Here is a 57,671-nt window from a genome sequence, read left to right on the forward strand (position 1 = left end):
AGAAAAAATAGTCTTCATCCTTTAGGAGCTTCGGCTCCTTTTATCATTCAAATCAATCCATCGCTCAGCATCTACAGCACATGCATTAAAGCAGTGTAAACTTGATCATCTTTAAACAAATTTGATGATTGAATATCAACAAGATTCTGAGCTTCTCCGTAAAGTACTGCACCTTTCTCAACTTTACCCAAAATCATTATTGAATAATTTCGTTGTATACGCTCCGTGCTTTAAGCTTGTTTATGTTGCATAAAATAGGTCTCCTATGTTGCAACTTATTTCAGGACAGAACACATCCATAAAAAAAGCCACCCGAAGGTGGCTTTTTTGCATATAACTTACGTTATATTAATTATTCATCATCTTTTTTTGCTTCTTCAGGAGGTAAATCCTTCACTGCTTCAGCAATCAAACCAAACATATAGTTACCATATGCATTGGTTTTATCATAATGAAAACGCAATCTTGGCGTAATACGTGTCTTGATACGACGACCTAATTCGTGACGCAAGAAACCAGAAGCACCATTTAACACTGCTAAAGTTTCTTTATTTGCCGCTTCACTTTGATCATCGCCCAGTTCACGTCCCATTACGGTGACGTAAACTTCTGCATAGCCTAAATCTGCGCTGACTTTCACCGCAGAGATGGTCACTAGACCACCTAAGCGTGGATCTTTCAGTTCTTGACGGATTAGTTCTGACAACTCACGTTGTACCGTATCCGCCATTCGCTTAAGACGTTGACTACCCGCCATTAAAGACTCCGTTTAATCAATTGAACATCATAAACTTCGATTTTATCGAGTACTTTGATGTCTTTATAACCTTTCACGGCAAGACCACATTCCATACCAGCACGAACTTCTTCAACCACTTCTTTATAGCGACGAAGAGATTCAAGCTCACCTTGGAATACCACCACGTCATCACGTAATACGCGAATCGGTTTATTACGGTGTAACATGCCTTCAAGTACCATACAGCCCGCAGCCGCACCAAATTTACTTGAGTGGAACACTTCACGTACTTGAGCTACACCCAGAATCGTTTCACGATGCTCAGGTGCAAGCTTACCGCTCATTGCTGCTTTCACATCATCAATCAATTCATAAATGATGCTGTAGTAACGAATGTCGATACCATCTGCATCGGCTTTTTGACGCGCAGTATTATCAGCACGGACGTTAAAGCCTAGAAGTACAGCTTCAGACGATTCAGCAAGGGTAACGTCAGACTCGGTAATTGCACCCACACCTGAACCAATGACACGAACACGAACTTCATCCGTTGCCAATGCTTGCAAAGCAACAGTCAATGCTTCTAACGTACCACGTACATCAGTTTTAAGCACCACATTGACATAAGGCACATCTTTCTTGCCCATAGACGCCATGATGTTTTCAAGACGCATTGCACTTTGACGCTCAAGACGTTGTTCACGTTCACGTGAAAGACGAGCATCAGCAACTTCACGCGCTTTCTTCTCATCATTTACCACAAGAACTTCGTCACCCGCCATTGGTGCTTCAGGAAGACCTAAAATCTCAACTGGGATTGAAGGACCTGCTGATTGAATACGTTTACCGTTTTCATCCACCATCGCACGAACACGACCGTAAGAACCACCAGCAAGAACAAGATCACCGACTTTCAATGTACCGTTTTGTACAAGAATAGAAGCAACAGCACCACGGTCTTTATCAACACGCGCTTCAATTACAACACCTTGTGCAGCACCTTCTTCAGACGCTTTCAATTCAAGAAGTTCAGATTGAATTAAAATAAGGTCGAGAAGATCATCAATACCTTGACCCGAATGCGCAGAAACCATGGCAACAGGAACATCACCGCCCCACTGTTCAGGCACAATTTCTTTAACCGTCAATTCATTTAATACACGATCTGGATCAGCAGATTCTTTGTCCATTTTGTTGATGGCAACAATGATTGGCGTACCCGCAGCACGTGCATGATCAATTGCTTCAGCTGTTTGTGGCATTACACCATCATCAGCTGCAACAACAAGTACCACGATATCAGTCGCTTTCGCACCACGTGAACGCATTGAAGTAAACGCCGCATGTCCCGGTGTATCAAGGAAGGTAATAATCCCTTTCTCAGTTTCAACGTGATAAGCACCGATATGCTGTGTAATACCACCAGCCTCACCCGCTGCTACTTTAGTACGACGGATACGGTCTAGAAGTGATGTCTTACCATGGTCAACGTGGCCCATGATCGTAACAACAGGAGCACGAGTGGTTTGAACGCCACGCGCTTCTTCAGCAGCTTCAAGTAAGTTATCTTCAGCTTGTGTATCCGATACTAGAACTGGGTTATGACCCATTTCTTCAACCACGAGCGCTGCAATTTCTTGCTCAATCGCTTGGTTCTGTGTCACAAGCTCACCCATTTTCATGAGTGATTTGATAACTTCACGAACTTTAATCGCCATTTTCGCTGCAAGATCAGCAACAACAATCGTAGAGCCAATTTCAACATCGTAAACTTGCTTTTTAACTGGTTTTTCGAAGCCATGCTTATTCGCTTGGCTGGTTTTCAAACCACGTTTAGGCTGTTTACTGAAGCTTTGCTCTTCCTGACCACGACGTCCACCTTTCTTCGGTGCACGTGTACTGGTGGTATTACCACCACGTTTAATTTCACGGTCTTCTTTCGCAAATGAATCTTCATATGCTTGACCCACAAGGCCAGCAGCAAGTGGAGAATCATCAATAACACGAATCGTTGCAGTAGTATCTTCAGCAGAGTATTTAGACGCCATTTGACGCATCTGCTCAAGCGTACGCTGTTGCCCTTCTTCAGCCGATTTACGGCGTGCCGCCTCTTCTACTGCTTTTAATTGTGCAGCCTGAGCTTCACGCGCTTTCTTCTGCTCTGCGGTTTCGGTCACTTTAACCACTTGCTTAACAATTGGTTTGTTCGTCGATTTACGCTTCACCACAACAGCCGCTTTAGGTACTTCTTGCTTCGCCGTTTCTTGCTTAGCTGCAGCACGCATTGCTTCTAAAGCTTTAGAAGCGCCACCTACATTCGAAGCTGTATTTTGTTGCGCTTGATCACGACCTTTAGGCTCAGTCTGTGATTTTTGTTCCGCTTCTGCTTTCGCTAAAGCTTCTGCTTTAATTTGTTCTGGATTTGGCTTAACAAACGTATGCTTTTTACGCACTTCAACGTTAATTGTTTTCGCCTTACCTGAGGTACTTGCCACTTTAGCCGTACTGGTTGTTTTACGTTTCAACGTGATTTTTCCTGCATGCCCATCGTCTTGACCATGAATTTTTTTCAAATGGTTAACGAGGGTATCTTGTTGTTCAGTGGAAATAATATCTTCAGCTTTACGTTGCGGTAAACCTGCGTCACGAACCTGCTCTAGGAGCTTCTCAACTGGACGTGCTACGCTGAGAGCTAACTCTTTAATCGACTTGTCCGTCATATATTTCCTCCTAGTTAAACCATGATTCGCGCGCTTTCATGATGAGTTGACCTGCTTTTTCAGCACCTAAACCTTCAATATCTTCAATATCGTCAGTCGCTTGGTCTGCCAAATCATCTACTGTTACCACACCGCGAGCCGCAAGTGCGTACGCGATTTCCTGCGTCATCCCATCCATTGCAACAAGTTCTGCACTTGGATCTTGGATGTTTTCTTGTTGTTTTAATGCATCAGCCAATGTAATTTCTTTTGCACGGCTTTGCAATAATTCAACAATTTCAGCATCTAACTCAATTTCATCAAATGTTTCAGCTGGAACATAAGCAATCTCTTCCAAAGAAGTAAAGCCCATTTCAACCAAAGCCATTGCCAAATCTTCTTCAATATCTAAACGACTTACAAACATGTCTAAATATTGTTGAGCTTCATTTTGTTGACGCGCATAAAACTCTTCTTCGAGCATCATATCCAGTTTATAGCCTGTTAATTCAGATGCTAAACGGACATTTTGACCTTGTGAGCCAATAGCACGAGCCAATTGATCAGTGGCTGCAAAAATGATATCAGCAGTATGTGCATCTTCATCAATCACAATACTCGATACATCAGCAGGCTCTAAAGCACTGGCAATGTACTGTGCTGGATCGTCAGACCACACCACAACATCAATACGCTCACCATTTAACTCTGATTGCACCGCTTGGATACGTGTACCACGCATACCAATACAAGCACCGACAGGATCAATACGATGATCGTTGGTTTTCACAGCAATTTTAGCACGAACACCCGGTTGACGGGCAGCGGCTTTAATTTCAATGATTTCTTCAGAAATTTCAGGAATCTCTTTCTTCATCAATGCCATTAGCATTTCAGGACGCGCACGTGACAACAATAATTGTGCACCACGACCTTCACGATTCACGCTATATAGAATAGCGTTCATACGTTGTTTAGGACGAAGAATTTCTTTTGGGATCATTTCTTCACGTGAAAGATATGCTTCAGCATTATCACCCAAGTCAATGATAAAGCCATCTTTGGTTTGTTTTTTCACTTCACCGTAGATGAGTTCGCCCACTTTAGATTCGTATGCATCCGCAACTAAAGCACGCTCAGCTTCACGAATTTTTTGCACAATGACTTGTTTCGCAATTTGTGCAGCAATTCGACCAAAATCAATCGATTCAACTTCAAGTTCACGAATATCACCGATAGACCATTGTTCAGGATCTAAATCAGAGATTGCATCCTGACATGCAGGCATTTCATGATCTTCGTCAGCAACCACTTCCCATTGACGGAAAGTACGATAATCACCCGTTTTACGATCAATTTCTACACGTAAACGTGCTTCTTCTGCGTGTGTGCCTTCGTAAAATTTCTTTTTAGTCGCAGCAACTAAAGCTTGTTCAAGTGCTTCAAAAATTGCATCACGACTTACACCTTTTTCGTTACTAACCGTTTCTACTACGGTAAGAATTTCACGAGCCATAAGTCACCTATTCGTTCAGATTCTTATTTATTGAATGAATTAATCTTGGTAGATCAAATTTGATTTGTCGATATTATGACTGTCTATTTCAAGTACGTGTTGATTTTCAACTTCAACTTGAATGATCTCATTCTCAAGATCAACAGCAATCAGTTTTGCTTGAAATTTACGACGGTTTTCTACGGCACTAATCAGACGTAAAGCAATTTGCTTTCCAATATAAGCTGGCATCTGGTGAAGTTGGAAGAATGGACGATCCCAACCCGGTGAAGATACTTCAAGTGAGTATTCGCCAGAAATTGGATCATGTACGTCAAGCGTTGCACCTACTTGCTGGGTTACACGAACACAGTCTTGTACGCCAATACCCTGACCTTGTTCAAGCTCACCATCTTCATTCATGACAGGTTGCGTGTTATTTTCGTTCGCTTTATCAATATAGATACGCAATAAAGAACGTTTACCTTGAGGAATAAATTCGATTCCCCAAAGATCTACATTACAAGCTTGCACTGCAGGAGTTATTAGGTCTTGAAGTGCTTGAGTTTTATTTGATAGCTTCATTTACTCTCGTCATTGTTGTGCGATTCAATAGTCGCTGTGACCGGTTCAGACTAACTCAACTATATTAGTAGTGAAACATGACAATTTGACCAATGGATGTCGACACTACACGATAGCCAATAAAAAAGGGCGTAATCGCCCCTGTGTACACAGAAAAACCAAAGTCCACTGTGCAAAAAGGCCCACCATTTTTGTGAGCCTTTTAGAAACTTGGTAGCGGGAGCTGGATTTGAACCAACGACCTTCGGGTTATGAGCCCGACGAGCTACCAGACTGCTCCATCCCGCAACAACGTGCAAAAATTATATACAATTCACTGAACATTTTCAATCAAAAAATCTTCAATGGTTGCTTGATTAAGTTGCACCTTAATCAAAAATGGTAGCGGGAGCTGGATTTGAACCAACGACCTTCGGGTTATGAGCCCGACGAGCTACCAGACTGCTCCATCCCGCATCAACCTGCAAAAATTCAATCACGATTAAAATTTATTTTAAATCGCCTATTTAGTTTGCCTCTAAATAGTATTGGTAGCGGGAGCTGGATTTGAACCAACGACCTTCGGGTTATGAGCCCGACGAGCTACCAGACTGCTCCATCCCGCATCAACAGATTTGCTGCACACACCAACTTATGTTCTGGATTACAAGTTGGTGCGGAAGGGGGGACTTGAACCCCCACGCCCGAAAGCACTACCACCTCAAGGTAGCGTGTCTACCAATTCCACCACCACCGCAGCTGTGTCGCATTCTAGTCGGATCATGTCCAAAAAGAAAGAACTAAATCAGGTTATTCGCCTGTTTTCGGTGCAACTGGCGAAGTTTCATTCGAATTCACAGGTGCAGTCGTGGTTGTTTGTACCGATTTTAAACTATAAGCATCGGTGGTTTGTTTTTTAGCAAATACAGCTAGCGTTAAACTGGTGACAAAAAATAGCGCGGTTAAAACTGCAGTCAAACGCGTTAAAAAGTTACCTGAACCGGATGCACCAAATACAGTGGCAGCACCGCCGCCACCAAATGATGCGCCAGCATCTGCACCTTTACCATGTTGTACCAGAATCAATACAATCATTAAAATGGCTAAGATAATATGTACCACCAGCACAAAAGTTTGCATGCTGAACTCCTAATTATTTTGTATTTGCAAAAGCTTGAGCAATTTCATAAAAAGACGCTGCATTTAGAGATGCACCACCCACCAGCGCACCATTAATATCTGGACAGGTCGCCAACTCTACTGCATTTTCGGCTTTAACACTACCGCCATACAGAATAGCCATGCTTGCACCAAACGGTGTAATTTGAGTTAAACCTTCACGAATTTTAGCATGCATCGTTTGAGCATCTTCAGGTGAAGCTGTTTTGCCCGTACCGATTGCCCAAATCGGTTCATATGCAATCACAATCTTTTGCCATTGCTCGGCTTGAACCACCGCAGTAATATCACAGATTTGCTGCAATACCACCTGCTCTGCTTGACCATTTTCACGCTGTTCTAGGCTTTCACCCACACAATAAATAATGGTTAATCCAGCAGTTAAAGCATTTTTAACTTTTTCATTCAGGATTTGCGACGTTTCATTAAAAATTTCACGCCGTTCAGAATGACCAATCAGTACAAAATCAATATGATGATCTTTCAGTAATTCTGCGCTCACTTCACCCGTGTAAGCACCCAATCCCGCTATACGAGAAACATTCTGAGCAACGGTATAAATGGAACGCACTGAACTTGCCAATTCCGCTTGAACACTGGTCAAAGCAAGCATGCTAGGCGCAATACCGATATGACAATTTTCTTCTTTAATTTCATTATTTTGCAATAATTTTTTAAAACCACTTAACAGCTCTTTGGCATCTGCTTGCATTGGGTTCATTTTCCAATTGCCGACAACCCAAGGAGTAATAGCCGAACCCGACATACAGTAACCTATTAAAAACAATTCATTAAACCGCGCACATTCTACACGGAATTCAATCTTTTTTAGATAATTTTCGCATGGCTTTTTTATGCCAAACTTATTTTTCAACATACATCACAACATTCTCAAAAAAAACTTCATCTTGTAAATACGACTGGTTCAAAGTTTTATGTGATATTAAGTAGATGACAGCATTTTAAGATATGGTATTTTTATATAACAAAAGTATAATTTAAAAATACCAATTATAAACAAATTGATTTAGTAGGCATATTAAAGCATGACAGCATTAAAAGGTTCACCTAGATTTACCGGTTTCAATCGACGTTTAGTTGAAGAAGACTTCATTTCTGCTGAAAATATGCAGAATGCAATCTTAAATGCCAAAAAAGCCAATCAAGATATTGTTCCTTTTTTAATTGATCAATTAAAAATTTCGTCCTTAGATATTGCTGAAAAAATCGCTCAAGAATTTGGCGAACCGCTTTTTGATCTTAGCACCTATGATTCTGCACAGATTATCCGTGAAGGCATTGACGAAAAACTGATTACCAAACATCGTATTTTACCGATTTTTAAACGTGGTAACTTGCTCTACGTCGCCACGAGCAATCCAACCAATATCGATGCCATGGATGCAATACGCTTCAATAGCAAAATGAATATTGAAGCGATTATTGTTGAGCATCCAAAACTAGAAAAACTGATTGAACAAAATTTTGCCGAAGCGGATAGTTTTCAATTTTCTGATGATGATATCGATTTAAATCTAGAACAAGAAGATCTCAGCAATAAAGATGATGATGACAACGAACAACAACAAGATGAAGCCCCAATTGTTAAATACATCAACAAGCTGCTGATTGATGCGATTCGTATGGGTGCTTCCGACTTACATTTTGAACCGTATGAAAAAATGTATCGCGTGCGTTATCGTGTCGATGGTGTCCTGCGTCAAATTGCAACCCCGCCCTTACAACTTGCTACACGTCTAGCCTCGCGTTTAAAAGTCATGTCTCAGATGGATATTTCTGAAAAACGTTTACCTCAAGATGGACGAATTAAACTTAAACTTTCAAAAAGTAAAGCCATCGACTTCCGTGTCAACTCATTGCCCACCCTCTTTGGTGAAAAACTGGTACTACGTATTTTAGATCCATCGAGTGCGATGTTGGGGATTGATGCACTCGGTTATGAACCTGCGCAAAAAGAATTGTTTATGCAGGCTTTGGACAAACCTCAAGGCATGCTACTGATTACAGGTCCCACAGGTTCGGGTAAAACGGTTTCTTTATATACCGGCTTAAATATTCTCAACCGTGAAGATACCAATATTTCAACAGCCGAAGATCCAGTCGAAATTAACCTAGAGGGGGTTAATCAGGTCAATGTTAATGCTAAAGTGGGCTTAACCTTCTCTGCCGCCCTCAAATCATTTTTACGCCAAGATCCAGATATTGTGATGGTCGGTGAGATTCGAGATTTAGAAACCGCAGAAATTGCCATTAAAGCCGCACAAACTGGACATATGGTGATGTCCACACTACATACCAATAGTGCGCCTGAAACACTGACACGCTTAAGAAATATGGGCGTACCTTCCTTTAATATCGCAACCTCTGTAAACTTAGTTATTGCGCAACGTTTAGCTCGACGTTTATGCCCACAATGTAAAATCCCTTCAGATATTCCAGACCTAAGTTTATTGGAAATGGGTTTTAAAGAAGACGATCTACAACATCCAGATTTTCAAGTTTATCAACCCGTAGGCTGTTCAGAATGTCGTGATGGTTATAAAGGCCGTGTGGGTATTTATGAAGTAATGAAAGTAACGCCTGAAATTTCGAAAATTATTATGGAAGATGGCAATGCACTTGAAATTGCAGCAGCATCGGAAAAATCGGGGTTTAATAATTTACGTCGTTCAGGATTAATGAAAGTCATGCAGGGGGTAACTTCTCTTCAAGAAGTTAATCGTGTGACTAGCGAATAGATAAAGTATTTAAAAATAAGGATAAATTCATGGCTGTCAAAAAAGCACAGATGATGCCAACCTTCAGTTATGAAGGAATTGACCGTAAAGGGGCTAAACTTAAGGGCGAATTACCAGCACGTAATATGGCACTGGCGAAAGTGACTTTACGTAAGCAAGGCATTACCATTAAAACCATTCGAGAAAAACGAAAAAATATTCTCGAAGGTTTAATGAAAAAAAAGGTCTCCACACTCGACATCACCATCTTTACTCGTCAGCTCGCAACAATGATGAAAGCAGGTGTGCCTTTAGTCCAAAGTTTTGAAATTGTGGCGGAAGGTCTTGAAAATCCCTCTATGCGTGAAGTGGTATTAGGCATCAAAGGGGAGGTTGAGGGCGGTAATACTTTTGCTGGTGCGTTGCGCAAATATCCACAATATTTTGATAATTTATTTTGCTCTCTGGTTGAATCGGGCGAACAGTCTGGTGCATTAGAAACCATGCTGGATCGGGTCGCCATTTATAAAGAAAAAAGTGAACTTTTAAAGCAAAAAATTAAAAAAGCCATGAAATATCCTATGGCTGTTATTGTGGTTGCACTGGTGGTGACCATTATTCTCATGGTCAAAGTCGTTCCTGTATTCCAAGACTTATTTAGTTCATTTGGTGCAGATTTACCTGCCTTTACCAAAATGGTGGTGAATATGTCGGAATGGATGCAAAAATACTGGTTTATTTTAATTATTGCGATTGGGGCCATTATCGCAGGCTTTATGGAAGCCAAAAAACGTAGTAAAAAATTCCGTGATTTTCTCGATAAAGCAGCGCTTAAAGCTCCTATTTTTGGTGACTTAGTCTATAAGGCGATTATTGCCCGTTATAGTCGCACCTTGGCCACCACTTTTGCTGCCGGTGTGCCACTAATTGATGCCTTAGAATCGACTGCCGGTGCAACCAACAATTGTGTTTATGAAGAAGCGGTGCTTAAAATTCGGGATGATGTGGCAACGGGTCAACAACTGCAATTTGCCATGCGCGTCACCAATAAATTTCCATCCATGGCAGTACAAATGGTGGCCATTGGTGAAGAGTCAGGTGCACTCGACTCAATGCTCGACAAAGTTGCCACCCATTTTGAAAATGAAGTGGATAATGCTGTTGATGGTTTAACCTCGATGATGGAACCACTGATTATGGCCGTCCTTGGCGTACTGGTCGGTGGTCTGGTGATTGCAATGTATCTTCCAATCTTCCAAATGGGTTCTGTGGTGTAATGCAAGAATTTATCTCTTATTTTATGAATAACCCAACCGCACTTTACTGTGCAGTTGGGCTTTTTAGTCTATGCATCGGTAGTTTTCTCAATGTTGTCATCTACCGCACCCCAAAAATGATGGAACAAGAATGGCGTACAGATTGCCAATTGTTATTGCATCCTGAACAAGCAATCATTGATGAATCTAAACTTACCTTAAGCAAACCTGCATCCACCTGCCCCAAATGCCGTAGTGAAATTCGCTGGTATCAAAATATTCCCGTCATCAGTTGGTTAGTATTACGTGGCAAATGTGGTTCTTGTCAAAACCCAATCAGCATACGTTACCCACTGATTGAATTACTGACAGCTCTTGCCTCATTGGTGATCGTCAGTGTATTTGGGCCAACGCTACAAATGCTCTTCGGGCTGCTTTTGACATGGATACTGATCGCGCTAACCTTTATCGATTTTGATACCCAGCTCCTGCCTGACCGTTATACCTTAACTTTAGCCGCATTGGGTTTAGGCGTTAATAGCTATGCTATTTACACCTCGCCTACTTCTGCAATCTGGGGCTATATTATTGGTTTTTTATGCCTTTGGATTGTGTATTACCTGTTTAAAATCATCACAGGTAAAGAAGGCATGGGCTATGGCGATTTCAAGCTACTGGCTGCTTTAGGCGCTTGGATGGGACCTTTAATGCTGCCATTGATCGTACTACTTTCATCCTTCGTCGGTGCAATTATTGGTCTGATTTTGCTTAAAATACGTAAAGAAAATCAACCTTTTGCCTTCGGCCCTTATATTGCTATTGCTGGTTGGATTGCATTTATTTGGGGTGAACAAATTATGAAAGCATATTTAGGACAATAATTTTAGGTAGCTCTATGACATTTATCTTGGGTTTAACAGGCGGCATTGGCAGTGGAAAATCTGCTGCAAGTACATGGTTTGAAACCCAAGGCATCACTGTTGTTGATGCAGATATTGTGGCCCGTGAAGTGGTTGAAAAAGGCCAAGCCACTTTACAACAAATTCATACTGCTTTTGGTGATTGGGTTTTACTTGAAAATGGCGAACTGAATCGCCGAGCTTTGCGCGAACACATCTTTAAAGATCCAAATGCACGTCAAATTTTAGAGCAGATTACTCACCCTGCGATTCGCCAGTCCATTATTCATCAACTGCAAAGTGCGACGAGTCCCTATGTCATTTTGGTTTCCCCCCTACTTTTTGAAACCAATCAACATAAATTAACTCATCACACCTTATTGATTGATGCGACCGAAGAATTACAAATTCAGCGTGCCAGCCAACGTGATGGTCAATCTATTGAGCAAATTCATAAGATTATTCAGGCACAAATGCCCCGCCAACAAAAACAACAGTTAGCCGATGATATTGTGCTCAATGACGGTCATCTTGAACACCTATACCATCATTTAAAAGCACTGCATCAACGCTATTTAAAATGCTAAAAAGAAAAAACAGTCGATTAAGACTGTTTTTTTTGTCGATCCAGTTGCTGCTGTAAACTGTCTTTATGCATGATCCAACGCCACGGCTGTAAAGCACCGATTGCCATACCAATCAAACCGCACATCACTGCCCGACTTAAAGGCTCGCCCAAAAGTGGTACAGCTAAAATTGCCGCCATAAAAGGTGCCAGCGTAACAATACTCCCAGTCTTAAATGCACCGAGTCGTTTAATCGCTTCTACATAGCTTATTGTTGCCACAATCACCACAAACACACCATGAAAAATCGTTTGCATCAGCAAATGTACAGGCTCTGGTTCACTCAATTTTTTTGGAAGAAAAATCAAATAGATCGGGACATAAATAACCGCAGACCAAATCGCAACACCAGCCATAGAGTGCCATGCAGAAAGTTTCCATTGTCTTAATAAAACGGTGAAAACACCCCACCAAATGGCACTTAAGAAAAACAACAGATCGCCAAAACCAAAGGCTACACCTGTTTCTTGATACAAGAAAAAGCTCATCGCACTAATGGCGCTCAGCATAATGACTAAACTGCCCCATGTATGCTTATCGAAGGGCTCTTTAAACAACAAAAATGCAGCCACTGCTGTACACAGCGGAATACAACCATTTAAAAAAATGGCTGCATGTGCTGCAGGTACATAATGAAAGGCACTATAGGACGTCAGGCAATACCCCACACCACCAATCATTGCCAAAAGAAAAGGTTGTTTTTTCCATAGAAAAGCAGTGTCTTTTTTATAGATTAGAATCGGCATTAAAATACAAAAGGCCAAAGCAAAACGTAATGCGGTAATATCCCACGCACTAATCCCCCACTGTGCACTTAAGCGAGAGCTAATGGTGAATCCGCCCCAAATACACATGGTAATGAGGACAAAAACATAACCTTGAGAACGGGGAGACATTGCCAACAACTTTTAAATTTTAAATAAACAAGGATTACACATTACGTTGACGGCACGCTTCATACAAAGCCATACCTGTTGCGACACTGACATTCAAGCTCTGTAAATTACCCGCCATTGGGATATAAACCGTTTGGTCACACTGTGACTGCGTAATTGGACGCAAGCCTGTATCTTCAGCGCCCATCACCACACAAATCCCTGTTCCAGTGAAATCAAATTCTTGTACAGGTAAGGCTTTTTCATCCAGCATCGTACCCACCACGCGAACATTAAATTCTTCTTTAATGTTACCTAAAGTACGTGCCAGATTCGTCACTTGAATAAACTTCACTTTTTCTGCACCACCCGCAGCAATTTTACGTGCTGTTGGGGTTAAGCTTGCCGAACGATCCCGTGCAACAATCACTGCTTCAACACCCATAGCCGCTGCTGTACGAATACATGCACCTAAGTTATGTGGATCTGTCACTTGGTCTAAAGCGAGTAATAAAGCTTGGGGATTTTGCTTTAGTAACTCATCCAAATCTTGTTCATTCAGTGTGGGATGCGGACGAACTGCGGCAACCACCCCCTGATGAAAAGGCTGACCCGCCAATTTTTCCAATTTGTCGCGACTGGCTTGTTGTACACTGATCCCAAAAGGATCTGCCAAAGCCAAAACATTTTTCAACCGTTGATCGTCACGACCTTTGAGTGTAAATAATGTCAGTACACGCTCTGGCTCAAGCTCAAGTAATGACTCCACTGAGTGAACGCCATAAAAATATTCGGTTTTTGCCATGAACGGCCTCTAAAATAGATATATACAATACAAAAAAGAAAAATCCTGCAAAGCTGGCTTTACAGGATTGATGCTCAAATCTAGTTTAACTGATTCAGGCCAAAATTTCTTTGCCTTAATGCGACTTGTACTTAGCCTTCTAAATGGCAGACATAATCGAGCACTTCGTCTGTCTCAATTTTAAAACGGCTATTGCCTGGTACATAAAAAGACTGTCCAGCACGAAATAATTCACTTTCAGTGCGATCTGCGATGTGTACACGACATTCACCTGAAATAATTTCCATACGTTCAGGGACATGAGTTTCAAAAGTCAGTGCTTGTTCCGTTGGTAAAATGACCCCTAAAGTCTTTTTTGTACCATCTTCAAATTGCACAGTATGACTAATACATAGCCCACCGAAATAAACATTCGATTTTTTGATAACAGACACGTGATCAAACTGATTTGACATGCGTATTCTCCAGATAATGCGCATTTATAATTTTTGACCGATGTAGTTTAAAGCTGAGCATTAAACTAATCAATCGATGTTCATAAAGCTAAATTAATATTTTCCAAATAGATACTTTTCTATATCCATATTTAGAAGCTTTTCCATTTGTTAGCGAGAGTCTAAAACAAGCGCAGCAGAAGCACAAATATGTTTTTGTGCATCACCGACTAAAGGCTTAACTACTGCCTCCAGTCACGATTTTAATCCGCAAAGGAGAGTGAAAAACCGAGCAATCTCGCCCAATACAATCTCGCTCATGACCCATAGCTCTGCCCTATTTTTCATGGTTTAAATATGAGACAAGAAATGCCCATTCAAGATTCATCACCACACCACTTTTTCTGCGCTTTACCTTGAATATTCACCATAAAACATCGAATATTTTACAAAAATTGAATTAACTTTATGCTTGTGCAAGCGTTATAACGTATCTTCAAGCAAAGGTAATTTCATTTTTATAATGAAAATCAGGTAAAATAATGATGTTTTACGTCATCTTAAAATAAAAGTTATCTTGTGACCAAAACAAATTTTCACTATCTTAGATTAAAACTTTTCGCAGCTCGGATGCGTTTATGCTGACACATTTAACTCTGATCAATTTTGCTTTAGCCGATCATTTAGCCATTGATATTGAACAAGGTTTCAATGTACTGACGGGTGAAACAGGTGCGGGTAAATCTTTATTATTAGATGCCCTTTCGGCATGTTTAGGCGAACGCACGGACACCCATTACGTCCGTTTTGGTCATGATAAAGCGGATGTCACCGCCATTTTCAGTTATCAAACACAAAGTCCAGAAGCCGAATGGTTAAAAAACCATGAATTAGATGATGAATCGGGTGAAATTCATTTAAGACGGGTCATTTTTGCTACAGGTCGTAGCAAAGCATGGATTAATGGTCGCCCAAGTAGTCTTTCTGAACTAAAAGAAATTGGACGTTTACTGGTACAACTTTATAGTCAGCACAGTCAGCAACAATTGCTCGAACCACCCTACCCGAAGCATTGGCTGGATCGTTACAGTAACTTTTACCAACCTGCGCAGGCTGTCCGAGAGGCCTATAGCACATGGCAAAAAGACATTCGTCAGCATCAAGCTGCCTTAGATGCACAAGCGACACGACAACAACGAATCGAAACTTTAGCCTTGCAGCTTGAAGAGCTCGAAGAAATCACCCAAATTGACTATAAAGAGATTGAACAAGAGTTCGACCGTTTAAGCCATCATGAACATATCATGCAAGATTGTAGCTATAGTTTAAATGCCTTGGATGAAGCTGAGCAAAACACCACTCAAGATATCTCGACGATTATTCGTCGTTTAGAATCGCATGCGGGTCGTAGCGAGCAACTGTCCGAAATTTATAATTCCCTAATCAACGCCCAAAGTGAAATTGAGGATGCGACAGCGAATTTACGCCAATTTATTGATCGTCAAAGCTTCAATCCTGAACGGGTCGAAGAGCTAAATGCACAACTCGAAATCTTTCATCGTTTAGCACGTAAATATCGAACCCAGCCTGAACAGCTAAAACAGGATTATCAAACTTGGCAAACGGAGCTTGAACAACTGCATCAGCTGGAAGATCCTGAAACTTTAGCTGAACAGGTTGCCTTATCTCAGCAAGACTTTTTGGCCAAAGCACGACACTTAGATGAAATTCGCCGTGCAGCAGCACTACCTTTGGCGAAAAAACTGACTGAACAAGTCAAACAATTGGCCTTGCCTGAAGCCTATTTCGAATTCAAATTTGAACCCTTAGAACAAGCAACAGCCGAAGGGTTTAGCTTTATTCAACTGCTGTTCACCGCAAATAAAGGCATTCCCGCACAGCCGTTGGCACGCGTCGCATCAGGTGGTGAATTGTCTCGTATTGCATTGGTCATGCAGGTGATGAATGCGGAAAAAACAGAATCTGAAGTTTTAGTTTTTGATGAAATTGATGTCGGAATCAGTGGCGGAACCGCAGAAATGGTCGGGCGTTTATTGGCAGATTTAGCTCAACACGTGCAAATTTTATGTATCACCCATCAAGCACAAGTTGCTGCCCAATCTGATCAGCATTTATTGGCTAAAAAACGTCAAACCGACCCTGCCAGCAGTACCATTATCAACCTCACGGAAGAACAACGGATTGATGAGCTGGCACGTATGACGGGCGGTGTCGAAATTAATGACACGACGCTACAACATGCCAAGCAATTACGTCAGCTTAAGTTTCAATATCATTAAAATAGTCAGACCAATAGACTTTGCTGGCTATTGGTCTTGATTTAAAGCGATCACTACAAAGCTTTTACCATTTTATAGGCTGCTCACTAGAGCCAGGCGTCATGTCATACGTCGGAGTAAAACCAGCGTTTTGAAGATCATAAGACGTTGATGGCGTTAGTTTTAAACCCACCAAAACTTCTTGACTTAAACCTTGAGCAATTTTTTCTGCACTGCTGTCATTCAATGTATCATTTAAAATATTCTGAACACTATTTTTGGGTAATGTCCGATTAAATACACCTGATGCAACAACCTTGCTAGTATTGGCTTCAATGACTCGCCAAGTTAAACGCACTTGTTCAGAACCTTGGTTCATTCCATACATTTGCTGTGCATTGGCAGCTGAAAGCTCATTAAGACGACCAACCAACAAATAATCCGCCCCTACTTTTTGTCCAATACGCGCCATTTCATGTGGAGCACCATCCCATAGCAGAAATGCATTTTCAAATTGCATCTCATCAATATAATGGCGATCAACCAAACTCAATTGACCCGATTGAGAGAGGTAATTTCCTAATAAATCGGCTAATTCAGAACTAAATTCATCTGCAGAACTATTGCTAGCTGAACGATTATTCTTTTCATAAAATTGAAATGGTAATACTGCAATGCGTCTTAAATGTTGATCGTGAACAGAGGATTCATACTGAACCACGTGTGCACGTACACGTGCTCGATAATTGTTTTTCGAACCAGAAATACTCAGTACCTGAAACTTAGTAACTGAACCAGAACCCACACTATCGACACTAAAAACTGGGGACACTTTGCCTGAATAACTCCAATGATTATTACTCACCGAAATATTCACTGTTTCTTCAAGATCAACTCGTGATGAAACAGTTGCACCATTCACAGACTGTACAGCAACCAACAATGCTTCAGAAATAGCTTGATGTTGTGATACTCCGCTACCTGAAGCCTCTTTGACAACCTCTTTAAGTGCTGCAAATGTGGATGAACTCATACAACCTGCAATTAATGCAGTTAATAAGATTTTTTTCATAGTTATAGTCATCTAAAGCAACTGTGCCAATGGCACAGTTGCATAAAAAAATTACAAACCAAATGCTGAGCGCTTAGCAGATTTACGAATTTCTTTTTCGCTTGTCCATTCCACGATTCCTGTTTGTAAATTTTGTAATTTCAGTGTGAACTTATAATACACATCACTCTTACCGCCTGCATTTTTCACAATGCTCGATAAGTTACCATTTAACATATATTCAGCACCGATATGTCCGCCAGCTTTAACTGAAGTAGATTGATTCACCATTCCACTGCGCTTTTGATAAGCCAATTGTTCAGCCATAGCATTAGCAGAAGTCATATCAACAAAACGGAATTTGCCCGAATTAATCAATTTATTTTGGATGGTGTCTGTAATTGATTCAGTATCAATATGTTCCTGAGTTTTATTACGAATGCGATCTACAAACATGACAGGACGACGATTTTGTGTTAATTGAATCACCACAGGGAAGGTCAACATGTCATCAACCATCTTGTCAGCAATCATTTGTAAGTCTGTTGAACCAAAGTCTTTGGTTAAGGTTTCAACTGACTGCGCATCACCATAACTCACACTACTTCCAGTTGAAGCACAACCAGTTAGAACTGAAGATGTCATCAGTGCCGCAAAAAATAATTTTAATTTCATAACAATCACCTTAATTTTTCTTTAAATAAACAACAACATCAACTGCTGATGGATTTGGTGCCACAGACTGTACCGTTTTAATTTCTCGCCCAGTTAACTGGATTGGCTTCCATCTTGCACCTTCAGGAGCCACTTCCATTCCATGCGCATCAACCCAAATAATTTTGTACTCAAATTCTTTACTGACATACCAGCGATCTTTAATTGCGATAGAAACTTTCTTCAAGTCTCCGGCATACCCCATACTAATTCGCTCAACCATAACCTGCGTTGTCAATTTTGGATTATTGCTGACCGTTTTTATGGCATAACTGCCATCTGTCGATGTTTGTGTTGATAATGCATTCGGAGCAGTACAACCCACAGCTACCGCACTCATCATTCCTATGAACGTTAAGTTGATTAATATTTTCATCAAAATCTCTTATTTAAAATTAGTGGCTTATAGCGCTAACACTTGCTGTAATTTTGTCATTAACGTCGTTAACGTAAACAAATACAGTCTGATCTGGACTTACATTGAGATCAATCGTTGGGCTAGTTGCCCTACTTCCTAAAATTTGTAATTTATGGCTACCGGGCTTTAAATCAAATCGTGCAATTTGTGTATTACTTGGTAAGGTCGACCATGCTCTTAAATCTGCACGTTCAGTTGCAACATTCATTAAATTTCCAGCCAGTTGCCCCAAAGATCCTAATTGCTGACCTAATTGTTGTTGAGCAACGAACTTCGTGGTTGCTCTCAAAATTTGGCTAGTCATTGTTCCAATCACTTTTTCTTTTAAGTCTTTTACAGCCAATGCACCGATATCACTTACCACATAACTTTGTTCATAATTCTGATTAATTTTTATTTTTAAACTTTTTGGAGAAATATAGGTACTTGGTTCATAGGTTGCAAATGCAATATTGACGATGCCATTTGGAACCGGGATTGCGAGTTTATTTTCAATTTTTCTAGGAATAATGCCTTGTTCAATAAAAACAACGACTGGCACCATACTTTTATTTCTTGCTGTTATTTTATCCAACCTCTGAACATCTTGTGCAATATTACTATCAGACTGTAATTCATAAGATTTTTTATAATCAACAAGCGCATCATTATATTCACCTACCGCTTCCCATAAATTTGCAGCCATATAAAAAGCATAAGCATTTTGATACGTATTTTTAATTTTCCCTGCAATTGGGTCCAATCCAGAAAATGCCTCATCTAATGTGTTAAATGCAGGATTATTTTCGTTTTTCGGTTTTTTTCGTGCTAATTCTTTTTCATGATCAATTTCAATTTCTCGCTGAATCCGTTGTGCAATACGCATTTCTACACCAGCAGCTTCAACATCTTTTAAAAAAATATAATTTTTTGCTTGAGCAATATGTGCCAAAACTTGTTCATAAGAAGGTACGTCGTACGGTACAACCGATTCATTACTTAACATGGACAGCGCTTTAAACCCCATGCGAGAGACACTCACTTTGGCGCGATTATTTTGCTTATCCAAAAGTTCAAATGCACTTTTATAAAGTTCAGAACTTTCTTGATATTGATGATTTACCTGTAAAAGGCGTGCTTTTTCTAGCAAATAAAGTACTGCATCTTTTGATTCTTTTTTATCTTCAATTTTTGCCAATACTGGAGATGGAATTTCAGAATTTAATGAATTTCGAAAAAGTGTTCCTTCATCATCGTAAGTTCCAAACACGCCTGCATGAGAATATAATGGTGATGCAAAAAGCGCTAATAATAATGTTTTCTTTAAAATATTAGACATAAGATTGTGATTATAAAAATATTACAAACATACTACAAATTAAAACCGTCTGTTTCAATATAGAAACATAATGAAACAATCCCTATAATTTATCCATTAATAATATCTTCTAAACAAACATGAAGTATTTCGCATTTTTTTCAATAAATTTGACAAAATTATAAATATAGAGTGAAAATTTGACCTATTTTAAGTTTTTTTAACAATCAATCACTTGATCAAAAAAAAACCAAACCAATACTCCAAGCAGTACCATGATCAACCTCACAGAAGAACAACGGATTGATGAGCTGGCACGTATGACGGGCGGTGTCGAAATTAATGACACCACGCTACAACATACCAAGCAATTACGTCAGCTTAAGTTTCAGCAGGTCTAATTTTGTCGATTAAATCACAAAAAATGATTGGCGAAACTCAATTAGTTTAGTAAGTTAAACAGAAGAATATTATTATTTTAATCAGCTTTTTAATTTTAAGGGGGAATGGCTTAGATGACTAAACAATATCTGACACATCGCTGTCTAATTGCGCCTCCTGATTTAGCCGATGATTTTTTTGCCAATACCGTTATTTATTTGGCACGACATGATGAAGAAGGCGCTCAAGGTATCATTATTAACCGCCCGTCTGGTCTTTCAATCAAAGAACTCTTGAATGACCTTGAAATCGAAGCGGATCATGTTCATCCTCATGATGTATTGCAAGGCGGGCCTTTACGCCCTGAAGCTGGATTTGTCCTGCATACTGGTCAGCCAACATGGCATTCATCAATTGCTGTGGGTGAAAATGTGTGTATTACCACATCTAAAGATATTTTAGATGCCATTGCACACAATGAAGGCGTTGGACGTTACCAAATTGCCTTAGGTTATGCCAGTTGGAGCAAAAACCAACTGGAACAAGAAATGGCACGTGGTGCTTGGCTGATCTGTGATTCCGATATGGATTTAATTTTTAATTTACCTTATGGTGACCGTTTGGATGCTGCCTATAAAAAAATGGGCGTAGACCGAACTTGGCTTTCATCAGAGATTGGACATGCCTGATTTATCACAACCCTACATGATTATGGCCTTTGATTTTGGTACACAAAAAATGGGCATGGCAGTGGGTCAATCCATGATTGAAAGTGCCAATCCGCTTGCCCTGTTTCCTATGAAAGATGGCATTCCGAACTGGGATGAATTACTGAAGATTGTGAAACAGTATCAACCGACTTTATTTTTAGTGGGTTTACCGTTAAATATGGATGATACGGAATCCGAACTTTCTGCGCGCTCGCGCAAGTTTGCACGTCGTTTACGCCATCAAACCAATATTGAAACATTAATGGTAGATGAGCGTTTAACCACACGTGAAGCACGTGATGAGTTGGATCATTATCAAGCGCAAGGTCGAGGTAAAAAGTTGGCTGCGGATAGTATTGCCGCTGCACTTTTTATTGAAAGTTGGTATCGAAGCCCTAAAGGTGTAACACCTTAACTGTTCAAAAAATTAAATCATTTCAAGTCATATTGCATCGAAAAAAGCCATTCAAAATTGAATGGCTTTTTATTTAGATCTATTAAAAACAAGTCGATTACTGGATGAGTTTTTCAATATGGATGGTTGCCGTGCGCCCTGCTACAAATGCCAATTGATTGTGCGGCATTTCATCTAACACAATTTTGACTGGTACACGTTGTGCCAAACGCACCCAACTAAAAGTTGGATTTACATTGGCTAAAAGTCCTGAAGTCGTAGTCCGCTCCCGATCCTCAATACCTGAAGCAATACCTTGCACATGGCCTTTTAATTTTTCAGCATCGCCCATCATCTGAATGGTGGCAGGTGCGCCAACATAAATTTTATCGAGTTTAGTTTCTTCAAAATAACCCACTACGTACAATTGCTTACGGTCTAATAATGCCGCTACCGCTTGCCCAACTTTGACATAATTGCCAACCCGAAGTTCAAAATTAGATAAGGTTCCATCTGCTGGAGCAATCACTTCAGAACGGTGCAAATTTAACTGCGCTATATGCAACTGACTGCTTGCAACGTCAATCAAGGCTTGTTGTTGCTTGATATTGGCTTGCGCCTGCTCTGTTGCAGCTTGCATTTGTTCATATTCAGCATGCGATTGATCTCGTGCTGCAAACATTTGATCTTGTTCTTGTTTAGAAATTGCACCCTCCATTAAATTGGCATAACGATTGGCATTTTTCTCAGCCAGCGTACTACTCGCTTGGGATTCAATCACATTGGCTTTGGCTTGCACTAAGCTCGCCTCAGCTGCGGCTAAGCTTGCTTTGGCTTTGCTCAAATCAGATTTCGCTTGTTCCACACCCAATGCTTGACGTGCCACATCTATTTTAAACAGCACCTGTCCTTTTCTAACGCTTTGGTTGTCTTGTACTAAAACATCCGTCACCAACCCCGAAACATCGGAAGACACCTGAATCACATCTCCACGTACACGACCATCACGGGTCCACGGTTCAGAATTATAATAATTCCAGATATGGATCACAGCAAAAACTGCCATTAAAACCATGACTAACAAAACAATCGGGCGGATTATTTTACGTAAATCAAAAGATCTCATATCTGCTTTACCTCATTCATTTCAATTTGAATCATATTGATCTTCATCTTAGATGCCGCATAAAATAAACAACCCATGCAGCAGAAAAATCAGCACCACATAAAGGCATAAATTAAAGATGCTCGGCCATGCAATCCATTCCTGATCAACCAGTCGATCTGTTGCCATCATCACGATTTGCAGCAAGAAATAAGCAAGTATGCTTTGAATTAACAGTATCGGGACATAGACCCCATAAAGATTAAGTTCACCCATCCTTATATCCCTATCCATTTTTCGTGTTCAGCCATCTGTGAACCAGTTTGATGACATAAACTGCTGCGGATATTGTTCAGTGAAATCTTCAAACGCTGTGCAACATCCCGATTTTCTACGTCATCCGTTGCAGAGCAAACCACAGCAAGATGGTGCAACAAGTTTTGTAAAATATCGGCATGGGTTCGCTGCATTTCTTTGGCTTGAAAATAGTCATCTAACGACTGCTGTAAATCTTCAATATCAGAGACAATCGAGTCTTGCTCTGGCAATTTGTGAATTAACTCTTGTAAACGGGTTAAATCAATCACTGCACTGGTTTCAATTAATGCCCAATTGATGTCATTTTTGAGATGTTCAGACTGGACTACTTTACTGTTCAACACCCCAATCCGATCTAACATACTGCGCAAATGCTTTTTAAAATCGCTTCCATAAGATAAATACAAGACTTGTCTGACGGCTTTATAATGTAAGGCCAAAATACGTTGTACAGCCATATCTGGGGACATGGCGCGAACAATGTGAATGATATAAGCAGAAATCATCAGACCAATGACTGCACCAATAGAAGCATCAAAAAATGCAATTTGATCCAACATATAATGGTTCTGCAAGTTCAGCCCCATAATGACCCCCATCAATAGAGGCAAACCCAATCCTGCTAATGGCGGATGTGGAAACAACATCAGGCAAAATATGCTAAATGGTGCCAGCACTAAGGCCAACTCCCAAAAAGTTGTCACATGCGGAAAAATACCGTAAGCATAAATAAACACCACAACAGCAGAATAAATATTCGCTCGGATAAACAGTTTCAATGCAGGGACAGGATTATCCATTGCTGTCAAAATGCAGGCACTGATCGCGGCCATTTCAGCCAACATGAATCCAGCTTTCCAACCACTTAAAATCCAAAATGCAGTCGCAATCAGAATGATCATAAACGCTGAAATTCCACCGCGCACAGCCACCCCATGATCACGGTGCAAACTCGGATAAGATGTGGTTAACGGTGTCATACTTTCTGGCAAGCTATCATCCCCTTGCTGAATGCGTTGCCAAATCAATTTCACCGCACGCACATTTTGAATAAAATGCCGAATATCCATCTTTAAGGCATTTAAAATGAGCTGTTGTTCAGGAGGTGCCGATAGCACTAAAGCAGCAAAGTCGGATTCAAACTGACTGGGTAAAAGATTTAATTCTTGTGCTTTAATTTCATGATGATCTTGCAGATATTCTGCAATATGCGCATGTACAGTTTTTAGCTTTTCACGGTATGTCATCTCAATTTGATCTAACTGCTTCATTCGTTCGGACATGGCAACCAAATTTGCCACCAGCATCGTCAATTGGTGCAACATTTCCTGAAGGGGTTTAGTCATGCCCTGAAGGTTCGATTTCTCATAGGACAAATGCACGGCCAACACATGGATATCTGAAGCATCTCGGGTAATATTGCCCAACAATTGGTTGTAATTCTCCAACTGTTTCTGATCCAGTAAAATCTGATCAAATAATGCATGAACATCCTGAAATGTTTTTACAACACGGCTTTGCACCGCAGGTCCAATATGCATTGGAAAAATGGTGGTGGTGACAATTGCACTGCACACCACCCCGAGAGCAATCTCCAAAAAGCGCCCAAGTGCCATATCAAAGATAGATACCGTGTCAGCATAATAAACAATGTTGTAGCAGATAATGACCGTGGTATAACCCGCCAACATCGAAACATAGCTGCGCGGTGTTCTGTCTAACATGGAAATATACAGACAGAAACCGACCCAACTTGCCAAGAATAAAGTCAATAACACAGGTGTATTGATTAAAAATGGTGTCACCGCAATCGACACGATTGCACCTAATAATGTTCCGAATAGCCGATAAATACTTTTAGATGACGTCATACCCGAATATGGGTTAGCGATCACAAATACTGTACCAATTGCCCAAATCGGATAAGCCAAATTTAAAGAAAATGCGATATAAAGCGCCAACATGCCAGCCACAAAAGTTTTAGTCGCAAAAATCCAATCCATTTTGTTTGGACGAAATGCGAGTAATGGTTTGGTTAGCAACATGGGCTTATCTCAAATTCAGGTTTAACACTTCACACCCACTCATTTTTAAATGACAACCAAAAGACACGATCTACCCTGCGGATAAATCGTGTAAAAAACGGGCATGCTGGAGCACAGCATCAGAAATAATCGTCATTCAAAATAAATAGAGGAACTTTTGCAGCGCATTATTTATACGAAATAAGCGAGAACAAACCGCCAATCAGAATCAGGCTAAAAATTCAACATTAGATATTTATTCTGGTTATTTTTTCAAAAAATCCAGAATAAGTCAAATACAATATCTCATTGTGATAATCCAATTAAAATAATATCAAACTTTTCAATTTCTCAGCATTAAATTTCTCATATTGAATAAAAAGTAAATTAAAGGCTGACAAATACAGTCTGGTCACAACAAAAGCGCTCTTTTGCTTATTTTTTTGTTATAAAGTAATCCTAATTGTTATTTTCTTTTTTATGCTTTGACCAAGCAGGTACTTATGGCACTTTCTAGTTTTGGTAAGATTCTCACTGTTTTGGATCTGTTTTCAGTGCCTCGCCCTATCATTAATGTCGATATCATTAGTGAGGAATTAGGACTGTCTAAACCCACCAGCTACCGATATTTAAAAGAACTGGTTTCAGCAGAATTACTGCAACGCTTAAGTGGCACTTCAGGGGACTATACACTGGGTTCTAAAATTGCAGTGTTGGATTACATCTCTCGAACCACAGATCCTTTGGTACAAATTAGTATCCCTTTTATGCAGCAAATTGTGGAACGTACTGAACTTTGTTGCCTGCTCACGCATTTAAACCATGATTCATGTATCGATCTTCATCATGAATTGTTTAAAGATGTCACTTTGCTTTCTTATGGTCGAGGTTGCCCGCGTCCTGTATTTGTCGGTTCATCGCCAAAAGTAATTATTTCACACTTACCCAAACAAGGGATTTTGGACTATTACCAACGCTTCTCGGTTGAACTTGCTGAAGTTAACTTTGCTGAGAATGAAGCTGAATTTTTACTCAAAATGAAGCAAATTAAAAAACAGGGTTTTTATTTTTCAAATGGTGAATTAGATCCAAATATTGCAGGCTTATCGATTCCCATTAAATTCTCAAGCAAAGAACCGCCATTAGCATTAACCCTATTGGCATCAAAAAATCGCTTTGAATTTGTAAACTTACAAAAATTAATTGAAATTTTGAAAGAAAATGCCGCATTGATTGAGAAAAATTTTATGGAATTGTCTAAAAACGAAGATTTTTAAGCAACTCAAAAATATTTAAATCCGTATTAAACAATGCGAAAATAAACCTAATCGCATATTGTATTGCCAATCACTTTCTCATAATATGATTATCATTCTTTATGTCACCGATTGGATTCCATGACCATTTGAGTGACATCCTCAGAGGAAAAGCTCGTGCCTATGCATGGGCTTTTTTTTGCCTTTATTTTTAATCTTTTGTTCTATTTTCAATAAAATTGCCCCTTGCTGAACTTCAATTGGGAACCTGTTATCTATTCAACAGCAAAAAGGATAGTTTAAAACTCATTCCCCCTCAGAAATTTATAGCACTAAAACAAACACGTGAAATGTTCATTTTGTAGAGATCAGACACCCCTCTCTAGATTTTCTTGGCATTCCAAATGCATAAAAAAGCCTCAATTCATCTTGAGGCTTTTTTAGCAAAGAATATATATCCATTAACGCTCTTGAACTTTCTCTTCAATTTCTTTCACACTGGTATGACGCACATCTAAACCTTTCACCATATAAATCACTTGTTCAGAAATATTCCGTGCATGGTCACCAATCCGTTCTAAAGAACGTAGCACCCATAACACATTAATCACTCGTGAAATATGACGTGGATCTTCAATCATATAGGTCATTAATGTGCGTGTTGCTGATTGATATTCACGGTCAATATCGGCATCTGCAAGAAGCACACGTAAAGCCTGATCGACATCTAAACGAGCAAAGGCATCTAAGGCATCATGAATCATAACGCGCACTTGATTACCAATATGGCGGGTTTCCATATAGCCACGCGGTGAACTGCCCTCTTCACATAAATTTTGTGCAATACGCGCAATTTTTGCCGCTTCATCGCCAATCCGTTCTAAGTCGGTATTGGCTTTCGACATGGCAATGACCATCCGTAAATCAATCGCTGCCGGATGACGACGTGCCAAAATCAGGGTTAAGGCTTCATCAATTTCAGTCTCTAAGCGATTAACGATATTGTCTTGAAATTGTACATCAATCGCTAAACTGGCATCGGTATCCAATAAAGCATGAATCCCATTGGCAACTTGCTGTTCAACTAAGCCTCCCATGGTCATAAACTTGGTATTTACATCCTGCAAATCTTCATTAAATTGCGATGAAATATGGTGATTCAACACCGGATTATTTGGCAAGGGGCGCACTCCACAACAGCACTTTTAGGATGAGAAATTTTGTTTAATATTAAATCATATCTAATATGAAACTTTTATGACAATAGCCTGAATATTTAGCGGGCTTATTGGAACGAATGCTCGACCAACCATTTCTTCATTTGTTGTTCTGGCTTTTTACAATCCATCCCTGTGATAGGGGTTTATTGACAAAATATCGATTACTGATCACAACGCGTAACCAAACTCCTTCACAAGACTACACAGAAAAAATACTTTTCAGCGATAAAATAAGCTCCTATTTTCCAAAATCATTTTCACATGTATCCTGATATAGAATGACTGTACCTTTTAATAAATTTTGCTCTGTAAAACCTTACTTTGCTTTTGTCATTTTTATACTTTTGCTCGGGTGTCAAAAACCTGAACCACAGCCTATTCTGGAACAAGCCGAAAAACAATCGCAACAAGACGAACCTGTTGATTTATCTTTATTATGTAAAAATATTGAAAATGAAATACTCAACATTAACTCGGAACGAACCACTTTTGCTTTAGAACAAATTAATCAAGATTTAAAATTATGCTTGCCGCTGTCAACCTCCGATGAACAAAAGCATTTTTTAACCCTATCAAATCAAATGTATAAAAACTTTTTAACGGTCAATAGAACACCGCCACAACAATCTGCTTTCGAAGCATATGCTTTTGATTTAGCCCAGCATCCGACTGTTCAACAAAACCATTTTGAACAACTCTCTTTACGTGATCAATACTTACTCAAACATAAAGGGCAAGCATATATTGAGCTGTTTGATGCAGGTAAGGGAATGTTGAATTATCGTCGTAGTCCTGAATATTTAGCCAAAATCTTTGCGCCCTATATGCCACAGGCAGAACAGGTCTTTATCGAAAATTTGGCGACACAAAATATGATGCCTGTGTTTGTCGAAAAGACCTTAATGATTGAACCGCATGAGATTGCAACACGTGCTTTATTTTGGGAAGAATATTTAAATCAATACCCTAAAAGCAGCTATCGTAAAGATGCAGAATATCTTTTACAGATGTATAGCCTGTTTTTATTTAAAGGTATGAACGACTCACCTGTCTCTGACACTTATATTGATAAATATACAATCCAAAGTAGTTCTTTAGATGAAATTGAAAAATTAGCGCAGATCAAAAATTCCGCTTTAGCAAATCAAGCAGGTAAATTTATGCACTTTTTACAACTCTCAGCAGAACAGCGTTTAAAGCAAATACCTGTTCAGCTCAGTGCACAAGAACAATCATCTCAGTCTAAAAATTTACTTACCGAAAAACAATTAGCACAATATTTGGGCTTAAAAAATGCAAATCACTCAAAAATACGTGATTGCTTTAGTGATGCAGTCTGCCTCTAAAGCAATCTTTCAGCTGGATATTTCGAATACACAGTAAAAGCGATATTTAATGTGAATGTTTTTTAGTGGGTAGGCGTGTTAATATTTGTCCATCGCTTGACGGAGCGCGAGTAATTACTCGCTGAGATCAGCAAAGTTGATACGTTCAATTTAATGCTGAGTACCGTTGAACCTGATCAGGTTAAGACCTGCGTAGGAATCAAGCCATCTAAAAACTTAAGCCCTCAATTTATCTATTTTTCAATTCAGCTTGAATGAAAACCTAAGATAAGTCTGCCACGTTTTTGGTCGTGCTTGATTCGTTGATGTCATTCATAAGGATCATTGCAATGAACCAATTAACGAATCTATCTGCAACAGATATTTCTGCTCAACATGAGCAAGACTCCAAAGATCTCACCCGTATTTTACCGGCTTCAAAAAAAGTCTATATCCAAGGTTCTCGTGCCGATATTCAAGTGCCGATGCGTGCCATTGAACTGACCGATACACCAACGGGTTTAGGCGGTGAACAGAATCCTGATATTCTGGTCTATGACACTTCAGGCGTGTATACTGACACTAAAGTTGCCATTGACCTCAACAAAGGTTTGCCCAATGTTCGTGAAAGCTGGATTGCCGAACGTGACGATACTGAACGTTTAAATACCTTGACCTCGGCCTTTGGACAAGAGCGTTTAAAAGATATTCGCACCGCCGAAATTCGCTTTGCGCATATTCAAAAACCGCGTCGTGCCAAAGCAGGCAAAAACGTCAGCCAAATGCACTATGCACGTCAGGGCATCATTACCCCTGAAATGGAATATATTGCAATTCGTGAAAACCAACGTCAATTGGATGGTGTCGATGCACGCCAACATGCGGGGCAAAACTTTGGTGCGAAAAACCTCACCGAAATCACGCCTGAATTTGTGCGTCAGGAAATTGCTGAAGGTCGTGCAATTATTCCAGCCAATATTAATCATCCTGAAATTGAACCGATGATTATTGGGCGTAATTTCTTGGTCAAAATCAATGCCAATATTGGTAACTCTGCATTGGGTTCTAGCATTGACGAAGAAGTTGCGAAAATGACGTGGGCGACTCGTTGGGGTGCAGACACCATCATGGATTTATCAACAGGTAAAAATATCCATGAAACTCGTGAATGGATTATTCGTAACTCGCCTGTTCCGATTGGTACGGTTCCCATCTATCAAGCTTTGGAAAAAGTCGATGGTGTCGCTGAAGATCTGACGTGGGAGATTTTTAAAGACACGCTGATTGAACAGGCCGAACAAGGTGTGGATTACTTCACTATTCATGCAGGTGTACTTTTAAGATATGTGCCACTGACGGCAAACCGTTTAACCGGTATTGTGTCACGTGGTGGATCAATCATGGCACAGTGGTGCCTCGCGCATCATGAAGAAAACTTCCTCTATACCCATTTCGATGAAATTTGCGAAATTATGAAAGCCTATGACGTGTCGTTCAGTCTAGGGGATGGCTTACGTCCGGGGTGTATCCAAGATGCCAACGATGAAGCACAATTCAGTGAACTCAAAACTTTAGGGGAACTCACCCATCGCGCATGGGAACATGATGTGCAAGTGATGATTGAAGGTCCGGGTCATGTGCCAATGCATATGATTAAAGAAAACATGGATCTACAGCTTGAAGTTTGCCAAGAAGCGCCGTTCTATACCCTTGGCCCTTTAACCACCGACATTGCTCCAGGTTATGACCATATTACCTCAGCGATTGGTGCTGCCATGATTGGTTGGTATGGTACTGCTATGCTGTGCTACGTGACGCCAAAAGAACATTTGGGCTTACCGAATAAGAAAGATGTGAAAGATGGCATCATCACCTATAAAATTGCCGCGCATGCAGCAGATTTGGCCAAAGGTCATCCAGGTTCACAAGTCCGTGACAATGCCCTCTCTAAAGCACGCTTTGAGTTCCGTTGGGAAGACCAATTCAACTTAAGTCTTGATCCTGATACAGCACGCAGCATGCATGATGAAACCATGCCCAAAGAAGCGCATAAATCGGCACATTTTTGTTCCATGTGTGGGCCTAAATTTTGTTCAATGAAAATCACGCAAAATGTGCGAGATTATGCGAAAAATCAAAGCAATATAGAAGCCACATCCGAAACAAGTGCCGAGATTGAAGCTGGATTTAATGCCATGAAAACCACCTACCAAGAACATGGTCAAAAATTGTACCACAAACTGTAATTTGACAAAAAATCTTTTATTTTGATGAGATTCTCAGTTAGGATGAATGTACGCTTTTCATCCTGACTGAGCTATATGAATATTATTCAACAAGCAACATATAACAGCGACCAAGTCAAAATTCAGTCACGCGAGTTTCTTTTTCGTGGCTTCATTCAGGTTGAAAAAGTCAATCTCAAACATCGTTTATTTGCTCAAACTGAATTTAGCTCAGTGGTTCAACGTGAACTGGTTCATCGACCTCAAGCTGCGGGCGTACTCATTTACAATGATCACCAACAGAAATTTGCCTTAATTGAACAATTCCGTGTCGGTGCCATGGATGATGTCGATTCAGCGTGGCAACTGGAAATTATTGCTGGTGTGTTAGATGGTGATGAATCACCTGAAAGCTGTATCCGACGTGAAAGTTTAGAAGAATCGGGTTGTGAAATTGATCAATTACAGCATTTATTTAGCTTTTATCCCTCTGCTGGTGCTTGCTCCGAACTGTTCCATTTATATAGCGCACAAGCCGAGCTTCCTCAAGAAGGTGGCATATTTGGCATGCCCGATGAAGGGGAAAATATTCAGTTACATCTGATTGACTATGATGACATTAAAAATTTACTGACCAATGGTCGCTTAAAAAATGCACCGGTCATTATGGCATTGCAATGGTTGCAACAACATATTAAAACTACAAGGAATGTCTAAGGAGTCAGACATGACTTTATCACCGAACTATAACGACCAGCGCGACTGGACCATCGTTCAAATTTCAGATACACATCTCATGGATCAGGATGATTTAGAATTTGTGCATATGAATCCTGAACAGAGCTTTCATGCCGTCATGCAGCAAATTCAGCAGCAATATCCTCATATTGATGCAATCGTGCATACCGGTGATTTAGCACAAGTGCCGGTGCAAGAAACCTATGCGCGCTATTTGGCCTTTATGCAACACTTCGGCACCCCGTTTTATCAAATTCCGGGTAATCATGACAATATTGATCATTTCCCGTTTTATCAGAATCAAAATCAAGTTCATGCCATTCATTTTGGCAAATGGAGCATTGTACTGCTCAATAGTGCTGTGCGTGGCAAAGTAGATGGCTGGATTGAACAAGAGCAACTCCAACAACTGGATCAAATTTTATCTAAATTCCAACAGCAATTTGTGATTGTTGCATGTCATCATCATCCTTTCGACATGAAATCAAAATGGATCGATCAACATAAGCTAAAAAATACTGAAAACTTAACTGACCTTTTAGCCAAATATCACAATGTGAAAGCCGTTATCTGTGGTCATGTCCATCAAGACTCCCTAAATGAATGGCGTAATATTCAGTTTTTTTCCACCCCTTCAACCTGCGTTCAGTTCAAACCTTTAAGTGATGATTTTGCACTTGATGAAGAAGCACCGGGTTTTCGTGTTCTACATTTGCAAGCAAATGGCGAATTAAAAACTAAAATTTATCGTGCAGAAAACGTACAACAAAAAATTAATAATGAAATTTCAGGTTATTAACTTTTCATTTTGCTTTTTTTCTATTACTTTATGGCTTCAAAAGAAAACGTGATAGATGGAATCCAAGCATCAAAGACTATCAAAAAGCCGAAAAAGCCTATATGATGATGCCCCTCGAAGGAGAATCTCCTAAGGGTTGGATAAAAACACTTGCATATCACCATATTTTTTGCGTATAGATAATGCGTATATGATGAGGAATGCCCTATATGGCGAATGACAACCAAAATCAAGTCTTGGATGAACAAACTGATGTTGTAGATGAAAAATCTACAAAACGCGTGCGAAAAACCAAGCCAAAAGCGTCAGAAAGTGGTTCTACTGCCAGCTTATTTGGTATTGCACCTTATCAGCCGAAAAAAAATGAAGAATATATGTCCGAAGGACAGCTCGAACATTTCCGCCAAATTCTGTTGGCATGGAAAGAAGAGCTGATGTCTGAAGTCGATCGTACTTTAAACACAATGCAAGATGAAAATACTGCATTGCCTGATGTCAATGACCGTGCGACACAAGAAGAAGAGTTTGCCATTGAACTGCGTACACGTGATCGTGAACGTAAGTTAATTCGTAAAATTGAGCAATCAATTGAAGCGATTAAAAATGATGACTATGGTTTCTGTGAAACGTGTGGTATTGAAATTGGTCTGCGTCGTTTGGAAGCACGTCCAACTGCAACCCTTTGTATTGACTGCAAAACTTTAGCAGAAATCAAAGAGAAGCAAAATAACGGTTAATTGTGACTGTTGAGAATTCCTCAGCAAAGCACAGCTTTGCTCTTGCGCAGCAGCGGAACGATGTTTCGCTAACTCGCTACTCAGGTCGGTTTGCGCCATCGCCAACCGGCCCTTTGCATTTTGGCTCACTCATCACAGCTGTGGCGAGTTATTGCGATGCCAAAGCACATCAGGGCTCATGGTTGGTTCGTATTGAAGACACCGACATCCCGCGTATTTATCCTGACAGCGAAGCGCATATCCTCCGCGCTATCGATGCCTTTCAGTTCGAAGCTGATGACACCATCATTTTCCAGAAAGACCGCTTAGATCTCTACGAATCCGTTCTGCATCAACTGCAGCAAGATCATCTGGTTTATGCCTGCCAATGCACCCGAAAAATGTTGGGCTCCAATCATATTTATACAGGCACTTGCCGCGAGTTAAATTTACCCTTTGACCAACACGCTATTCGTCTGAAAGTTTCGGATCAAGAGATTTGTTTCGACGATCGTCTGCAAGGAACACACTGTTCCAATCTGCAACGGGACTTAGGTGATTTTGTGCTCAAGCGTCGTGATGGCATTATCAACTACCAATTGGCTGTGGTCATCGATGATTATCTACAAGGCATGACGCATGTGGTTCGTGGTGCAGATTTGCTGGATAACACTGAACGTCAGATCTGGCTGGGTTCCGTACTCGGCTATCCTCAGCTTGAGTATATGCACCTACCTTTAGCCATGAATGATCAAGGGCAAAAGCTGTCTAAACAAAACTTGGCGCAAGCTCTCGATTTAAATCGCGCATCTGAGCTATTACAACATGCGATTCGTGCTTTACATCAGCCTGAAGTCGATTTAGACACCCCGAAAAACATGTTAATACAAGCGATTGCACAATGGGATATCCAATCTATTCCGCATAGCCTTCAACTCGACGGGACTTATTTATAAAGTCACCACCATCACCAGTTCAAAGACTCACTTTAAAGCAATGTCTTGATATTTTTTGTTGGGATTTCTACGGCAAGATATGCTGTTGAAAATAATAAACGGAGTATTTTTTATTATTGGTCTCCCCCATTTCTCCTTTCAAAAGCAAAAGAACAATGGGGAAGTGTCTGAGTGATTGCATTAAGTCCAAGAAATTAAATCCACTTAGAAGCTAGACTCTTCTTTACTTGGGTTGGCTTTTTGTGTGGTTGCATCAATTTTTAAAATTAGGCTGATCATGACTGCACACATAATTAAAGATGAGCCACCATAACTAATGAATGGCAGGGTCAAACCTTTGGTCGGCAGCATGCCCATATTCATACCTGCATTCACCAAAATTTGCAGCAAGAAAATAATACTGATGCCATAAGCCAAATAGCCTGCACGTAAATACTGATGTTGCAAGGCACGATGACCAATTTTGATACAGCAGACCAACATGGTAAAGGACAATGCTAAAACAGTCGCGATACCAAAGAAACCAAACTCTTCACCTAAAATGGCCAACATAAAGTCAGTATGTGCTTCAGGAAGATAGGCCATTTTCTGAATACTATGTCCTAAGCCTACGCCTGCCCACTCACCACGCCCAAAAGCCATCAGCGCGTTAGAAAGCTGATAGCCTGTACCCAATGGGTCAGCCCAAGGATCTGTGAAAGATAAAGCACGCTGTAGACGATAAGGCTCGAAGATAATCGCAGCTGCTAAGCCTAGAATAATCGCCAGCATGAAACCCATGAACTGAATTGGTGGTGCACCCGCCAAAAAGAACACGCCTAAAATCATCAAGACAATCACCGCTGTGGCACCTAAATCTGGTTCAGCCAGAATTAAGCCGACGGTAATCACCATGACCCCCCCTAAACGAAAGAGTCCCGATAAGTTATTGCGAACCTCTTCTGCCCTTCGCACCACATAATCTGCAGTAAAAATAGCCATCATGACTTTCGCCACTTCAGAGGCTTGTAAAGTAAATCCTGCAATACGAATCCAGCGCGTCGAACCGTTCACCTCAGTACCGACGACTAACACCACCGCAAGCAGTAAAATGGTCATTAACCACAATGGAAATGTGTTATTAAACCAAATATTAAGCGACACTTTATAGGTTAAAAATGCGGCTGTTGCTGCAACCAGAATTGAAATTCCGTGTCGAATTACATAGTGAAATGCATTTTCATGTAAACGGTCTGCATAAGGCATCGAAGCCGATGCCACCATGACAGAGCCTATACACAGCAAGGCAATCACACAAAAAATGAGTACATTACGTGGTGTAAATTCAGCAGGAATTTTCGTTCCCCACACATTATAGACCTGATTAATTTTATTTATGGTCGTCTGAGCTAACCCAGCCATACAGCTTTCCTTATCGTTCTTCTAAGCAAGTGTGTTCACACATTCAACAAACTGGTGCCCACGTTCACTGTAACCTTTAAACATGTCAAAACTTGCACATGCAGGAGACAATAACACCACATCATGGGCTTGAGTATGCTGTTGACATAATTCTACCGCTTCTTGTAAAGATGCTGCATGCATCAGCGTCGTGGTATTGGCAATCGCTTTTTCAATCACCGCACGATCTTCACCAATCAGCACCGCCAGCTTGGCATATTTTGTTAAGGCATCGCGTAAAGCAGTGAAATCCTGACCTTTACCCTGCCCCCCAAGAATAATGGCGACTTTGCCCTGTTGCGGCTCAATCGCAGCACCTAGACCATCAATTGCGGCCAATGTCGCCCCAATATTGGTGCCTTTAGAATCATTGTAATAACGTACACCCTGAACTTCTTTAACAAATTCACAGCGGTGCTCTAGACCTTTAAAGGTTTTTAAAGTGTCCAGCATTGATGCCAATGGCAAACCAATCGCCTCACCCAAAGCCAAACACGCCAAAGCATTGGCAATATTATGTGTGCCTTGAATGTACATTTCTGAACTTTTCAATAGACGTTCACGACCGCGTGCTAACCACATGGTGCCATCATTTTCTTTTAAGATGCCATATTGGTTCATATCTGGGGCATTTAAACCAAAGCTTTGCATCGGGGTTGCATCTGGAACCAATGGACGCGTCAGGGAATCATCGCGGTTATGAACGACTTTTTTCACCCCTTGAAAGATGCGATGTTTCGCGGTGTGATAGCCCATCATATCGCCGTGACGGTCTAAATGATCTTCACTCATATTGAGTATAACAGCCACTTCAGCATGTAAATTCGAAGTGGTTTCCAATTGAAAACTAGACAACTCTAAAATATAGAGTTCTGGATCATCTTTGGTTAAATCCAGTGCAGGGCGCCCTAAGTTGCCTCCTACAGCGACCTTAATCCCCGCATCTTTCGCCATAAGACCAATCAAGGTGGTTACAGTACTTTTGGCATTTGAACCGGTAATCGCCACAATCGGCTTGTCAGTAAAGCGGCGTAAAATTTGAATTTCACTGACCACGGCAATACCTTGAGCAATGGCGGCTTGAATTTCTGGCAATTTTGGATCCAGCCCCGGACTAATCACAATTTCTTCGGCTTGTAATAACAGCTCTTGATCAAGTTGACCAAAGCTGGTTTGCACGTCACTTGGAATTTGATCATGTCCTGGTGGAGTCTTTCGAGAATCTGTTACTGCAACGCGGTAGCCATGTTCATGTAAGAAATTTACTGCTGCAACACCTGAAATTCCGAGCCCTGCAACGACTTTTAATCCACCACGTTGTATTAACATTTTTGCCCCATTTTCTGGTCGGTTTTTAAAACTGACAAAATGTTAGCACTTTGCTGTTTTGAATGCTTTTTCTGTTTTGACTTTATGCGTCTTTTTTTGTGTCAGTGCGTAAAAAAACCGTCATAAAATGACGGTTTTTTTAAATCAGCTTAGAACTGGCGATTTATTTCCATTTTACCGCTTGGACTTCTGCTTTCTTCTGTGTACTGTCCTCAGTTGCAGCACAGCCACAACTGCCGCCACAACCAGAAGCCATCGCAGGTTTTAACCATTTTGCCAGTGTTGACCAGCCTTGTTGACGACAGACATTGGACAATGCCATAAAGACTGAGTTTACCGTCTTAGGCAAGACTTTTTTGAAGACCACAACCGCACTCCAAATCACCAATGCTGCAATAATAAGAACTTCAATCATCTCAATCTCCTCTGTACATTATTTTGAGGTAAATAAAACCAATCCAGTTAACCCAAATAATGCGATGCAATTTGATAGGTCAGGAAAGACATTAAATATGCCAAACCAAATAAATAAGCGGTCATAAAGCTGACTGTTTTCCACGATCCCGTTTCACGTTTTACGGTTGCCAATGTTGCTAGGCAATGCGGGGCATAAACAAACCAAACCAAAAGCGATAAAGCGGTCGCCAATGACCACCCCAAGCTACCATCACTGCTAATAATCGAGGCTAAACCTTGGGCAACGGCATCATCATCCGCCGCAGACAAGGCATATACTGTACCTAAAGCCGCCACCACAACTTCACGTGCTGCCATTGCTGGAATTAAAGCAATACAAATCTGCCAGTTAAAACCCAGTGGGGCAAAAATCGGTTGCATCACATGACCAAGCATCCCCGCCAGAGAATAATCAATCGCAGGTAAAGTCGCACCTTCAGGCGGTTGTGGGAAAGTACATAAGAACCACAACAAAATAGAAAGCGCGAAAATAATGCCACCAACGCGTTTTAAGAAGATCTTGGCGCGGTCAAGTAAACCAATCCAAATACTTTTAGGGTCGGGGAAGCGATAACTTGGCAGCTCCATCAGCAACATATGTTGTGATTTATCGGTTTGGAAAAATTTCAGTACAAATGAAACCAGTAATGCACTGACAATCCCCGCCATATACAAACCGAACAACACTAAACCTTGCAGATTTAACACCCCCCAAACCAATTGTTCTGGAATAAAAGCGGCAATGAGGAGCGCATAAACAGGTAAACGCGCTGAACAAGTCATCAGTGGAGCAACCAAAATCGTGGTTAAACGATCTCGTGGATCACTGATACTTCGTGTCGCCATAATTCCCGGCACAGCACAGGCAAAACTCGACAATAGCGGAATAAAAGCTCGACCACTTAAGCCAGCTTTAAACATCAACTTATCCAGTAAAAATGCAGCACGGGGTAAATAACCCGATTCTTCAAGTACCAAAATAAAGAAGAACAAAATCAAAATTTGGGGCAAAAACACCAAAACTCCGCCTGCTCCTGCAATAACCCCATCCACCACCAAGCTATTCAGCAATGGATGTGAAATATGCTGTCCAACAAACTCACCAAACCAACCAAACAGGCTTTCAATGCCATCCATGAAAGGTGCAGCCCAAGCAAATACGGCTTGAAAGACCACAAACATCATTAAGGCAAGGCTAACTAAGCCCAACACGGGATGTAAAAATATTTTATCGAGAAAATCAGAGCGCTTGTCTTCTTGATCCACCGAATGGACAACATCATGCAAAATGGTGCTGATCTTATGATGATTATCGCCATTCAAGCCGCTGAGTTCTGTACGTGGTATGGAGTATTTACCTTGATCCAGCGCATTCATCAGGTTTTCAATTCCTGAATTCCGCACTGCCACGGTTTCTACCACGGGAATCCCTAAGCGTTCTGAAAGTTTTTGCGTGTTGATTTGCATGCCACGGCGACGTGCTTCATCCATCATATTCAGCACAAGGAGAATCGGGCGACCCAGCGCGATCATTTCTAGTACCAGACCTAAATGTAGATTTAGATTGGTCGCATCCACCACACACAAGAACGCATCTTGCTGTCCTTCTTCGGCAATTTTGCCTTGGACCACATCACGGGTGATTTCTTCGTCTGGACTAGTGGCCTCTAAACTATAGGTTCCGGGCAAATCTAAAACACGGACTGGCTTACCCGATGGCAGGGTAAACTGCCCCACTTTACGTTCAACAGTGACACCTGCATAGTTTGCAACTTTCTGACGCGTACCAGTCAGGTGGTTAAATAAAGATGTTTTACCGCAGTTTGGGTTACCTACTAGGGCAATACGCAGCGCATCACTCATGCAGGTGCTCCCTCAAGATTAATTTCAATTTTTTCAGCTTCAACTTTACGCAGTGCGAATCGGGTAAATCCAACTTGAATTAAAATTGGATCTCCACCAAAAATACCTTTGGTAATGACCTGTACTTTTGTACCTGGAACAAAACCTAGCGTCTCTAAACGACTGGCGACTACATCGTTTTGAGCAAGATTGCCATCTAAAGTTCGGTTGACTTTGTGAATAATGGCTGTTTGTTTCACTTTTAAATCAGATAAACGCACCGCATCTAATCCTAAAATATTTTCCCCAGTATACAAACAAATGAGAATAATTACCAAATAAGGTTTGATTCTAATTCTCATCTTGCACTTGCACATCGACATTGTAAAAAAATTATTCTAAATTGATGAAAGCCAAGGAAAACTTGGATTTTCCATTTAATGTAGAACTGACATGCTGAATAAAAAACCTCGTATTCCTGCGCCTGTGGGCATTCCTGAACATTTAAGTTTTTTACAAGGCTTCCGAGATTATTTAATTGCACAGACCGTAAGTCCGCACACTAGAAACGCCTATCTATCTGATTTAATTCAATGTAGTGAATGTAACTCTGTTGCAATGCCAGATTGGTCTAGCGATAATGTTGCGGATGTTTTATTAACATTAACCAAACAAGGTAAAAGTCCTCGTTCGATTGCGCGCTCACTTTCTGCACTGCGTTCTTTTTATAAATTTCTACGTGAACAGAAATTACGTTCAGATAACCCCGTAGCAACCCATAAAACCCCTAAAATTGGCCGCTCACTGCCCAAAGATATTTCCGAACAAGAAGTTGAAGCCCTTATTCATGCACCCAATATTGAAACGGCATTGGGTTTACGCGATCGTGCCATGCTCGAAGTGCTTTATGCCTGTGGCTTACGCGTGACTGAATTACTCAATTTACGCCTTGAATTAATTAATTTAAAACAAGGCTATTTGCGCATTGTCGGTAAAGGCAATAAAGAACGCTTGGTGCCTTTAGGACAAATGGCCTGTGAATGGATTGAAAAATACTTAAATGAAGCGCGTTCTCAGTTGTATAAATCCGCCACAGACTATGTCTTTTTAACGCAGCATGGCGGCATCATGAGTCGGCAAAATTTTTGGTATGCTATTAAGCGGTATGCACTACAAGCGGGGGTTCAAGCCGAATTATCACCGCATACTTTACGCCATGCTTTTGCCACCCATTTACTCAATCATGGTGCTGATTTACGTGTGGTTCAAATGTTATTGGGGCATAGTGATTTATCCACTACACAAATTTATACTCACGTTGCCCAAATTCGCATGCAGCAACTACATGCGACTCATCACCCTCGCGCTTAACAGAGATGCCTAGAACACATATTCAACAATTCAGTAAAGAACCTTGATATTGCAAAATGGTTGCGACTGCACGAGGTTGTTCAGCAACAATGCAATCCATTGATCAAATATCACGACACCCTAACCAGCATGACGGTTTTTTGTTATGCTAAGCCACCTATTTTATCTATAGTTAAAAGAAAGGGTTATTTATGTCATCTACCCGCTCAAAAATTTTTATTGCATGTACTTTGGCAAGCAGCTTGGCAATCAGTGCTTGTTCCAACTCAAATAACGATGAAAAAAAGCAAAATACCTTAACTGCAAGTGCGCCAGCAACGGGAGAAGCATCTAATCTCTCTGAACGTAATACACAGCAGCGTCTCATTAACACCCTGCAACAGCACTTCAAAAAAGCCAATATCAATGCCAAAGTGCTCGATATTAAAGTCACTGAAGTGCCCAATCTGTATTGGGTCAACCTTGAAGGGATGTCATCGGTCTATGCCACAGCAGACGGTAAATACATTATCCAAGGTGATGTACTGCGTTTAGGCGACAGTAAAATCCACAATGTCAGTGAAAACCTGCAATCGGCAGCCAATAAAAAACTGCTTGCTGATTTAAAAACTGAAGATCTATTGGTCTATAAAGCCCAAGGTAAAACTCAGCATATTGTGTATGTCTTTACCGATGCCAGCTGCCCATATTGTCATAAATTGCATGAACATATGAGCGAGATTAATGCCAAAGGTATTGAAGTGCGTTATATCGCATGGCCACGTGGTGAACAGTTCATGCCAGCCATGGAAAGTGTTTGGTGTAGTGCAGATCGTCAAGCAGCTTTCAATCAAGCCATTGCAGGTGCCCCACTTCCACCAGCAACCTGCAAAAACCCCGTTCGTGCACAATATCAACTCGGCCTAAATATGGGGGTCAATGGCACGCCAGCGATCTATAATGAAGAAGGTGTTTACCTCGGTGGCTACCTCTCTCCAGATGAATTAGTACAACGTTTAAATAACTAATTTTTATTCGTTAATTTACTAATTTTTATAGTTGAAGATAAAGTGATTTCTTTCCTAGAGTCTGATGCTTTTTTTAGCTATGATCTAGGCTCGCTTAAAATTGATTAGATATTGGAGTGTGACGTGAAACCAGTTCGTCTGGCAATCCTCGGTCTTGGTACTGTGGGTGGTGGTGCCCTTAAACTACTAAAAGAAAATGCTGCTGAGATCAGACGTCGCACCGGTCGAGAAATTGAAATTACCCATGTCGGTACTCGTCGTCCGCGTCTCGACTTGGATCTTCCAGAATCAATTAAACAAAGTGCTGATTTGCTCGACATTGTACGTCAGCCTGATGTCGATGTTGTGGTTGAGGTGATGGGTGGCATCCATCCTGCTTATGAAGTCATTATGGAAGCCATGAAACATGGCAAACATATCGTCACTGCCAATAAAGCATTATTGGCTGAACACGGCACTGCGCTCTTTAAAGCGGCTGATGATCATAAAGTACAAATTGCTTATGAAGCGGCTGTTGCTGGTGGCATTCCAATTATTAAAGTCATTCGTGAAGGTTTAGCTGCGAATAAAATTGATTGGCTAGCTGGCATTATCAACGGTACAGGCAACTTCATTTTGTCTGAAATGCGTGAAAAAGGTCGTACCTTTGCCGATGTACTAACAGAAGCGCAAGAATTGGGCTATGCCGAAGCAGACCCAACTTTTGACGTGGAAGGTATTGATGCAGCGCACAAATTAACGCTGTTGGCATCTATCGCCTTTGGTATTCCTTTACAGTTCGATAAAGTCTTCACCGAAGGCATCAGTAAAATTACGGCACAAGATGTCAAATATGCTGAAGAACTGGGCTTCCGTATCAAGCATTTGGGGATTGCACGCCGTGCCGCAACCGGTATTGAGCTTCGTGTCCATCCCACCTTAATTCCTGCTGAAGAATTGCTTGCCAATGTCAACGGCGTGAAAAATGCCATCTTGGTTCAAGCCAATGCAGTCGGTCCAACCCTGTATTACGGCGCAGGTGCAGGTGCAGGTCCAACAGCGTCTGCTGTGGTTGCCGATGTGGTCGATATTGTACGTGATATTGCCTATACCGAAGATGGTGCAGGGACAATCCCGCAATTGGCATTTGAAGCTTTAAGCGACTTGCCTATTCTTTCACGCGAAGAAATGACCACTGGATACTACATCCGCATTAATGCCGAAGATCAAACGGGTGTGCTTGCCGAAGTAACCACAATTTTAAGTCGTGCTGGCATCAGTATTGATGCCATCTTACAGCAGCCACGCTTAAAAGATTTGATTCCGATCGTGATTTTGACCGATCCTGTGGTTGAATCAAAGATGGATGAAGCCTTACAACAAATTCAAGCATTCCCCTTCATTCATGGCGAAATTGTGCGAATTCGTTTAGAATCGCTTGATAATTAATCGGGTTAAGGGGAGTATTTCCCCTTGCCAAGCTCTACACACAATTGGAACATCATCATGTCTAATGCCAATCGTTATACTGGTTTAGTTGACCGTTATCGTGACCGTTTACCAGTATCTGCAACCACTCGTGCAATCTCTTTAGGTGAAGGTAATACACCCCTGATTAAGCTTGAGAACATTCCCCGCATTATTGGTAAAGATGTTGAAATCTATGTGAAGTACGAAGGCTTAAACCCGACGGGTTCATTTAAAGACCGTGGTATGACCATGGCGGTTACCAAAGCGGTTGAAGAAGGCTCTAAAGCCATTATTTGTGCCTCTACGGGTAATACTTCTGCTGCTGCTGCGGCCTATGCAGCTCGTGCAGGCATCAAAGCATTCGTTTTAATCCCAGAAGGCAAAATTGCCATGGGTAAAATGGCACAAGCGATGATGTACGGTGCAATCACCATGCAAATCCGTGGTAACTTCGATGACGGTATGCGTCTCGTCAAAGAAGTGGCTGATCAAGCACCAGTCACAATTGTTAACTCAATCAACCCATACCGTCTGCAAGGTCAAAAAACCATTGCTTATGAAATTGTTGAAGCTTTAGGTCGTGCGCCTGATTATCACTGCTTACCTGTGGGTAATGCAGGGAACATCACTGCACACTGGATGGGTTATACCGAAGCTGTTGCCAATCAGCCGAAAGAGCAATTCGAAGCAGTAATTTACGATGCTGAAACCGATCAATTCACAGGGCCAAAACCTGAAGGCTTACCAATTATGGTCGGTTATCAAGCTTCTGGTGCTGCACCGTTCCTACGTGGTGGCCCAGTTGAAAACCCTGAAACCGTTGCAACAGCGATTCGTATTGGTAATCCACAAAGCTTTAACCACGCGAAAGCCGTGGTACGTGATTCAAACGGTTGGTTTGATGAACTTCAAGATAGCGAAATTTTAGAAGCACAACGTCTGCTTTCTATGTACGAAGGTGTCTTTGTTGAGCCTGCATCAGCAGCTTCAATTGGCGGTGCAATTCGTGACATTAAAGCAGGTAAAATTGCTGAAGGTTCAGTGATTGTGTGTACCGTGACTGGAAATGGCTTAAAAGACCCAGACACAGCAATCAAACAATGCTCAGATGCAGTGATGCTGACCATTGATGCCACCATGAATGATGTCAAAACCTCGATTCTTTCTAATATGTAAGCATCGAATTTCGGCAATAAAAAACCAGTTGCATGCAACTGGTTTTTTATTGGGCTATTATCTATCAATTTTCTTATTCATAATCATAGCCATATTCTTTTTCCAACGCTTTTTCAATGCCCTGTATTTCATCCAGTGCAATTTCACGTATCTCAAACAGTGGCTGCTTTAACATGCTGTTGATCGCAAATAAAGCGTCATCATCCCAAGCCTGAATGCGTAGCTGATCTTGACTGTAACTAAGTCCAGCATGGGTTGTAATCAGCGACTGCATCAATATTGGGTTTTCCGTTAAGCTATCGAGTGTTCCCTGAAGGACAATATTAGGCTCATCAAATTCAGAAAACACATGTTCCATATACGGTTTTAAATATTCGGGACTGGCTGCATAAATGAGACCTGCAAAACATTCATCGTATTGTTTGATCCAGTCTTGCTGTTTCAAAGACCAGAGTGCATAAAATTTGACTTCATCGGCAAAACTGACCAATTGATAACTCTGCATCTGAGCCAACTGCACAAATTCAAAAGTATCTGCATCATTCAAACTTGCGGGCAAAACATCTTCAGAAATATCCCCCGCCTCGACAATATAGTCAAATCATTATAAAACCAATACAATGGTGCAATGAGTTATTCAGAACATTTTAGACGTAAAATTTTAGCTAAGCTTGAGGAAGGTTATTCTATTCGAGCGGTATCTGCACAATTTGAAATTAATAAAAATACCATTGTTGAATGGAAGAAACGTATAGAGATTAAAAAAACTCGTGTACGTAAACCTTCTAAAATTAACGATGATGCTTTACGTGAAGATGTTGAAAAGTATCCTGATGCTTATCAATATGAACGTGCTGCACGTTTTAATTGTGGTGTTTCATCTATTGGTGCTGCATTAAAGCGCTTAAATATTACAGTTAAAAAAAGACGTTAAGCCATCCTAAAGCAGATACAAAGCTTAGGGATAAATTTATTCAGCAAGTGAATGAATTAGAAAAAAACCATCCGATTATTTACCTGGATGAAAGTGGTTTTAAGTCACATGATTACAGACCTCATGGCTACTCACGAAAAGGAGTACCCTGTCTAGGGCAATATAATTGGCAATTAAAGAATCAGACCAATGCCATTGGAGCAATCCATAAAGGGTATTTATTTTCAGTCGGTTTATTTGACTGCAAAATCAATTCAGATGTTTTTCATTTTTGGATTGAGCAATTCCTCATACCAGCATTACCAGAAAATAGTGTAGTGGTTATGGATAATGCAGCATTTCATAAAAGAGCAGATATTCAGGAGTTATTGGAACAACAAGGGCATAAAATTCTTTGGCTTCCTGCATACAGCCCTGATTTAAATCCTATAGAACAGATGTGGGCATGGGTTAAACGTAAGCGTAAAGAATGGTTGATCGACTCAGTCGATGAGTTATTTCGAGTTTTTTTCGAATCTTGTATGAATAATAAAGTAGTTTGACTATATGTTCTCCACAACGTGAAAACACAAAATCATCATACTTTTGCAGTTCATCTTCTGTCGCATCGAAAAAAGAAGCCACTTCGTATAAGGCAAAGTTACGGGCTGCCGCAATTTCTAATTGTTTATACTGCTGTTCCGCTAAGGCTTGATCCTGAAAAATATTGGCAATTCGGTTTCCAGCTACATAAAAAACCTCATCGTTATAACCGAAGAATTTTTCACGGATGACAAAAGTCGGCATGTTCATTTCCTTTATTAACTGTGTTGATGATTAAGTGTATTGATAATTATGTTTTATTTGATTAAGTGCCTGAGCACTGGCAGGCACTGCCATACCATTATCCATCCACAATTCAAATTGCATGGCATTAAAAAAGTCCTCTGGAGCACAACCCAAATCCACTAAACTGCTGATGGGATAGCCCATACGCGGTAATATTTCGTAGATAAACCAACTGTTATGGGTCAGCAACAGCGAGTGTAATTTTCCCGTTAAGGCTAAGGGCGATAGCAATATTTGTGAAAGTTGTGGTTGATCTGAATAATATTGATGTATTTTTTCAATTTTTTGTTCGAACCCCACAGGCAAACGTGCCGGATCGATGGCGCGAACAAAATCAGCCAAAGTGGGAATAAAACGTTGCTGATAATCCACCAATAAATGATCACGTTCACATAGATCTTTCAGATCGACCGACTTTCCTGCACTGTTGAGCAGACTATGTCCATAGATCGGAACCACAATGCTATTCACTCCCCAAAGCGTATGCAAAATACGATGGCGAGCATCGCTACACAGGCTTTTGGTACTATCAATAAAGTGATGAACTTCATAATAATCTTCAGCTTCTCCGCCCCAACGCTTAGCCGAAATGCGCGCATGCTGCATAGCATTCATAATCTGTGATCATCTATTTTTTTATAGCTTTATATCTTAATCTTTTTTTGATAAAAATCGATGAAAAAACGGACAGATGAGACACATTCTGTCGTTGTAAATAAAAAGCTAAGGAAATAAAAAACTCTTCCGAAGAAGTAATACTGATCAGTTAAGAATTTATTATTTTTTATTTTAAATTCATAATGTTACTCGATACGCAGAAACGTCATTCGCAATTGTTCGAGGCAAGACTACTTTGAAAAAGTAAGGGTTCTGCGATTTATTAATCAATAAAAGGTGTTTGACGAGTTTTGCGGTGAGGCGCAATGCGCCGCAAGATGCCTTTCTTGCGAAGCTCTGCTTCTCATTTGGGCTTATCCAAAGTAATAGATGAGCTACAAGCGTTGGATTTAATAAATATAAGACTCCGTTGTGAATAACTAAAAAGTTAAGGGGTTAATTGTAAACCCCCTTAACTAATGAGCATTATTCCGAAGAAGAGTTTTTGCAAGGATTAAAAACCGTGTTAAATACGTTTTGGTAACTGGCTTGTCCAATTCATTAAACGCATAGCATCTTCAGTACGCGCTTGAGAGCTGTCCGCACCCAATAGCACCACAACTGCTGGACGATTATTCAAAGTGGTGTGCATCACCACACAGCGCCCTGCTTCATTGATATAACCTGTTTTTGAAATATTGATATTCCAACCCCCATTACGCACCAAGGCATTGGTATTATTCGATTTCAATACACGATGACCCAAATTAAAATCATAGCTTGCCGTGGTTGAGAACTGACGAATTAACCCATATTGATAAGCAGCACTGACCAAAATACCTAAATCACGTGCAGAAGCAATATTACGTGGATCAAGCCCAGTCGATTCATAATAATGAGCGGACGTCATGCCTAAAGATTTTGCTTTGCTATTCATTGCTGAAACAAAAGCAGCTCGGCCACCGGGGTAAGTACGAGCTAAAGCAGCGGCAGCCGGGTTTTCCGACTTCATTAAAGCCAATAATAAAACTTCCGCACGATTCATGGAGTCGCCAGCACGTAAAGTCGAGCTTGAGTTTTTACCACCTGCTCCTGCAAAATCAATTGCTTGCAAAGTAATGTCTTCAGACATATTCAGTCTGGCATCCGCAATGACCACCGCAGTCATCAATTTCGTGATGGATGCAATCGGCAATGCGGCATTGGTATTTTTACTGTATAGCACTTCACCTGTTTGAGAATCCATGACCAATGCTGCACGTGCATTGACCGCTGGTTGATTGCTATAACGCGAATTATTTAAAATTTGTACAGTTTTAGGCGCAGCATGCGATACGACAGCATTCGAACTGCGCACAGAGGTGGTGATTTTAGTTGAACCTTGTGGCGTTACTTCATCGTTTAATGATGAAACATCACCATTAAGGAGTTGTTTAGCATCTTCAGAGGACCAATTTAAAGCGGCTTGACCTGTCCCCCCAGATGCATCCATGATGAGTTCTGCAAAGGTGCTTGAACTCATGCTAAGTAAGATAGACATCCCTAGCACATGCATTAAAGATTTGTTTGAATTTTTCACGATAGTTTACTCAACTCTGAGAGGTAAGATACATTTGTGTATTACCTCAAATATGTCTTACATTTAGACACAAAGGTGAACAGTTTCTCGCTCATCACATTGTGCATAACATTTCATTTAAAGATTAAGAATAGGATTGCTAATTTTGTCATTTCATTGCAAGCTTATTTTGCTTTATGTAACAAAAAACATGCTTTTTTTTATTTGAGGGAGAACTAGGTGATCACAGTTTTAGTAGTAGATGACCATGAGTTGGTACGTACCGGGATTTGCCGAATGCTCGAAGACCATGCGGATGTTCAAGTCATTGGTCAAGCTGAATCTGGAGAAGAAGCAATTACCTTAGTCCGTCAACATCACCCCAATGTAGTCTTACTCGATGTGAACATGCCGGGCATTGGTGGGGTAGAAACCACCCGACGCCTATTGCAAACCGCACCCGAGACCAAAGTCCTTGCTGTCAGTGGTTTAGCGGAAGAACCTTACCCTTCATTATTATTAAAAGCTGGTGCGAAAGGCTATATTACCAAAGGTGCTCCAGTCACAGAGATGGTTCGTGCCATCAACAAAGTCATGCAAGGTGGCAAATACTTTAGTGCCGATATTGCGGAACAACTGGCCAGTTCATATCTTTCAGATACCCAACAGTCCCCATTTAATGCATTATCAGAACGTGAAATGCAAGTGGCAATGATGGTGGTGAATTGTATTAGTGCACAAGAAATTGCCGACAAACTGTTTGTCAGTGTGAAAACCGTCAATACTTACCGTTATCGTATCTTCGAAAAACTGAATTTAGACAGTGATGTAAAACTGACCCATTTAGCCATTCGTTATGGGCTAATTAAACCTTAATACTTTTTGATTTCGCTTTCTAGAAGACATGCATGACGCAAAAAAACCATACTTTTGAGTTTAATCAATATCATTTAGGCATATGGTATGCCACCTATAGACTGATTATTGCGACGTGTCTTCTACTGATTTTTGTACTTACTTATCAACGCTTAAATACAGATTATCAATATCCAAAACTCTATCTTTATGTATTGATTGGCTACGTCACCATCAATTTCATCCAATTGATTTTGATTAAAAAAATAAAATCTAAAATCCCACAACAATTCATTTTGCTGTTTACAGCCGATGTCATTGCTTTAAGTCTACTGACTTTGGCCATGGATGGCCCTAATCTGCATTTAAGCCTGCTTTTTGTGATCACCATTTTTGCCGCATCTTTATTACTCGATGCACAAAAGGCATTGGTCATTACCCTTATTGCGGTGATTAGTGTTGTTTACCAGCTTTTTTTAGGTCGCTTATTTGATTTTTCATCACTCAATAATATCGGCAATAGCGCCCTGTTGGCTTTTTTGTTTTTTGTCGTCTATGGCAGTGGTCAATTAGCGGTTCGACGCTTCCAATTATTGGAAAATTTAAATTTTTCGCAATCTCTGGAACTCAATCGACTGCAAAATTTGAACCGTTATATTTTAGAGCAGATTGAACTGGGTTATTTGGTCTTAGATGATAACTGTCACATTGTACTCAGCAATCCTGCGGCATGTATGCTATTGGGTATTCCTCCGCTTTATGCCTATGATAAATCCCCTTTATACAAAGTTCAGCCTGACTTATTTGAATTGCTCAAATTTGATCAGCTCAAAAATGGTGAAAAATTTCAATTCGAGTCACAACTGAGTCAGTATCATATGCACATTGAAGTGCAAAAATTAATTGTGCCCCATCAAACGCTAACCTTGTTGGTCATACAAGATGCCCGTAAGCTCAATCAAAGAGTACAACAACTCAAGCTTGCGGCATTAGGACAACTTTCCGCCAGTATTGCGCATGAAATTCGCAACCCGCTCGCAGCGATTGTCCAAGCCAATGAACTTTTGGCAGACAGTGATTCAGATCAGCAACAACACTTAAGCCAGATGATTGCTAAACAAGCGCTACGGATTGATTGCATCATCCAAGATACGCTGAATATGGTGCGAAATAAAGAAACCTATCCCACACAATTACAACTGAATCAGTTTATCCCACAATTCCTACAAGAAGATTTAGCTGACGTCACACAGCAAATTAAATACAACATACAAGATAAAATGGCGATCACGTTTGATGAAGCTCAACTGCGGCAAATTCTCATTAACTTGCTGCGTAATGCAATTCGGCATAATGTTCCAGCAGATGCAAAGATCGAATTAAATGTGTATTCCCATGAGTCCAATGTTCGCATTGATGTGCGTGATTTTGGTTCAGGTGTCGCATCACAAGACCTTGCTTATTTATTTCAACCTTTTTTTAGTACCGAAATTACAGGAACTGGTTTAGGATTATACTTATCACGTAGCTTTTGCGAAGCAAATCAAGCAGAACTCAGCTACGTAGAACAAAAACAAGGGGCATGCTTTCGAATAGAATGCCCACGTGTTGCTTTAAATTAATATTACTGGGGTGTAATTGTGGAACGACAACCACTTGTTTTGTTAGTGGATGATGAGGAAGATTTATGTACCTTAATGCAAATGTCTTTATCGCGTATAGGCATAAAAACTCATATTGCACATCGTCTAGAACAAGCCAAAAAACTCTTATCTGAAAATAGTTATGATGCTTGTTTAACAGATTTAAATTTACCTGATGGTAATGGACTACAGTTGGTAGAATGGTTGACTCAACGCTTTCCATCCTTACCCGTGGCTGTATTGACTGCCTATGGCAATATGGAAATTGCAATTGCGGCATTAAAAGCAGGTGCTTTTGATTTTGTCAGTAAACCGATTAATCAAAAACACTTGCAACAGCTTTTACAAAAAGCCTTAAACAAACCTATCGAGCATTTCAATAGCAAAGAAGACAGTCTGGAACAAAAATTACTGATTGGACAATCGCTGCCGATTCAACAATTACGCATTACCTTAAATAAAATCGCTCGCTCTCAAGCACCGGTCTTTATTACGGGTGAATCAGGCACAGGCAAAGAAGTCATTGCCAATCTGGTCCATCGTTTAAGTAATCGTAATGAAGGCCCTTTTATCGCGATTAACTGCGGTGCGATTCCAACCGAACTGATGGAAAGTGAGCTGTTTGGACACAAAAAAGGCAGCTTTACCGGTGCAACACAAGATAAACAAGGTCTGATTCAGTCTGCACATGGCGGGAGTTTATTTTTAGATGAAGTGGCTGAACTGCCTTTAAGTATGCAGGTCAAGCTGCTTCGTGCGGTGCAAGAAAAACGTATTCGCCCTGTCGGTTCGGATGCTGAAATTGATGTCGACTTTCGGGTCATTAGCGCCAGTCATCAAGACTTGGAAGCCTTGGTACAACAAGGTAAATTTCGCCAAGACTTATTTTTCCGTATTCATGTGATGGATCTCGTGCTTCCGCCACTACGTGAACGAGGCGATGACATTATTTTATTGGCCCATCATTTTATTCAAAAAATCAGTCAAGAATGGGGTATTCCGAGCAAGCAGTTGACCGAGCGCTCAAGAAACTTTTTGCTGAATCAATATTACCCCGGTAATGTCCGAGAGCTGCGTAATATTATTGAACGCGCAATGACTTTAAGTGATGACGAAAAAATTGACTTGCCGAATTTACAAAGTGCGCCATTACGTTATCCAGTCGTCAGCACCTTAGTAGATCAGGACTCAACCATTGCTCCTCGTACTGAAATTCTACTTTCTTCGAAAAAGTTACCCGATGAAGGTCTAGAGCTTTATTTGGAAAATATTGAAAAAGATATTTTACTCAATGCACTGAATCTGACCCATTGGAACAGAACGCTGGCAGCAAAAAAACTCGGCATGTCATTTCGCTCTTTACGCTATCGTTTAAAGAAATTTGGCTTAGATACCGATGATGAATAAAACATTTATTTATGGTTGAGAATAATGTCTGCAACATGTTCAAGATAGTTTTCCTCTTTCATGTCATGTTGCAGCAGATATTGTTGATTGGGCTGAATTCCAATCCCTTCAATCATGTTGCCTTTAGGGGTGTAATAATGCGATACCGTCATCTGCAAAGCAGCACCATTGGACAAAGGGAATAGTTTTTGCACCACCCCTTTTCCATAACTTTTTTCACCTACAACCCATGCACGACCATGCTCTTTAAGTGCTGCGGTAAAGACTTCAGCAGCTGAAGCAGAACGGCTATTCATTAAAATACCGAGCTTTAAATTTTGAAATTCGAAACTGGGTAAAGCTTGAAATTGTTGATCACCTTCAGAACGACTTTTGGTCGAGACAATCAACCCTTGATTCAAAAACAAATCTGCGGATTCCACCGCAGCAGATAACAGTCCACCGGGATTATTTCTTAAATCAAGTAAAACTGCTTTTAAGCGTGAAGAAGAATGCTCTTCAATTAAGCGCTTAATTTCATTGGCTGTATCTTGCTGAAAAACTTTTATTTTTATTACTAAAACTTGATTATGTAAAACATTGGCTTGTATATCGGTTTCTATTTTTTTATTGCGGACTAAAGTCAGTGGCGCACTATTTTGAGCCAGTTGTAAACTTAAAGTCGAACCAATAGCACCATTAAGTAAACTATGTACTTGATCATGATTGAGTTTTTTCAGCTCTTGATCATCAATCTTAAATACAGCAACACCATTACGTAGACCTTGTTTGGTCGAATCGGCATTATTTTTTAAGCCTTGAATTACCCACTGATGTAGCTGTGGATCATAAATCAATTCAAAGTCAACCGAGGCCATATCACCTTCGGTATATTGTAACAGCAGCTTATAATCTTCTGGACTTAAATAACGAGAATAACGGTCTAGTCCACCGACCAAACCTTTAATTGCTTGTTGAAATAAAGCATCATCATTTTTTTCATCGACATAATTGTCTTTAACAATGCTATAAATTTGCACAAATTGCTGAATTGATTCCACGGGAACTTCAGCATAATTTTGTTCAATTTCATCATCAAAATCTAAAACAGGCGGGGTTTTCACCGCCCCAAGAGCTGAATGGCTCACACACATGAATAACGTGGTTAAAGTGACAACCATCTTCCAGCGTTGTAAAGCCATTCATTCACCTGTTTATACTTATACGATTTATTTTATGATGCCAAAGTAATCAAATTACGACCTTGCATTTCTTGAGGTACAGGAATTTGCATTAAGCTTAATAATGTCGGTGCGACATCGGCAAGTACACCACCTTCGGCAATTGTTGCAGAAGTTGGCCCTACGTAAATGAAGGGCACAAGTTCAGTGGTATGTTGCGTATGGACTTGACCACTTTTATAGTCTTGCATTTGTTCAACATTACCATGGTCAGCCGTGATCAGCATATGGCCTTTTTGTGCCATTACCGCTGCATAGACACGACCTAAACAGGTGTCTACCGCTTCCACTGCTTGCACAGCAGCATCAAATACCCCTGTGTGTCCGACCATATCACCATTGGCAAAATTGACCACCAACAAGTCAAATTCACCCGAGTTAATTGCAGCCACCAACTCATCGGTCACTTCATAAGCACTCATTTCAGGCTTAAGGTCATAGGTTGCAACATTGGGTGATGGAATCAGGATACGTTTTTCACCCGGATATTCATCTTCACGACCACCACTAAAGAAGAAGGTCACATGAGCATATTTTTCGGTTTCAGCAATACGCAGTTGAGTTTTACCTAAATTCGATAAATATTCACCAATCGAGTTATGCAATGCTTGAGGCATATAGGCAACAGGTGCATCAATCGTGGCTTGATAACGCGTCAACATCACAAATTTAGACAGATTTGGCACTACTTTACGTTCAAAACCGGAAAAATCTTTTTCGACAAATGCTTTGGTGATTTCACGGGCACGGTCAGCACGGAAATTCATAAAGACGACACTGTCACCATCTTGAATTTTAGCCACATCGCCAATACGCGTTGCTTTGACAAATTCATCTTTTTCTTCAGCAGCATAAGCCTGTTCTAAGCCTGCAACAGCTGTTGTCGCGGTACGTACTGCTTCGCCTTCTGTTAACAAACGATAGGCTTGTTCAACGCGATCCCAACGATTGTCACGATCCATAGCAAAATAACGACCAATCATGGTCGCAATACGCCCCTGCTCCGGATATTGAGCAAAGAGTGCATCTAATTTTTCAAGTGATGGTTGGGCACTTTTCGGTGGTGTATCACGACCATCCAAGAACGCATGTAAATAAACTTTCGCACCACGTTTTAAGGCTAACTCACACATCGCCACAATATGGTCTTCATGCGAATGCACACCACCTTGCGACAACAAGCCCAGAATATGTACAGCACCTTGTGCCGCTTTGGCTTTTTCCACCGCATCAATCAAAACGTCATGCTCAAAAAAAGCACCCGTACGAATATCTTTGGTAATACGGGTAAAGTCTTGATACAACACACGACCTGCACCAAGGTTCATGTGACCCACTTCAGAATTGCCCATTTGACCATCAGGTAGACCGACATCTTCGCCTGAACCTGAAATCAAACCATGTGGATGCTTTTCTTGCATAGCCGTTAAATTAGGTCGTTTGGCTGCTAAGAAAGCATTGTCTTCGACCGCTTCGCGATGCCCTACACCATCCATAATTACCAATACGTGAGGGATTTTGCCAGCAGTTGCACCCGTCATAATGAACACTCTTTTGTTTACAATTTCATCGTTATATCTTACCGAATTTTCGGTCAAGACTCTATGTGCAGATCATGACTAAAGCGGATCATGCACATTGTTTTATCAGGCGCTATTCAATGATTAACGAGCACGTCGCAGCAAATAACCGCCCGCTAGCATCATGAAAATAATCGGCACAAAGACAAACCATGCCGGTGAAGGTGAATACACTAAACTTGCATAGCCCAAGAAATCTTGTAGATAGAAGAATCCTAAGCCAATGAATAAGGCAATCACCAAACGAAAACCCATCGACTGTTGACGTAAAGGACCAAAAATAAAGGAACAGGCAATCAGTACCAACGCAATTAAAGCAAAGGGTGAAGCCACTTTCTGCCAAAATGCCAGTTTATAGGTTTTCGGTACTTGGCTATATTCATGCATATAACTCATAAAGCTGACCAATTGACTTGGCGATAAATCTTCAGGATCAATGGTCACCATATGCACATATTTAGGTTGTAGTGCCAAAGCCAAAGGCAATTGATCTGCCTTAATCACCGTTGCATTGCCCTGCGGTAAAATATCAATTTGCGAAGCCGTTTTTAGACTCCAATCGCCATCTTTGATGAACTGGCCTTGCTCTGCATTTAACACCCCTTTCAAGTGATAACGCTCATCAAAGTCAACCACTTGAACATGTTTGAGCTGTCCTTGTGCATTGGCATAATCAATATAAATAAAACGCTGACCTTCGCGTGTCCAATAACCGCTCACTTCACCCAATGAATTTACACTGCGGTGATCTTTGACGCTTTTGGCTTGCTCATTGGTATAGGGAATCACCCATTCACTTAATACAAAGGACAACAGCACCAAAATTAATGCCGAGCGAATCACCCAACCGACGATACGCCACAAACTAATCCCAACTGAACGCATTACCACCAATTCTGCATTGGATGCTAAAGCACCCAAACCCAGCACAGCACCAATGAGTGCCGCAATCGGTAAGATTTCATATAAATACCGAGGTGCACTCCAAAGTACATAAATTAATGCATTCCAAGCAGTATAGGTGTCACTTAATTCACCTAATTCACCTAAATAGGTAAATAAAACTTGTAGAACCGATAACACAACAGTTGCACCCAGCATCGCTAATGCTGTGGTTTTGGTCACATGTTTGGCAATTATTCGACGTGCTAACATTTTAAGACCTCACCTGCTGAATTCGCTTCTTAATTTTAGGAGCAAGCTTTTGTTTGCGTGAAAATAATGCCGCAGCCACACCATATACCACCAAGACCAACGGATATGCCCCAATCCCCATTTCATCTTTACTGACCCGCGTTTTCACCGCCATCAGTGCCACAATCAAACTGGCAAAAATAAGTAAAGCGGGGAAGAGTTTTAAATAACGTCCTTGCCGTGGGCTAACTTCTGAAAGTGCAACCGCTAAGGCTAAAGCGACCACAATAGAGAATGGAACGAAGATGCGCCAACCCAATTCACTGGCAACAACCGGATCAGCACGATTACTCCAGAGCTTAGAAATAGGTAATGCTTCCACTTCGGCACTTTCAAACTTAGCTTCTGTGTCACTTTCCAAACGTAAACGATAGGATTGAAATTCTGCTTGGGTATATTTAGGTTTACCTGGGAAAAACTCGTAACGACGACCTTCGACCAAATCGACAATACTGGCGGTTTCATTGGCAACTTCTACACGGGTTGCCTCTTTCGCCAAAATCATCACATCAGGTTTATCTGGCTTTGCAGCACGTTGATAGAAAAATACATCTTTTAGATTACGACGATCTTCAGACAAGTCCCCTGCATAAATGGTATAGGGGCCAGATGAAATAAACTCCTTCGGGCGGACTAAATCGAAGCCCGTTCTAACCGCTTGGTTGGTCGTCAACTCTTCAAACTGACGCAGCCCCCAAGGAGACATCCAAATCATTAAAACAAATTGCACGGCCAGAAAAACCACGGTCAGTGGAATCAGTAAGCGTCCCAACCGATGCCGACTGACACCACTTCCATTGAGTACCGCCATTTCATGGTCAACATACAAACGACCAAAGACCAAGACCAAGCCAATAAAAAAGCCCAGTGGAAGAATTAAAGTTAGAAATTCTGGCAGTCGATAACCAATAATACTAAATAGAATACTGACATCTAAACGACCTTGTGCCGCAACACCAAAGTACTTGATCAGTCGACCACCCATCATGATTAAGGTCAATAAGGCAATCACAACCAAGGATGTAGACACCACTTGCTTGACCAAATAACGCCGAATAATCAAATTAATTCTTCCCAAAAAGAGGCAAATAAAAACTAGGCTTAGTTTACCCGAATGGTGAAAATATAAAACCTATACTGTCGTTGCGCATTGAAACTCTATTCATAGAAATGTTTCAATGGTTTAATGGTTTGCAAACATTCAAAGGCATGAATACAGAACATGAAACTAACAATTAATACGTCCTTCCAAGAGAATGCGTCTAGCCCATATTTGTTGATATTAGTTGATTCTGAGCAGCTACAAAAGGCAGCTACTTCTTATGAAATCAATAATTTAAGTTCTTTAGCAGAAGCAGCACAGTTTAAAGCCAGCTTAACTGAAAGCCTATCACTCATCGGGAAAGTGGCGGTATGTAGTAATACTGTACTTATCGGCATCGATAAAGCCGCGGATCTACAACCCAATAAATTAGCAAAAATTGCGCAAAGCATTATCAAAACGTCACAAAAAAAATTCAAACAGATCAGTATTGATATTTCTGCATTAG

54 protein-coding genes, 4 tRNA genes, 2 pseudogenes and 1 riboswitch (2 of these 61 only partly in view) are annotated in these 57,671 nt (G+C 40.7%); of the genes and pseudogenes, 26 read left to right on the top strand and 34 right to left on the bottom strand.

What is annotated here, in order from left to right; genetic code table 11:
• Positions 1-11: the 3' end of a Na+/H+ antiporter subunit G gene (locus tag BLV99_RS01345; protein WP_092686971.1), read on the top strand. Its footprint begins 367 nt before the window's first position; 11 of the gene's 378 nt are visible here — the last part of the coding sequence; the start codon falls outside the window, past its left edge; the stop codon is at positions 9-11.
• A gap of 341 nt (positions 12-352) precedes the next feature.
• On the opposite strand, the gene BLV99_RS01350 is transcribed toward BLV99_RS01345, so the two are convergent.
• The 10 genes from BLV99_RS01350 to tpiA all read right to left on the bottom strand — a co-directional run bounded on the left by BLV99_RS01350 (position 353) and on the right by tpiA (position 7,442).
• Entirely contained in the window at positions 353-757 is a 405-nt protein-coding gene (locus BLV99_RS01350; RefSeq protein WP_004650018.1) for a ribosome-binding factor A, read from the bottom strand.
• Positions 757-3,459 carry a translation initiation factor IF-2 gene (gene infB, locus BLV99_RS01355; RefSeq protein ID WP_092686974.1) on the bottom strand — a complete coding sequence of 901 codons (2,703 nt, stop codon included), beginning with the start codon at positions 3,457-3,459 and terminating at the stop codon, positions 757-759. The genes BLV99_RS01350 and infB overlap by 1 nt, the downstream gene beginning before the upstream one ends.
• A 10-nt stretch (positions 3,460-3,469) precedes the next feature.
• Positions 3,470-4,954, bottom strand: a complete 1,485-nt coding sequence (gene nusA / locus BLV99_RS01360) for a transcription termination factor NusA (RefSeq protein WP_004650020.1) — start codon at positions 4,952-4,954, stop codon at positions 3,470-3,472.
• Positions 4,955-4,993: 39 nt separating this feature from the next.
• Positions 4,994-5,518 carry a ribosome maturation factor RimP gene (rimP, locus tag BLV99_RS01365; protein WP_086183930.1) on the bottom strand — a complete coding sequence of 175 codons (525 nt, stop codon included), beginning with the start codon at positions 5,516-5,518 and terminating at the stop codon, positions 4,994-4,996.
• A gap of 211 nt (positions 5,519-5,729) precedes the next feature.
• A tRNA-Met gene (locus tag BLV99_RS01370) sits at positions 5,730-5,806 on the bottom strand.
• 91 nt (positions 5,807-5,897) lie between these two features.
• Positions 5,898-5,974, bottom strand: a tRNA-Met gene (locus tag BLV99_RS01375).
• 72 nt (positions 5,975-6,046) lie between these two features.
• Positions 6,047-6,123 (bottom strand) — tRNA-Met (locus BLV99_RS01380).
• 46 nt (positions 6,124-6,169) lie between these two features.
• A tRNA-Leu gene (locus BLV99_RS01385) sits at positions 6,170-6,254 on the bottom strand.
• 53 nt (positions 6,255-6,307) lie between these two features.
• The gene (gene secG, locus BLV99_RS01390; RefSeq protein WP_004650022.1) at positions 6,308-6,637 is read right to left on the bottom strand and encodes a preprotein translocase subunit SecG; all 330 of its coding nucleotides are present in this window, start codon (positions 6,635-6,637) and stop codon (positions 6,308-6,310) included.
• Positions 6,638-6,650: 13 nt separating this feature from the next.
• Entirely contained in the window at positions 6,651-7,442 is a 792-nt protein-coding gene (gene tpiA, locus BLV99_RS01395) for a triose-phosphate isomerase (RefSeq protein WP_092687136.1), read from the bottom strand.
• A gap of 280 nt (positions 7,443-7,722) precedes the next feature.
• Between tpiA and pilB the strand changes: the two genes are divergently transcribed.
• From pilB to coaE, 4 genes are read left to right on the top strand one after another with little or no spacing between them, the layout of a single operon-like run.
• The gene (gene pilB, locus BLV99_RS01400) at positions 7,723-9,435 is read left to right on the top strand and encodes a type IV-A pilus assembly ATPase PilB (protein ID WP_092686977.1); all 1,713 of its coding nucleotides are present in this window, start codon (positions 7,723-7,725) and stop codon (positions 9,433-9,435) included.
• A 29-nt stretch (positions 9,436-9,464) separates the two neighbouring features.
• On the top strand, positions 9,465-10,691 hold the full coding sequence (locus tag BLV99_RS01405; protein WP_086183933.1) for a type II secretion system F family protein: 1,227 nt from the start codon (positions 9,465-9,467) through the stop codon (positions 10,689-10,691).
• Positions 10,691-11,551 carry a prepilin peptidase gene (locus BLV99_RS01410; RefSeq protein WP_092686980.1) on the top strand — a complete coding sequence of 287 codons (861 nt, stop codon included), beginning with the start codon at positions 10,691-10,693 and terminating at the stop codon, positions 11,549-11,551. Before BLV99_RS01405 ends, BLV99_RS01410 begins: the two co-directional genes overlap by 1 nt.
• Positions 11,552-11,565: 14 nt before the next feature.
• Entirely contained in the window at positions 11,566-12,156 is a 591-nt protein-coding gene (coaE, locus tag BLV99_RS01415) for a dephospho-CoA kinase (protein ID WP_092686983.1), read from the top strand.
• 17 nt (positions 12,157-12,173) lie between these two features.
• Here the strand turns inward: coaE and BLV99_RS01420 are convergent, their stop codons facing one another.
• From BLV99_RS01420 to ppnP, 3 genes are all read right to left on the bottom strand, one after another.
• Positions 12,174-13,091, bottom strand: a complete 918-nt coding sequence (locus tag BLV99_RS01420; protein WP_092686986.1) for a DMT family transporter — start codon at positions 13,089-13,091, stop codon at positions 12,174-12,176.
• A 34-nt stretch (positions 13,092-13,125) separates the two neighbouring features.
• A complete protein-coding gene (gene rlmB, locus BLV99_RS01425) occupies positions 13,126-13,875 on the bottom strand; it encodes a 23S rRNA (guanosine(2251)-2'-O)-methyltransferase RlmB (protein ID WP_086183937.1) in 750 nt (249 codons plus the stop codon).
• 131 nt (positions 13,876-14,006) lie between these two features.
• Positions 14,007-14,330, bottom strand: a complete 324-nt coding sequence (ppnP, locus tag BLV99_RS01430) for a pyrimidine/purine nucleoside phosphorylase (RefSeq protein ID WP_004650032.1) — start codon at positions 14,328-14,330, stop codon at positions 14,007-14,009.
• A 617-nt stretch (positions 14,331-14,947) separates the two neighbouring features.
• Between ppnP and recN the strand changes: the two genes are divergently transcribed.
• A complete protein-coding gene (recN, locus tag BLV99_RS01435; RefSeq protein ID WP_092686989.1) occupies positions 14,948-16,609 on the top strand; it encodes a DNA repair protein RecN in 1,662 nt (553 codons plus the stop codon).
• Between the two features lie 64 nt (positions 16,610-16,673).
• Here the strand turns inward: recN and BLV99_RS01440 are convergent, their stop codons facing one another.
• The 4 genes from BLV99_RS01440 to BLV99_RS01455 are packed head-to-tail and all read right to left on the bottom strand — an operon-like array spanning position 16,674 to position 20,089.
• Positions 16,674-17,660 (bottom strand): CsgG/HfaB family protein, encoded by a 987-nt coding sequence (locus BLV99_RS01440; RefSeq protein WP_092686992.1) that lies wholly within the window; start codon positions 17,658-17,660, stop codon positions 16,674-16,676.
• Positions 17,661-17,711: 51 nt separating this feature from the next.
• A complete protein-coding gene (lpoB, locus tag BLV99_RS01445) occupies positions 17,712-18,314 on the bottom strand; it encodes a penicillin-binding protein activator LpoB (RefSeq protein ID WP_074947024.1) in 603 nt (200 codons plus the stop codon).
• Positions 18,315-18,324: 10 nt separating this feature from the next.
• Positions 18,325-18,693, bottom strand: coding sequence for a DUF1425 domain-containing protein (locus BLV99_RS01450; protein WP_244516268.1), 369 nt, complete (start codon positions 18,691-18,693; stop codon positions 18,325-18,327).
• Positions 18,694-18,748: 55 nt separating this feature from the next.
• Complete coding sequence (locus BLV99_RS01455; RefSeq protein ID WP_092686998.1) at positions 18,749-20,089, bottom strand: COG3014 family protein; 1,341 nt, start codon at positions 20,087-20,089, stop codon at positions 18,749-18,751.
• 221 nt (positions 20,090-20,310) lie between these two features.
• On the opposite strand from BLV99_RS01455, the pseudogene BLV99_RS18590 reads away from it, so the two are divergent.
• The 3 genes and pseudogenes from BLV99_RS18590 to ruvX form a co-directional block, all read left to right on the top strand.
• Positions 20,311-20,469 (top strand): annotated as a pseudogene (locus BLV99_RS18590) (hypothetical protein); the annotation flags it as partial.
• Between the two features lie 114 nt (positions 20,470-20,583).
• Complete coding sequence (locus BLV99_RS01460; RefSeq protein ID WP_086165168.1) at positions 20,584-21,138, top strand: YqgE/AlgH family protein; 555 nt, start codon at positions 20,584-20,586, stop codon at positions 21,136-21,138.
• Positions 21,131-21,574 (top strand): Holliday junction resolvase RuvX, encoded by a 444-nt coding sequence (gene ruvX, locus BLV99_RS01465; RefSeq protein ID WP_092687001.1) that lies wholly within the window; start codon positions 21,131-21,133, stop codon positions 21,572-21,574. The genes BLV99_RS01460 and ruvX overlap by 8 nt, the downstream gene beginning before the upstream one ends.
• Before the next feature lie 97 nt (positions 21,575-21,671).
• Here the strand turns inward: ruvX and BLV99_RS01470 are convergent, their stop codons facing one another.
• The 3 genes from BLV99_RS01470 to BLV99_RS01480 are packed head-to-tail and all read right to left on the bottom strand — an operon-like array spanning position 21,672 to position 25,021.
• On the bottom strand, positions 21,672-22,679 hold the full coding sequence (locus tag BLV99_RS01470) for an HlyD family secretion protein (protein WP_092687004.1): 1,008 nt from the start codon (positions 22,677-22,679) through the stop codon (positions 21,672-21,674).
• 48 nt (positions 22,680-22,727) lie between these two features.
• Entirely contained in the window at positions 22,728-22,934 is a 207-nt protein-coding gene (locus tag BLV99_RS01475; RefSeq protein ID WP_086183941.1) for a DUF1656 domain-containing protein, read from the bottom strand.
• 2 nt (positions 22,935-22,936) lie between these two features.
• The gene (locus BLV99_RS01480; protein WP_092687007.1) at positions 22,937-25,021 is read right to left on the bottom strand and encodes an FUSC family protein; all 2,085 of its coding nucleotides are present in this window, start codon (positions 25,019-25,021) and stop codon (positions 22,937-22,939) included.
• A gap of 482 nt (positions 25,022-25,503) precedes the next feature.
• Here BLV99_RS01480 and BLV99_RS01485 point away from each other — a divergent pair, with 482 nt between their 5' ends.
• Positions 25,504-26,277 (top strand): IclR family transcriptional regulator, encoded by a 774-nt coding sequence (locus BLV99_RS01485; protein ID WP_086183943.1) that lies wholly within the window; start codon positions 25,504-25,506, stop codon positions 26,275-26,277.
• A gap of 440 nt (positions 26,278-26,717) precedes the next feature.
• Here the strand turns inward: BLV99_RS01485 and phoU are convergent, their stop codons facing one another.
• Complete coding sequence (gene phoU, locus BLV99_RS01490; RefSeq protein ID WP_086165174.1) at positions 26,718-27,437, bottom strand: phosphate signaling complex protein PhoU; 720 nt, start codon at positions 27,435-27,437, stop codon at positions 26,718-26,720.
• Positions 27,438-27,754: 317 nt separating this feature from the next.
• On the opposite strand from phoU, the gene BLV99_RS01495 reads away from it, so the two are divergent.
• The 6 genes from BLV99_RS01495 (at position 27,755) to gluQRS (ending at position 34,235) form a co-directional block, all read left to right on the top strand.
• Positions 27,755-28,822 (top strand): hypothetical protein, encoded by a 1,068-nt coding sequence (locus BLV99_RS01495; protein ID WP_171259131.1) that lies wholly within the window; start codon positions 27,755-27,757, stop codon positions 28,820-28,822.
• Positions 28,823-28,912: 90 nt separating this feature from the next.
• Positions 28,913-29,038, top strand: a riboswitch (TPP riboswitch).
• Positions 29,039-29,151: 113 nt separating this feature from the next.
• Positions 29,152-31,047 carry a phosphomethylpyrimidine synthase ThiC gene (thiC, locus tag BLV99_RS01500; RefSeq protein ID WP_092687010.1) on the top strand — a complete coding sequence of 632 codons (1,896 nt, stop codon included), beginning with the start codon at positions 29,152-29,154 and terminating at the stop codon, positions 31,045-31,047.
• 75 nt (positions 31,048-31,122) lie between these two features.
• Positions 31,123-31,743 (top strand): NUDIX domain-containing protein, encoded by a 621-nt coding sequence (locus BLV99_RS01505; RefSeq protein WP_092687012.1) that lies wholly within the window; start codon positions 31,123-31,125, stop codon positions 31,741-31,743.
• 10 nt (positions 31,744-31,753) lie between these two features.
• Positions 31,754-32,563 carry a 3',5'-cyclic-AMP phosphodiesterase gene (gene cpdA, locus BLV99_RS01510; protein WP_086183946.1) on the top strand — a complete coding sequence of 270 codons (810 nt, stop codon included), beginning with the start codon at positions 31,754-31,756 and terminating at the stop codon, positions 32,561-32,563.
• Positions 32,564-32,772: 209 nt separating this feature from the next.
• On the top strand, positions 32,773-33,300 hold the full coding sequence (gene dksA, locus BLV99_RS01515) for an RNA polymerase-binding protein DksA (RefSeq protein ID WP_067722416.1): 528 nt from the start codon (positions 32,773-32,775) through the stop codon (positions 33,298-33,300).
• 2 nt (positions 33,301-33,302) lie between these two features.
• Positions 33,303-34,235 (top strand): tRNA glutamyl-Q(34) synthetase GluQRS, encoded by a 933-nt coding sequence (gene gluQRS / locus BLV99_RS01520; RefSeq protein WP_092687015.1) that lies wholly within the window; start codon positions 33,303-33,305, stop codon positions 34,233-34,235.
• A gap of 204 nt (positions 34,236-34,439) precedes the next feature.
• Here gluQRS and ftsW read toward each other — a convergent pair whose 3' ends face one another.
• The 5 genes from ftsW to BLV99_RS01545 form a co-directional block, all read right to left on the bottom strand.
• Positions 34,440-35,636 carry a putative lipid II flippase FtsW gene (gene ftsW, locus BLV99_RS01525; RefSeq protein WP_092687018.1) on the bottom strand — a complete coding sequence of 399 codons (1,197 nt, stop codon included), beginning with the start codon at positions 35,634-35,636 and terminating at the stop codon, positions 34,440-34,442.
• A gap of 21 nt (positions 35,637-35,657) precedes the next feature.
• Positions 35,658-37,004: a UDP-N-acetylmuramoyl-L-alanine--D-glutamate ligase gene (murD, locus tag BLV99_RS01530; RefSeq protein ID WP_086183949.1), complete on the bottom strand. Its 1,347-nt coding sequence runs from the start codon at positions 37,002-37,004 to the stop codon at positions 35,658-35,660.
• A 163-nt stretch (positions 37,005-37,167) separates the two neighbouring features.
• Positions 37,168-37,419, bottom strand: coding sequence for a DUF6587 family protein (locus BLV99_RS01535; protein WP_092687021.1), 252 nt, complete (start codon positions 37,417-37,419; stop codon positions 37,168-37,170).
• A 47-nt stretch (positions 37,420-37,466) separates the two neighbouring features.
• Positions 37,467-39,323 (bottom strand): ferrous iron transporter B, encoded by a 1,857-nt coding sequence (feoB, locus tag BLV99_RS01540; RefSeq protein ID WP_092687024.1) that lies wholly within the window; start codon positions 39,321-39,323, stop codon positions 37,467-37,469.
• Positions 39,320-39,583, bottom strand: coding sequence for a FeoA family protein (locus tag BLV99_RS01545; protein ID WP_092687142.1), 264 nt, complete (start codon positions 39,581-39,583; stop codon positions 39,320-39,322). The genes feoB and BLV99_RS01545 overlap by 4 nt, the downstream gene beginning before the upstream one ends.
• A 172-nt stretch (positions 39,584-39,755) precedes the next feature.
• On the opposite strand from BLV99_RS01545, the gene xerD reads away from it, so the two are divergent.
• From xerD to thrC, 4 genes are all read left to right on the top strand, one after another.
• Positions 39,756-40,673, top strand: a complete 918-nt coding sequence (xerD, locus tag BLV99_RS01550) for a site-specific tyrosine recombinase XerD (RefSeq protein WP_092687027.1) — start codon at positions 39,756-39,758, stop codon at positions 40,671-40,673.
• A 191-nt stretch (positions 40,674-40,864) separates the two neighbouring features.
• Positions 40,865-41,680: a DsbC family protein gene (locus BLV99_RS01555; RefSeq protein ID WP_092687030.1), complete on the top strand. Its 816-nt coding sequence runs from the start codon at positions 40,865-40,867 to the stop codon at positions 41,678-41,680.
• A gap of 123 nt (positions 41,681-41,803) precedes the next feature.
• A complete protein-coding gene (locus BLV99_RS01560; RefSeq protein WP_086183954.1) occupies positions 41,804-43,108 on the top strand; it encodes a homoserine dehydrogenase in 1,305 nt (434 codons plus the stop codon).
• A gap of 57 nt (positions 43,109-43,165) precedes the next feature.
• On the top strand, positions 43,166-44,305 hold the full coding sequence (gene thrC / locus BLV99_RS01565) for a threonine synthase (protein ID WP_086183955.1): 1,140 nt from the start codon (positions 43,166-43,168) through the stop codon (positions 44,303-44,305).
• Between the two features lie 73 nt (positions 44,306-44,378).
• Here thrC and BLV99_RS01570 read toward each other — a convergent pair whose 3' ends face one another.
• Positions 44,379-44,864 (bottom strand): hypothetical protein, encoded by a 486-nt coding sequence (locus tag BLV99_RS01570; protein WP_213030956.1) that lies wholly within the window; start codon positions 44,862-44,864, stop codon positions 44,379-44,381.
• Positions 44,865-44,933: 69 nt separating this feature from the next.
• On the opposite strand from BLV99_RS01570, the gene BLV99_RS01575 reads away from it, so the two are divergent.
• Positions 44,934-45,239: an IS630 transposase-related protein gene (locus tag BLV99_RS01575; RefSeq protein WP_034700601.1), complete on the top strand. Its 306-nt coding sequence runs from the start codon at positions 44,934-44,936 to the stop codon at positions 45,237-45,239.
• A gap of 47 nt (positions 45,240-45,286) precedes the next feature.
• Positions 45,287-45,781 carry an IS630 family transposase gene (locus BLV99_RS18675; RefSeq protein WP_001003818.1) on the top strand — a complete coding sequence of 165 codons (495 nt, stop codon included), beginning with the start codon at positions 45,287-45,289 and terminating at the stop codon, positions 45,779-45,781.
• 1 nt (position 45,782) lies between these two features.
• On the opposite strand, the pseudogene BLV99_RS01585 reads toward BLV99_RS18675, so the two are convergent.
• From BLV99_RS01585 to pbpG, 3 genes and pseudogenes are all read right to left on the bottom strand, one after another.
• A pseudogene (locus tag BLV99_RS01585) lies at positions 45,783-46,025 on the bottom strand (hypothetical protein); the annotation flags it as partial.
• Between the two features lie 30 nt (positions 46,026-46,055).
• Positions 46,056-46,682, bottom strand: coding sequence for a DUF6915 family protein (locus BLV99_RS01590; protein WP_086183957.1), 627 nt, complete (start codon positions 46,680-46,682; stop codon positions 46,056-46,058).
• Between the two features lie 508 nt (positions 46,683-47,190).
• A complete protein-coding gene (gene pbpG / locus BLV99_RS01595) occupies positions 47,191-48,243 on the bottom strand; it encodes a D-alanyl-D-alanine endopeptidase PBP7/8 (protein WP_092687033.1) in 1,053 nt (350 codons plus the stop codon).
• Between the two features lie 219 nt (positions 48,244-48,462).
• Between pbpG and gacA the strand changes: the two genes are divergently transcribed.
• From gacA to BLV99_RS01610, 3 genes are read left to right on the top strand one after another with little or no spacing between them, the layout of a single operon-like run.
• Positions 48,463-49,098 carry a response regulator transcription factor GacA gene (gacA, locus tag BLV99_RS01600; protein ID WP_004650062.1) on the top strand — a complete coding sequence of 212 codons (636 nt, stop codon included), beginning with the start codon at positions 48,463-48,465 and terminating at the stop codon, positions 49,096-49,098.
• 32 nt (positions 49,099-49,130) lie between these two features.
• Entirely contained in the window at positions 49,131-50,699 is a 1,569-nt protein-coding gene (locus BLV99_RS01605; RefSeq protein ID WP_092687036.1) for a sensor histidine kinase, read from the top strand.
• 15 nt (positions 50,700-50,714) lie between these two features.
• A complete protein-coding gene (locus BLV99_RS01610) occupies positions 50,715-52,127 on the top strand; it encodes a sigma-54-dependent transcriptional regulator (RefSeq protein ID WP_167356285.1) in 1,413 nt (470 codons plus the stop codon).
• A gap of 5 nt (positions 52,128-52,132) precedes the next feature.
• Here BLV99_RS01610 and BLV99_RS01615 read toward each other — a convergent pair whose 3' ends face one another.
• From BLV99_RS01615 to lptF, 4 genes are all read right to left on the bottom strand, one after another.
• Positions 52,133-53,308 (bottom strand): S41 family peptidase, encoded by a 1,176-nt coding sequence (locus BLV99_RS01615; RefSeq protein ID WP_092687042.1) that lies wholly within the window; start codon positions 53,306-53,308, stop codon positions 52,133-52,135.
• A gap of 32 nt (positions 53,309-53,340) precedes the next feature.
• Positions 53,341-54,888: a 2,3-bisphosphoglycerate-independent phosphoglycerate mutase gene (gpmI, locus tag BLV99_RS01620; protein WP_092687045.1), complete on the bottom strand. Its 1,548-nt coding sequence runs from the start codon at positions 54,886-54,888 to the stop codon at positions 53,341-53,343.
• A 123-nt stretch (positions 54,889-55,011) separates the two neighbouring features.
• The gene (lptG, locus tag BLV99_RS01625; RefSeq protein WP_086183963.1) at positions 55,012-56,082 is read right to left on the bottom strand and encodes an LPS export ABC transporter permease LptG; all 1,071 of its coding nucleotides are present in this window, start codon (positions 56,080-56,082) and stop codon (positions 55,012-55,014) included.
• Between the two features lies 1 nt (position 56,083).
• A complete protein-coding gene (lptF, locus tag BLV99_RS01630; RefSeq protein WP_086183964.1) occupies positions 56,084-57,184 on the bottom strand; it encodes an LPS export ABC transporter permease LptF in 1,101 nt (366 codons plus the stop codon).
• A 159-nt stretch (positions 57,185-57,343) separates the two neighbouring features.
• Between lptF and BLV99_RS01635 the strand changes: the two genes are divergently transcribed.
• Positions 57,344-57,671, top strand: the 5' portion of a protein-coding gene (locus BLV99_RS01635) for a leucyl aminopeptidase (protein WP_092687048.1). Its footprint extends 1,121 nt past the window's final position; the window shows 328 of its 1,449 coding nt (coding positions 1-328); its start codon is at positions 57,344-57,346; the stop codon falls past the right edge of the window.

The sequence above is a fragment of the Acinetobacter kyonggiensis genome, assembly GCF_900107285.1.
Taxonomy (GTDB): domain Bacteria; phylum Pseudomonadota; class Gammaproteobacteria; order Pseudomonadales; family Moraxellaceae; genus Acinetobacter; species Acinetobacter kyonggiensis.

Coding starts and splice junctions, on each gene's coding strand:
- BLV99_RS01350 (WP_004650018.1), bottom strand. CDS start 757: ATGGCGGGTAGTCAACGTCTTAAGCGAATGGCGGATACGGTACAACGT.
- infB (WP_092686974.1), bottom strand. CDS start 3,459: ATGACGGACAAGTCGATTAAAGAGTTAGCTCTCAGCGTAGCACGTCCA.
- nusA (WP_004650020.1), bottom strand. CDS start 4,954: ATGGCTCGTGAAATTCTTACCGTAGTAGAAACGGTTAGTAACGAAAAA.
- rimP (WP_086183930.1), bottom strand. CDS start 5,518: ATGAAGCTATCAAATAAAACTCAAGCACTTCAAGACCTAATAACTCCT.
- secG (WP_004650022.1), bottom strand. CDS start 6,637: ATGCAAACTTTTGTGCTGGTGGTACATATTATCTTAGCCATTTTAATG.
- tpiA (WP_092687136.1), bottom strand. CDS start 7,442: ATGTCGGGTTCGGCTATTACTCCTTGGGTTGTCGGCAATTGGAAAATG.
- pilB (WP_092686977.1), top strand. CDS start 7,723: ATGACAGCATTAAAAGGTTCACCTAGATTTACCGGTTTCAATCGACGT.
- BLV99_RS01405 (WP_086183933.1), top strand. CDS start 9,465: ATGGCTGTCAAAAAAGCACAGATGATGCCAACCTTCAGTTATGAAGGA.
- BLV99_RS01410 (WP_092686980.1), top strand. CDS start 10,691: ATGCAAGAATTTATCTCTTATTTTATGAATAACCCAACCGCACTTTAC.
- coaE (WP_092686983.1), top strand. CDS start 11,566: ATGACATTTATCTTGGGTTTAACAGGCGGCATTGGCAGTGGAAAATCT.
- BLV99_RS01420 (WP_092686986.1), bottom strand. CDS start 13,091: ATGTCTCCCCGTTCTCAAGGTTATGTTTTTGTCCTCATTACCATGTGT.
- rlmB (WP_086183937.1), bottom strand. CDS start 13,875: ATGGCAAAAACCGAATATTTTTATGGCGTTCACTCAGTGGAGTCATTA.
- ppnP (WP_004650032.1), bottom strand. CDS start 14,330: ATGTCAAATCAGTTTGATCACGTGTCTGTTATCAAAAAATCGAATGTT.
- recN (WP_092686989.1), top strand. CDS start 14,948: ATGCTGACACATTTAACTCTGATCAATTTTGCTTTAGCCGATCATTTA.
- BLV99_RS01440 (WP_092686992.1), bottom strand. CDS start 17,660: ATGAAAAAAATCTTATTAACTGCATTAATTGCAGGTTGTATGAGTTCA.
- lpoB (WP_074947024.1), bottom strand. CDS start 18,314: ATGAAATTAAAATTATTTTTTGCGGCACTGATGACATCTTCAGTTCTA.
- BLV99_RS01450 (WP_244516268.1), bottom strand. CDS start 18,693: ATGAGTGCGGTAGCTGTGGGTTGTACTGCTCCGAATGCATTATCAACA.
- BLV99_RS01455 (WP_092686998.1), bottom strand. CDS start 20,089: ATGTCTAATATTTTAAAGAAAACATTATTATTAGCGCTTTTTGCATCA.
- BLV99_RS01460 (WP_086165168.1), top strand. CDS start 20,584: ATGACTAAACAATATCTGACACATCGCTGTCTAATTGCGCCTCCTGAT.
- ruvX (WP_092687001.1), top strand. CDS start 21,131: ATGCCTGATTTATCACAACCCTACATGATTATGGCCTTTGATTTTGGT.
- BLV99_RS01470 (WP_092687004.1), bottom strand. CDS start 22,679: ATGAGATCTTTTGATTTACGTAAAATAATCCGCCCGATTGTTTTGTTA.
- BLV99_RS01475 (WP_086183941.1), bottom strand. CDS start 22,934: ATGGGTGAACTTAATCTTTATGGGGTCTATGTCCCGATACTGTTAATT.
- BLV99_RS01480 (WP_092687007.1), bottom strand. CDS start 25,021: ATGTTGCTAACCAAACCATTACTCGCATTTCGTCCAAACAAAATGGAT.
- BLV99_RS01485 (WP_086183943.1), top strand. CDS start 25,504: ATGGCACTTTCTAGTTTTGGTAAGATTCTCACTGTTTTGGATCTGTTT.
- BLV99_RS01495 (WP_171259131.1), top strand. CDS start 27,755: ATGACTGTACCTTTTAATAAATTTTGCTCTGTAAAACCTTACTTTGCT.
- thiC (WP_092687010.1), top strand. CDS start 29,152: ATGAACCAATTAACGAATCTATCTGCAACAGATATTTCTGCTCAACAT.
- BLV99_RS01505 (WP_092687012.1), top strand. CDS start 31,123: ATGAATATTATTCAACAAGCAACATATAACAGCGACCAAGTCAAAATT.
- cpdA (WP_086183946.1), top strand. CDS start 31,754: ATGACTTTATCACCGAACTATAACGACCAGCGCGACTGGACCATCGTT.
- dksA (WP_067722416.1), top strand. CDS start 32,773: ATGGCGAATGACAACCAAAATCAAGTCTTGGATGAACAAACTGATGTT.
- ftsW (WP_092687018.1), bottom strand. CDS start 35,636: ATGGCTGGGTTAGCTCAGACGACCATAAATAAAATTAATCAGGTCTAT.
- murD (WP_086183949.1), bottom strand. CDS start 37,004: ATGTTAATACAACGTGGTGGATTAAAAGTCGTTGCAGGGCTCGGAATT.
- BLV99_RS01535 (WP_092687021.1), bottom strand. CDS start 37,419: ATGATTGAAGTTCTTATTATTGCAGCATTGGTGATTTGGAGTGCGGTT.
- feoB (WP_092687024.1), bottom strand. CDS start 39,323: ATGAGTGATGCGCTGCGTATTGCCCTAGTAGGTAACCCAAACTGCGGT.
- xerD (WP_092687027.1), top strand. CDS start 39,756: ATGCTGAATAAAAAACCTCGTATTCCTGCGCCTGTGGGCATTCCTGAA.
- BLV99_RS01555 (WP_092687030.1), top strand. CDS start 40,865: ATGTCATCTACCCGCTCAAAAATTTTTATTGCATGTACTTTGGCAAGC.
- thrC (WP_086183955.1), top strand. CDS start 43,166: ATGTCTAATGCCAATCGTTATACTGGTTTAGTTGACCGTTATCGTGAC.
- BLV99_RS01575 (WP_034700601.1), top strand. CDS start 44,934: ATGAGTTATTCAGAACATTTTAGACGTAAAATTTTAGCTAAGCTTGAG.
- BLV99_RS01590 (WP_086183957.1), bottom strand. CDS start 46,682: ATGAATGCTATGCAGCATGCGCGCATTTCGGCTAAGCGTTGGGGCGGA.
- BLV99_RS01605 (WP_092687036.1), top strand. CDS start 49,131: ATGACGCAAAAAAACCATACTTTTGAGTTTAATCAATATCATTTAGGC.
- BLV99_RS01615 (WP_092687042.1), bottom strand. CDS start 53,308: ATGGCTTTACAACGCTGGAAGATGGTTGTCACTTTAACCACGTTATTC.
- gpmI (WP_092687045.1), bottom strand. CDS start 54,888: ATGACGGGTGCAACTGCTGGCAAAATCCCTCACGTATTGGTAATTATG.
- lptG (WP_086183963.1), bottom strand. CDS start 56,082: ATGTTAGCACGTCGAATAATTGCCAAACATGTGACCAAAACCACAGCA.